This is a genomic window from Albidovulum sediminicola, assembly GCF_025751575.1.
Classification (GTDB): Bacteria; Pseudomonadota; Alphaproteobacteria; order Rhodobacterales; family Rhodobacteraceae; genus Albidovulum; species Albidovulum sediminicola.
Genome location: NZ_JAOWLA010000015.1, coordinates 57,672 through 104,911, shown reverse-complemented (window position 1 = coordinate 104,911; position 47,240 = coordinate 57,672). Strand labels below are relative to the sequence as shown.

The window sequence follows — 47,240 nt, the reverse complement described above, 5'->3', positions numbered from 1 at the left end:
CGCAATCGCCCGTCCCGCTGCGCGAGATGAAAGCTCCGCGCGACGGGCGATTGCTCAACCCGCGCCAATAGGCGTAAATAACCACCGGGCTCCGGTCGTGGCTGGATGAAAGACCAGTGGCAGGTCACTGGCAATGTCGGGAAATTCGGCGAACAGGACCCGGGCAGCCGTGCGGACTTCCTTCAGGTCCGCACCCCCTGCATGCCCCCCTTATTCCTTGCTGGCGCGCCATTCCTTCCATCTCAGCACGGCATTCGCGCCGATCTGCTGGAAAGGTTGGGGGGGAAGGCGCTTGGGCGCGGCTTCGGCGGTGAAGTGATCGGTGATGGGGCTGGTGTGCCCGCAGGCGAGTTCCGCCGCGCCGATGCCGGTCAGGGTGCCGCGCGCGGTGCCGAGCCCGTTCTGGACGCAGCCGGAAAAGACGCCGTCATCGACCTCCCGCGTCACCGAGACACCGTTCAGCGTCAGGCACAGGTGCCCGGCCCAGGCGTATTCCATCCGCATTCCGGCAAGCTGGGGAAAGCGCGTGTCGAACTTGCGCTGCATGACCTTGCGGGCGCGGCGCAGCTCGGCCTCCGAAGGCACCGTGTTGGGCCGGAGCGTGGCGCAGGTCCGGGTGACGATGCGGTTGCCGCCCTGGCCGCTGTCGATGCGGCGCACCGTGGTGCCCATCGGGTCCGAGGGCGTGATCCCCCAGCGCGGCTGCCCGCCCAGCCGGGCCAGCGCCCGGCTGTCCAGTTCCGGCGTCATCACCGCGTAAAGGAAGAGCTGCATCAGCCCTCCCCGCGCGAAGCCGAAGCTTTCGAGGTGGCCGTTGACGGTCAGGATCACCCGCGCGGTGGCAATGCTGCCACCGGGGCTGCGGACCACCCAGTCGGCGCCCCGCCGCTCGAACCCGGTGACCGGGCTTTGCTCGAAGATATCCACCCCCTCCGCCGCGAGCCCCGCGGCAAGTCCCCGGATATAGCCCGCGGGCTGCAGCATCACCGTACCGGGCGTGTAAAGGCCGGAGAGGTAGTGGGAGGATCCCGTCAGCTCCCGCATCGCTTGGGCGTCCAGCATCTGGCTGCCCTCGCCCAGCGAGGCCAGGTGCCGGGCGTAACTTTCGTTATGGGCCTCGGCCGCGGGGCTGGCGGCGCCGTTCACCTTGCCGACCGGGTCAAAATAGTTGCGGTCGATCCCGTAAGCCTCGACCGCGCCGCGCGCGAAGGCGATGGCCTGGCGGTTGAGGCCGATCATCACCCGGTCGTCGCCCGCGCCCGCGTAGTCCTCCGAGGTCAGTTCATGCGGCAGGTCGATCATGAAGCCGGAGTTGCGCCCGGCCGCACCCTCGGCGATGCGGCCTGCCTCCAGGACCGCGATGCGCGCGCCAGGCTGCAACTGGCGCAAGCGGCGGGCCGCCGACAATCCGGCAAAGCCCGCCCCCACGATCACGAAGTCGGCGGTGCGGTCGTCGGCAAGCGCCCGGGCCGCGCCTTGCGACCCCAGGATGGCGTTCCAGGCCGCCGGTCCAAGCTGGACCGGCAACCTGCGGGCGGTGTGTCCGCTCAATTGACCGCCTCGTCGGCGTCGTCGGCCAGGTCCACCCAGATGGTCTTCAGCTGGGTATACTGGTCGTGGGCGTGGATGCCGTTGTCGCGCCCGCCGAAACCGCTGGCCTTGAAGCCGCCGAAGGGGGTGGAGATGTCGCCCTCGCCGAAGCTGTTGACCGTCACCGTGCCGGCGCGGATCGCGCGGGCGCCACGGATCGCCTTCTTGACGTTCGCGGTGAAGATCGAGGCCGCCAGCCCGTATTCGGTGTCGTTGGCCAGCGCGATCGCCTCGTCGAAGCCATCGACGGTCAGGACCGTCAGCACCGGGCCGAAGATCTCTTCACGCACCGCGCGCGCCTCGCGGTCGGCCACATCGAGGATCGTCGGTTCGACGAAGCCGTCCCTGGCCTTGCCGCCCAGCAGCACCTTCTGTCCCTTGGCGCCAAGGTAGGAACAGACCTTGTCGTAATGCGCCTTGCTGACCAGCGCGCCGACGCGATTCACCGGGTCCAGCGGATCGCCCATCGGCCATTCCCGGGCATGGGCAAGGATGCGCGACAGAAGCTCCTCCTTCACGCCCTTCTGCACGATCAGGCGCGACGAGGCGGAGCAGTTCTCCCCCATGTTCCAGAAGGCGCCGTTGACGATATGGGCCGCCACGCGGTCGAGGTTCTCGGCGTCGTCCAGAACCACGGCCGGATTCTTGCCGCCCATTTCCAGCGTGACTTCCTTCATGTTGGATTCGCCCGCGTAGCGCAGGAACCGCCGCCCCGTCGCGGTCGAACCTGTGAAGCTGACCGCGTCGATGTCCATGTGCCGCCCGATGGGTTCGCCCACCTCTGCCCCGCCCCCGGGCAGGACGTTGAAGACGCCGGCGGGAACACCCGCCTCCATCGCCAGTTCGGCCACGCGCAACGCGGTCAGCGAGGTCTCCATCGCCGGCTTCACGATGACCGAGCAGCCCGCCGCCAGCGCCGGTCCGATCTTCCACGCCAACATGAGAAGCGGGAAGTTCCAGGGCAGCACCAGCCCCACGACGCCCACCGGTTCACGCACCACCATGGCGATGTGGTTGTCGGAGGCGGGCGCGACCTGGTCGTAGATCTTGTCGATCAGTTCCGCGTGCCAGGTTAGGCAGTGGATGGTTTCCGGCACATCGACCGTCTCGCAGTCGAAGATGGTCTTGCCGCTGTCGAGGCTTTCCATCACCGCCAGGTCGCGCGCGTTGCGCTTGAGGAGCCTGGCCAGGCGGATCAGCACCTCCTTGCGCTCACGCGGATGCAGCCGTGACCAGCGGCCGTCCTCGAAGGCGTCGCGCGCCTTTTCGACGGCGAAGTCCACGTCCGCCGCCCCGCAGGCGGCGACCTTGGCCAGCACCGCGCCCGTCGCCGGGTTCACGCTGTCGAAGGTCGCGCCCGAGAGCGCCGGGCGGAAGCTGCCGTCGATGAAGGCGCCGGTCGGATAGGTCAGGCTGGCGGCGATGGCCTTGTATTCCTCGGTGGTCAGAAGGGTCATGGCCTTACTCCGCAACGATCTTGGCGATGGTGGTTTTCAACACGCGCACGGTCTGTTCCAGCTGGCGCTTGTCGTCCTTGTTCAGGGGCTTCAGCGGCGGGCGCGGCGGGCCTGCGTAATTGCCCATCATCTCACACCCGTGCTTGATGCACTGGATGAACTTGCCGCCCTGCTCCAGCACCCGCATCAGCGGCATCATCGCCGACATGATCCGGCGTCCCTTGTCAAAGTTGCCCTCGACCGCGCAGGCCTGGTAAAGCGCGATGTGCTCGGCGGGCAGGAAGTTCGAGCCGCCGCAGACCCAGCTGCGACCGCCCCAGGCGAAGAACTCCAGCGCCTGGTCGTCCATGCCGCAGGACATCTGGATATGCGGGTAGTCGCGCGCCAAAAGGTGCACCCGGTTGATATCGCCCGAGCTTTCCTTGATCGCGCAGAAATTCCGCGACCGGCCCACGCGGTCCAGGAACTCCTCGCCCATGTTGATGCCCATGCGGCCGGGATAGTTGTAGAGCATGGCTGGCAGATCGGCGGCCCGGTCGATGGCCAGCGCGTTCAGCGCGTTTTCGCGTTCGGTGGGCACCGAATAGGGCGGCGAGCCGATCAGGACGCTGTCGGCCCCGATCGCAGCGGCGTGTTCGGCCATGGCCAGGCTGTCTTCCAGCCGGATCGCCACGGTGCCGATCATCAGATGAATGCGGCCCTTCGTGACCTCGCGCGCGAGCGACGCCATCTCCATCCGTTCCTGCATCGACTGGGCGTAGTATTCCCCGGTCGAGCCGCCGTTGATGATGCCGTGAACGCCCGAGGCGATCAGGTATTCAAGCTGCGCGACAAAGGCGTCGCGGTCGATCGAGCCATCCTCGCGGTGCGGGGTAATGGCCGGGGTGTAAATGCCTTCGAACTTCATGAAGCTCCTCTTGTCTCCTGCGCGCCGGGCGCGCGGCCCAGCGGAATGGTGATGCTCACGGGGGTGACGAAACTTTCGATCTGGGCGCGCGACAGTTCCCAATGCGCGACCGCGATTTCCGCCGCGCCGTCGGCGTCGCCCGCCTCGATCAGCGCGATGAACTGGTCGTGCTGGTCGGCGGCCAGGTCGCGCTGCTCGGCAAGCTCAAGCCGGCGCGGGTTGTAGAAGGTCATGCCGATGCGGGTGTGGTCGATCAGGAGCCGCTTGAGGCTCGGCATCAGGTATTCGTTGTCGGCCATCTCTCCGATGATGGAGTGGAAACGCTCGTTACCAAGCGCCCGCTCCGCCGCGTCGCCGTTCTTGATGGCCTGGCGGAACGCCCACTGACATTCCTTGAGCCGCGCGATCTGGGCGGGTGTCGCGTGTTCAGCCGCAAGCCGCGTGGTGGCGGCATAGATCATCGGCGCGGCCACGAAGAAATTCCTCAGCGTCTTGTGGGTCATCGGCGCGACCTGCGCGCCGCGGTTTTCATGCAGGACGACGTAGCCCTCGCCCGCGAGCTGGCGCAGCACCTCCCGGAGCGGCGGGCGGGAGATCCCGTAGCTCTCGGCCAGCTCCGTCTCGTCCAGGTAGACGCCCGGCTCCAGCGCCTGCGTCAGAACCCGCCGCCGAAGATCCTCCGCGCAGATGGACTTCTTGCTTCTGCTGTCGACTTCCACGGGCGGCTCTCCTTCGCGATCCAACAGGATCCTTCGTTGAATCTGTATTGGCACCCCTTTGTAGATCTATAAAATACATGTTGTCTACAATAAAGTTTTGTGGTTGCTGTCCCGCTACAGAGAGGACCCGCATGGCTGAATCCGAAAACGAGACCGTCATTCGCTGCGCGCAGATCGGGAAGACCTTCGGGGACAAGCCGCGCCTGGCGATGGACGCCGCGCGCCTGACCGGATGGGATCACAAGTATGCTGACGAGTTGTCGGGGTGCCTGCAGCAGCGCGCGGGCCTTGCCCGCGCCATCGCCGCCGACCCAACGATCCTGCTGACGGACGAGCCGTTCTCCGCCCGCGACCCGCTGATCCGCAAGCAGCTTCAGACGACGTTCATGGGGTGTTCGGACGAACTGCACAAGAACACCATCTTCCCCACCCATGACCCAGACGAGGCGACCCGCATCTGCGACCGCATCGCAATCATGAAGGACGGCGTGCCGGTCCAGATCGGAACGCCGCTCGGCATCCTTGCGGGCAAGAGCGACCGCTTCGAATTGGTGATCCGGCCCGTTCTGGCCGCGATGCGGACGATCCCGACCGGGCTCAACCCGACCATCATGCTGTCGCTCTCGATGGCCGTCATCGCCTTAATGATTGCCGTCAAGGGGCTCGGCAACGAGGTGCCGCGCGCCATGGGGCGTCTCGACGCCGGCAAGGCGATCGCCGGCGGCCTCGGCACGGCGATCGCGCTCGTGCTTGCCGTCCGCCCCGTCGCCAGCCCGATCACGGCGAAACTCCTTGAGCCGGTCAAGATCGACATCAACGACATTTCCGCACAAAATAAGTTGATGGCAGATGGAGAGGCCAATTCGAACGACATCGACCGTCACGTCGCGGACTGGATCGCCGCCCATCAGGCGGCTTACGATGCCTGCCTGGAAGCCGCGCGGGCTGCCGCGAACTGACCTGAATGCCCGGAGGCGCCGTCCCGGCGCCTCCCACACCCCCTTGAGCACGCGGACATGACCCAAACGACGCATTTTGTCTTTCTTCTCGTCGAAGACTTCTCGCACCTCGCGTTTTCCTGCGCGCTCGAACCCCTCCGCATCGCCAACCTCGTCTCAGGCAAGCCGCTTTACCGCTGGTCCCTGATGTCGGAGAACGGCACCTCCGCCACCTGCTCGAACCGCGCCGTCACGCTCGTTGACCGCGGTTTCCAGCAGATCGAGCGGGATGAGCGGCTGTTCCTGATTTCCGGCATCGGCGTGCAGAACCAGATCACTCCCGGCCTGCTGAACTACCTGCGCCGCGAGCGGGCGCGCGGCTCCAGGATCGGGGCGATCTGCTCGGGCGCCTATGTCCTTGCCATGGCCGGTTTCCTCGATGGCATCGATACCGCCATCCACTGGGAATTCCACGACCTCTTCACCGAGAAGTTTCCGGCTGTCCGGCTGGTGCGCAACGTCTTCGTCGCGCATGAGAAATTCGTGACCGCCTCTGGCGGCACGGCGGCTGCGGACCTGATGCTGCACCTGATCGCGAAGGAACATGGCGCGGCCCTCGCCACCGCCGTCGCCGACCAGATGGTCTATAACGCCGTTCGCGAGGGAACGGCGGGGCAGCGCGTCTCGCTCCAGTCGCGCCACGGCATGCGAAACGCGCATCTCGCCCGCTCCATCCAGATCATGGAAGAGAACATCGAGACGCCGCTTGCGCCCTACGAGGTCGCGGAAAAGCTCGGAATTTCGACACGGCAGTTGGAGCGGCTCTTCGGCAGGTACCTCAACACCTCGCCCAAGCGCTACGCGATGGAGATGCGCCTGCACCGCGCCCGCAACCTGATCGTTCAGAGCGAGCAATCGATCGCGGAGATCGCCATGGCCTGTGGCTTCAACTCCACCTCGCATTTCTCCAAGGTGTTCCGCAACCATTTCGGCGTCTCGCCGCTGAGCCATCGCTCAACCCTGTCCTGAGAAGGCGATGGCTGTCGCCAGACCTGCGTGCGGCGCCGATCTGGCCCCCAGCCGCCCGCGCGGGCACGATCTGGGCGGCTTCGCGAAACCGGTCGCGGGGCTAAGGCGCGCCGGCCTCCGCGCGCCGCCCAAGCCGTTGCCGGGCCGCCGCGATCGCGTTCCGCGCGCTGCTGAGAATGTGACGCTCAAGGAGCAGGGCGCCGGCTTCGCCCTGGCGGTTGGCAAGCAGGCTCACGATCTGCCCGTGTTCGCCCAGCGTCTTGGCCCGGCGATCCGCATCCACAAGTTCGAGATTGCGGAAAGCCGCGATCTTCTCCTCGATCTGGCGGAGCTGCCGCAGCAGAGAGGCGTTGCCCGCAAGCGCGGCCATTTTCGAATGGAACTCCGCGTCGTAGCGGTTGAGCGAGCGGAATTCCCCAGTGATCTCCGGGCGGGCCCAACGCCCGCAGAACGCGTCGAGCGCGTCCTGTGCGGCGGTCTTGCAGGCCGTGCGAAAGGCCCACATCTCCAGCGCGGCGCGCACGGCGTAGATCTCGTCGATTTCGGCAAGGTCGATTCCGCGGCAGAAGAAGCCCTTGTTCGGAACGAAGGTCACGAAGCCTTCGGCGACCAGGCGGTTGAGCGCCTCGCGCACCGGGATCCGGCTGACCCCGAGTTCGGCGGCAAGCTCGCCCTCCTTGACCTTCTGCCCCGGATCGAAGCTGAAATCCATCGCCATGGCCTTGACGTGGTCATAGACCCGTTCGACGCCGTCGGCCCTTCGCTTTGTCACCGCCATTCAGCCATCCTCGATGCGACATAAGTGTATACACTTTTGGAAACCTGTGCTAGCCCAATGTCATTCCAAACAAGGGGGAGATCCGACATGACCATCGAACGCCTGAACACCAACGATCGCATGAGCCAGGCCGTGATCCACAACGACACGGTCTATCTGGCCGGCCAAGTTGCGCTGAAGGCTCCGGGTGCCAGCGTGGCCGAGCAGACCAAGGCGATCCTGGACCAGATCGACGAATTGCTGGCCGCCGCGGGCACCGACAAGTCCAAGGCGCTGACAGCAACGATCTGGCTGTGCAGCATGGACGACTTCGCCGAGATGAACAGCGTCTGGGACGAATGGTCCAAGGGTGGGGCCGCGCCCTGCCGCGCCGCGGTGGAATCGCCGCGCCTTGCCGCGCCGCAGTTCACGGTCGAGATCGGGTTGATCGCCGCGCGCTAATCTATGGCGCGGGCGCCTGGCTGAGGGTTGGGACCATGCATATTGTCGTACTCGGTGCGGGAATGGTGGGCATCACGACGGCCTACCAGCTTCTCAGGGACGGGCACGCGGTCACCGTCCTCGAACGTGCGGACGCGCCGGCAGAGTTCACGAGCTACGCGAACGCGGGCCTTGTCGCCCCCGGGCATGCCTATGCCTGGGGCTCGCCCGCCGCGCCCGGCATGATGTGGCGCTCGCTCATCCGAGGCGATCAAGCGATCCGTTTCAGCCCGCGCCTTTCGCCGCGCCAGTGGAAATGGGCGCTGGCCTTCCTGCGCGAATGCACCGCCGAGCGGGCCGCGGCCAATACCGGCGTGAAGGCGCGGCTTTGCCGGTTCTCGCAACGCATGCTGGAGGAGGTCGTGGCCGAGACAGGCGTGACCTACGACGGGCGCGGGGGCGGGTTGCTTTACTTCTACCGGAGCGCGGAGCGGTTCAGCGCGGCCAGCCAGCGCGCCGACCTTTTGCGCGATCAGGGGCTTGAGGTCCGGGAACTGAGCCGGGATGAGGTCATTGCGACCGATCCGGGCCTGGAAACCGCGCGCGGCGCCATCGCGGGCGGTCTCTTCGCGCCAACGGACGCCAGCGGGGACGCGCGGCTTTTCACCCGCGCCCTGGCCGGGGTCTGCACCGGGATGGGCGCCGACATCCGCTACGGCACTACGGTCACGGGCCTGACGAAAGCGGGCGGAAGCATCCGCGCGGTCGAAACGTCCGCCGGATCGATCGCGGCCGATGCGGTGGTCCTTTGCCTTGGCGTCTACAGCCCGCACCTGGCCGAAACGCTGGGATTCACCCTGCCGGTCTACCCGGTCAAGGGCTACTCGGTCACCGTCTCGGCCCGCGACCTCGACCAGGCGCCGACCATCGGCGGCGTGGATGAGGAGAACCTGCTGGCCTATTGCCCGATGGGCGAGCGGCTGCGCCTGACCGCCACGGCGGAGATCGCGGGCTATTCCACCGCCCATAAACCCGCCGATTTCAACGTCATGCTGACACGCGCACGCGAGCTTTTTGGCGACAAGCTGGGGGCGTCGGGCATCGAATACTGGGCGGGGCTCAGGCCGATGACACCGACCGGCCTGCCGATCGTGGACCGGTCCCCCATCGACAACCTCTTCCTCAACACCGGGCACGGCCACATGGGCTGGACCATGTCGAACGGCTGTGCCCGGATGACCGCCGACCTGATCGGCCAGAAGGCCCTGACCCACTCGAACGAAGGGATGCGCTATGACGGTTGAAACGAAGATGATCGAACACCTGCCCTTCACGACCGAGCGTGTGATCGCCGCGCGCGCGCGCATCGGCGTGATCGTCCTTGCCACGGACTACACGCTGGAACACGAGTTGCGGCAGATGATCACGCTGCCCGGCGTGGACGTCTACCATGCGCGCATCGCCAATTCCCCTCAGATCACGCCCGAGACGCTGAGGGCGATGCTGCCGCTCATCACCTCGACGGCGAACCTGATCCTGCCCGGCGACACGTTGGATGTGCTGGCCTTCGCCTGCACCTCCGCCTCGATCGTGCTGGGGACAGAAACCGTGGCAGAGAACCTGAAGGCCGCCAAGCCGGGGGCCGCGACCACCAACCCCGCCTTTGCCGCCTTCAACGCCTTCCGCGCGCTCGGCGCGAAGCGGATCGCGCTGCTGACGCCCTATTCCCGCGCGGTGAACGACTTCGTGCAGAGATCGGTGGAAGAGGCAGGGTTCGAGGTCCCGGTCTTCGGCAGCTTCAACGAGCCGCACGATCCGACCGTCGCCTCAATCGACACGCCAAGCCTCAAGGCCGCCATCGCGCGGATCACCGAGGGCAACGACGTGGACGCCGTCTTCATCTCCTGCACCTCGGTCAGGATCGCGGCGAGCGTGGCGGCGATCGAGGCGGAGCTTGGCGTGCCGGTCACCTCCTCCAACCACGCGCTGGCCTGGCATTGCCTGCGGCTCGCCGGCGTGACCGACAAGATGCCGCAGCACGGACGGCTTTTCACCGTCTAGCGAAGGCGCCAGAGCGGGAGGAGCAGATGGCGGCAACCATAGTTTTCATCGGCGCCGGCGATGTCGGCCTGCGGATGGCCGACGGACTTTTGGCGCGCGCGCCGATCGGGCGGATGGTGCTGGCCGACTTCAACGCCGCGGCCGCCGGGCCGCGGGCGGCAATGCTCGGCAACTGCCACGGGGTCCGGGTGGAGTTCCGGCCGCTCGACGGGCGCGACAAATCCGCCATCGCGGCGCTGGTGCGCGAGACCCGGCCCGACCTGATCGCGCAATGCGCGAGCCTCATCAGCCCTTGGTCGATCATCGGCCGCGACCACCCGGTGGCCCGCAAGATCTCGGGCGCGGGGATCGCCCTGCAGATCGGCGCCCAGCTTCCCATCCTCCTGAACGTGATGGAGGTCTTGCGCGACCTTGGTGTTACGTCCCCGGTGGCGAACATCACCATGCCCGATATCCTGCACCCGATGCTCGCGGCGCGTGGACTGGCCCCGACCGTCGGACTTGGCAACGTCAGCATCCAGCACCTGCGGGTACGCCACCGGCTGGTCGAACGCGACGACTTCACCGGCGACGAACAGATCCGCGTGCTGGGCCATCACTGTCAGGTCTATGACGTGATGAAGGCGCAGATGCCCCTCGACGCGGAGGACCGCGTTCGGGTCTTCCTGGGCGAAGAGGGCGCGCGCCACGATCCCCTGGCCTATGAGGGCGCGCCCTTCCCCGCCGGGCCGATCTACAATGAGATCACGGCGGCCTCGGCGCTCCCGGTCCTTGCAGCACTGCTGCCCGGGGCGGTGCCGCTTCGGTTTTCCGCCCCCGCGCCGGAGGGCCTGCCGGGCGGCTATCCCGTCCGGATCGACGGCGGCGCGGTGGCGTTGGATCTGCCGCAGGGGCAGACACGCGAGGACGCCGTCGTCTACAACCGGCGCCAGGGACGGCGCGACGGGGTGGAACGGATCGAAGGCGACGGAACCCTGGTCTATACGCCCTCGGTCCGGGAGGCGGTGCGCGACATCGACCCCGCACTTGCCGAACCCGTGGAGATCGACCGGCTCGCGGAACGGACAGAACGCCTGATGCGCGCCCTCGCCTCGATCCGTTAGCCTGCTCTCGAAAGCACCGACGCCGCCGGAACCAGCCGGCCCAGCAGATCGGCGCGGCGGGCCGCGGCGGCCTCGACACTTGCCGCCTTCACATGGCCATAGCCCCGGATCGTCTCGGGCAGCGACGCCAGGGCCAGCGCGACGGCGTAATCGGCTTCGGGCAACTGCGGCAAGAGAGCCTCGATGGTCGCGAAATACTCCGCGATCAGCGCCCGCTCCATCCGCCGTTCCGCGCTGCGCCCGAAGGGGTCGAGCGGCGTTCCCCGCAGCCCTTTCATCCGGGCGAGCACCTTCATCGCCCGCAGCATCCAGGGCCCGATGGTGCGCTTCTGCAAATGACCCGTCTCCTTGTCGCGTTTCGAGAAAATCGGCGGCGCCATCTGCAGCCTGAGCTTGAGATCACCTGTAAACTGCTCGCAAAGAGCCTTTTCGAAGCGGCCGTCCGTGTAGAGGCGCGCGACTTCATATTCGTCCTTGTAGGCCATCAGCTTGTAGGCGTTCCGCGCGACCGCCATGCTCAACGCCTTGTCAGGCCCCGGGTCCACCGCCGCGACCCTTTCGACAAGGGCCGTGTAGCGCCGCGCATAAGCGGCACTCTGATAGTTGGCCAGATCGGCGGCACGATGAGCGACAAGCTGATCCAGCGACATTGGCTCGGTGGACCTCGCCCCAAGCCCCGGCGCCGCCCGCGCCATTACCAGTGCTTCGTCCTGCACATGACGACGGCCCCACGCAAAGGCCTTCAGATTGAAGGGAACGGAGACGCCGTTCAGTTCGATGGCCTTCTCGATGGCCCTGGCCGAGAGGGGCACGAGCCCCTTTTGATAGGCGACACCCAGCATGAAGAGATTGGCGGCGATCGTGTCACCCATGAGCGCCCTCACCACCTTGGTGGCATCGACGAAATGGGCGTTGCCTTGGGCGACGGCCTCGGCCAGGCGCGCCTTCATGCGCTTGACCGGCAGCGTGAAGTCGGCGTTGCGGGTGAAGTCTCCGGTCATCATCTCATGGGTGTTCACGACAAGATGGCTGCGGTCGCGGCCAACGAGCGAAAGGATCTGATCGCCCGCGCTGACCACCATGTCGCAGCCCAGGACAAGGTCTGCCTGGCCCGGCGCCACGCGGATCGCGGTGATGTCACCCGGCTTCTGAGCCAGCATGATATGCGAGGTGACCGCGCCCCCCTTCTGCGCCATGCCGAGCATGTCGATGATGCCGCATCCCTTGCCCTCGAGATGCGCGGCCATCGCCAGAAGCGCGCCGATGGTGACAACCCCGGTGCCCCCGACGCTGGTCAGCACCACGCCGAACGGGCGGTCGAGCGGCAGTTTCAGCGCGGGGTCCTGCAGTTCGGGAAGGCCGCTTTCGACGGCTGCGGGCTTGCGCAATGCGCCCCCCTCGACCGAGGCGAAGGAGGGGCAGAAACCCTTGGCGCAGGAATAGTCCTTGTTGCAGGACGACTGGTCCACCTGCCGCTTGCGCCCGAACTCGGTCTCAAGCGGCGTGATCGCGACGCAGTTCGACTGCACCCCGCAATCGCCGCAGCCCTCGCAGACGAGCGGGTTGATGAACAGGCGCTTCTCCGGGTCCTCCATCCTGCCGCGCTTGCGGCGGCGGCGCTTTTCGGCGGCACAGGTCTGTTCGTAGAGCAGCACCGTGCAGCCCTCGACCCGCGCCAGGTCTTTCTGGACCGCGATCAGCTTGTCGCGGTGGTCGATGCTGGTGCCGGGCGGGAACTGCGCGGCCGAATAAAGATCGGGCCGGTCGGTGACAAAGGCCAGACGCGCGACGCCGGCGGCAACGACCTCCGCAGCGATCCGGAACGGGCTGAGGTCGCCCTCATGATCCTGCCCGCCGGTCATGGCGACGGTGTCGTTGTAAAGGATCTTGTAGGTGATGTTGGTCTTCGCGGCGATCGCCGCGCGGACGGCGAGAAGCCCGGAATGATTGTAGGTGCCATCGCCCAGCGTCTGGAACACGTGGCGGCGGGTCGAGAACTTGCTCTCTCCGATCCAGTTCGCGCCTTCCGCGCCCATGTGGGTATAGCCATCGACGCCCCGGTCCATCGTCTGGCTCATCCAGGAACAGCCGATCCCGGCATAGCCGCGCGCGCCCTCTGGCATGACGGTCGAGCTGTTATGGGGGCATCCCGCGCAGAAATACATGCCACGCTTCAGCCCCAGCACCTCGCGTTCGCGGTTCAGCTCGGCGGCAGCGCCGGTGGCGGCCGTGCGGGCCGCGTCGTCGGGAAGGCGTGCGCCGACAGCCGCCGCGATCTGCAAGGGGTTCAGCGCCAGTTCGGCCTGAAACAGCACACGGCCGTCCTCGTCCCGCTTGCCGAGGATGCTGCGGGGTGCCTCTGCGCGTCCGTAAAGGATGGCGCGCAGCTGCTCCTCGATCAGGCCGCGCTTTTCCTCGACCACGATCACCTGATCGAGGCCGGCGGCAAAGGCCGAGATCCCCTCGGGTTCCAGCGGCCAGGACATGCCCACCTTGTAAAGCGCGAGCCCCATCGCATCGGCGCGGGCGCGATCGATGCCGAGGATCTGAAGCGCCGAAAGCACATCCATCCAGGACTTGCCGGTCGAAACGATGCCGATGCGGGGGCGCGTGCCGCCGCTCCACACGGTATTGTCCAGCCCGTTGGCCCGCGCGTAGGCGCGGGCGGCCTCGACCTTGTGGCGGTGCAGGCGGGCCTCCTGTTCCTGCGGCGGGTCGCCCGCGCGGATGTTGAGCCCACCCGCCGGCATGTCGAAGTTGGGCAGGACCGGGACGACCGCATCCGGATCGGCCCAGATCGAGGCGGTGGATTCGATGTTATCCTTTACGCATTTCAGCCCGACCCAGAGGCCGGAGAACCGCGACAGCGCCCAGCCGTGCAGGCCGTATTCCAGGATCTCCGCCACGCTTGCGGGGTTCAGGACCGGGATCATCGCGTCCATCAGCGCGTAGTCGCTCTGATGGCAGGTGGTGGAGCTTTCGCAGGTGTGATCGTCGCCCATCAAGACCAGCACGCCGCCATGGCGCGACGACCCGGCAAGGTTCGCGTGACGCAGCGCGTCGCCCGACCGGTCCACGCCCGGCCCCTTGCCGTACCACATGCCGAAAACGCCGTCATAGGCGCCCTCGCCCCGCATCTCGGCCTGCTGCGCCCCCCAGAGCGCGGTGGCGGCCAGATCCTCGTTCAGGGCGGGCTCATAGATCACTCGCGCCTTGTCCAGTTGGGCCTTCGCGCGCGGGAACTGCGCGTCGAGCCCGCCAAGCGGCGAGCCGCGATACCCCGTCACATAGCCCGCGGTGTTCAGGCCCGCCTTGCGATCGCGGTGGCTTTGGGTCAGGCACAGCCGGATCAGGGCCTGCGTCCCGGTGATGAAGATCCGCTTCTTCGAGAGGTCGTATTTGTCGGCCAGATCGACCGTCAGAAGGCTCATGAGCGTGCCCCTTCCGGCCCATTGCGGGTCTCTTCAAGGAATTTCGGATTGCTGATCCGAAGCTTGGCTTCGACAAAGCCGCGCAGCGCCGACAAAAGAGCAGGCGAGGGCGCCGTGCGATCGGCGCGCAGAGCCGCCGCCAGCGCCCCCGGCGCACCGAAACCGGCCGCCTGCGGGACCGCGTCCGGCGCTGTTTCGGAGGTCGCCTGGGCCAGCAGAACATCCAGCGCGCGCTTGAGCATCGCGCCGGTATAGCGGTTCTCCCCCGTCAGCCCGGGAAGGATCTTCTCGACGAACTCCCGCTGCGCCGCCCTCAGCAGGGCGGTGTCGATCTGTCCCGCGCTCATGCGCCCGCCCCTTCGATCAGGTTGAGGATGTTCAGTTCCATCTCCGCCGCCATAAGGCCGGTCAGCGCCAGCTCCTGCGTGACCTCGGTGCCGGAGCGGCAGCGCTCCCCCTGCTGCAGCGCGATGACCGCCCAGCGCAGTTCCGCCATCACCTGCCAGTAGGGAAGCCGCGCGCGGTCCACCTGGCGCCCGCTCGCGGCCTCATAGCCCTTCAGGAACGGGTCGAGCCCGGCGATCCCGCCGACTTTCAGCGCGTCGTTGCCGAAGCGCCAGCATCGAGCGCAAAGCCAGCCGATATCCTCGTCGGGGTCGCTCCAGCTCGTGAACTCCCAGTCAAGGATGGCGGTCAGCGCGCCGTTCTCGACCATGTAGTTCCCGGTGCGGTAATCGGTGTGGCAAAGCACGACGCCGTTTGGCGGCGGCGCGTTGGCCTCCAGCCAGTTCAGCGCCAATTCCAGAACCGGATGCCCCTCGGGCAGCGCATCCAGATCGGCGCGGTAGCGGGCGATGCGCGTCAGCGCCGGGTGCCCCGCCGGGACGGGCAGGAACGCGAGGTCCGCGACCGGCGGGCGAACCCGGTGCAGCTTTGCCAGTTCCGCGCCAAGCCGCTCGGCCAACGCCGGGCCGAAGCTCGCAAGCCCCGGATCGCGGACCAGCTTGCGGCCCTGCGCCGACCCGCCCGCCCGCGCCATCAGGTAGAAAGGCCGGCCGATGACGCCCGCATCCTCGCAGAGCAGGATCGGTTCTGGGGCCGTCACCCCCGCCGCGTGCACGACGCGCAGGATCGCGAACTCCTCCGGCCGCCCCAGTGAGGTGGAGATGGTCGAAGGCGCATCGGTCCGAAGCACCCAGGCCTGTGCCCCCGCGCGCGGGCCGCCCTCGACCACCAACTCGATCAGCCAGTTTTCCTGGATCGCGCCGCCTGACAGCTTCTCCATCCGCGCGATCGCCATCGAGCGCGCGCCAAGCGCGCCCTGAAGCCAGGGGCCAAGCGCCACGAAACGGGGGGCAAGATCCGTCGCCACCCCTCATCGCCCCCAGGACCAGTAGTCCATGCCCTCGGCCGCGTAGTTGCGGGCCAGCACCATCTTGTGGACCTCGTCCGCGCCATCGACGAGCCTTGCCTGACGGGCATAGCGGTAGATCCATTCCAGAACCGTGTCCTTTGAATAGCCACGCGCGCCGTTCAGCTGGATCGCGGTATCGACCGCCTTGTGCAAGGTGTTGGCGACATGGACCTTGGCCGAGGAGACCTCCTTGCGGGCGAAATCGCCCTGGTCGAGCTTCCAGGCGGCGTGCATCACCAGAAGCCGCCCGATCTGGATCTCATGCGCCAGTTCGCCCATCTTGATCTGGACGGATTCTCGGTCGGCGAGGCGAATGCCGAAGCCCTCGCGCCGGCTGGTGTATTCGGCCGCGATCTCCATCGCGCGCTTGGCCAGCCCCAGCCAGCGCATGCAATGGGTCAGCCGTGCTGGCCCCAGGCGCATCTGTGTAACCTTCAGCCCATCGCCGACGTTCAGAAGCCGGTTTTCGTCCGCGATCTCCAACCCGTCGTAGACGATCTCGCAATGCCCCCCGTGCTCTTCCGGGCCCATGATCGGGATGCGGCGCTCGATCCGCCAGCCGGGCTGATCGGCGTGGTAAAGGAACGCCGTCAGCCCCTTGCGCGGGTCGTCCGAGGTGCGCGCCATCAGGATGAAATGGCGTGCGCCCTCCGCGCCGGTGATGAACCACTTGCGCCCCGAGACCACCCAGTTGTCGCCTTTCCGCTCCGCCTTGGTCAGCATCATGTTGGGATCGGAGCCGCCACCCGGATGCGGTTCGGTCATCGCGAAGGCCGACCGCACCTCTCCCGCGATCAGCGGGTCGAGCCACCATCGCTTTTGCGCCTCGGTCCCGATCCGGGCCAGAAGGTTGATGTTGCCGTCGTCGGGTGCGGCGCAGTTCAGGCAGGCCGGTCCGAAGATCGAACGGTTCGCCTCCTCGTAGACTGCCGCCCAGCCGATATGCGGCAGGCCCATCCCGCCCCGGTCCCGAGGGGCCTGCGGCGCCCAGAGCCCCGCCGCCCTCGCCTTCGCGCGCACCTGTTCCAACAGATCGGGGCGGATGTTCTCGTGCGCATCGTAATTCGCAGGGTCGACCTCCAGCGGCAGGACCTTGTCGGCGATGAAGGCGCGTGTCCTCAGACGGATCGCATCGATCTCGGCGGGCAGGTTGAAATCCATGTCGGCTCCTTTCCGGGATCAAAGGCTTGAGAGAAGATGGCCGCCATCGACCGGTATGACGGCGCCGGTCATGAAGCTGCTGCGACCCGAGGCCAGCAAGAGGAGAACGCCATCCAGTTCTTCGGCCTTGCCGATGCGGCGCATCGGAATGCGCTTGGCAAGCGCGGTGCCCGCATCGCTTTGCAGGAAGTCTTCGGTCAGTTCGGTCAGGAAGTAGCCGGGCGCGATTGCGTTCACGCGGATGCCGTGGCGGGACAGTTCCAGCGCCTGCAGCCGCGTCAGATGCGCGACCGCCGCCTTGGTCATGGCATAGCTCGCCGCCCCGCCGACGGCGCGCAGCCCGGTGATCGAGGCGATGTTGATGATCGAGCCCGCTTTGGCGTGGTGGACCAGGCGCTGCGCGACAAGCTGCGCCACGTCCCAGACCGCCGTCTGGTTGACCGCGACGACGGCGGCGGTTTCCTCCTCCGGGGCGGTCAGGAACGGGTGCCGCCCCGCCATGCCCGCGTTATTGACCAGGATTTCGACGGGACCCGCCTCCTCCTCGATCCGCGCCAGGCCCTCGGCGACGGCCGCGCGGTCGGTCACGTCCAGCGCGATGGGGATCGCCGTGCCCCCCTTCTTTGCGATCGCCGCCGCAAGCGCGGCCAGGCGATCCGCCCTGCGCGCGGCGATGGCGACCACGCAGCCTTGCCCCGCGAGCGTTTCGGCGAAATGCGCGCCAAGGCCAGATGACGCCCCCGTGACCAGCGCGACTTTGCCTTCCAGGCCGAAATAGGACATCGATGTCTCCTTACTTCACTTCACACAATATTGTATGATATTTTCAGGTCAATCCTTCGGGTCGTCTGGGCGGGCAGAGTCAATGAACGATATGAACATCCAGACTGTGTCGGACAAAGCGGACAAATGACAGCGTCGAAGAAGATGGAAGCGCCGGTACGGAAGCCACGGCCCGGAAAGGCGGTCTACGACCGCATCCGGGAGATGGCCATTTCCTATGAATTCCTGCCCGATGAAAGCATCAACGAAGCCGCGCTTGCCAGCGCCTTGGGGGTCAGCCGCTCGCCGGTGCGCGACGCGCTCAACCGGCTGGTGACGGAGGGGCTCATCACCTTCCGTCCGAACTACGGGTTCTTCGCGCGCTCGCTTACCGATGCGGAACTGTTCGATCTTGCCGAGACGCGGCTCTGCCTTGAGCGGGAGGCGCTTGAACGCGCCTTCGAGCGCGGAACGAAGGAGGAGGCCGAGGAGCTTCTGTCGTTCTGGAGCGCGATCGATGCGACCCTGAAGACCGCCGACCCGAAGATGACCGCGCGCGCCGACGAGGATTTCCACATGCGGATCTTCAGAATGGCGCGCAACGCGGTGCTAAGCGCGATGATCGAGACCATCAACGCGCGCATCCGCTTCATCCGCGAGATCGAGATCGAGACGCCGATCCGCGAAGGCGCGGACTTCACCGAGCATTTCAACATCGCCAGAGCCTTGGTGGCGGGCGACCGCGCGGCCGGGATCGCCGCCCTGAACCGGCATCTGAAGTTCACCCGCGACAACGCCAGGTCGGTCCTGCGCGAGGGGATCATCCGGGTCTATCAGACCCGACGCTAGAAACTGGGGCTGCCATCGCCCAAGGTCGCGGGGGCTAGCCGAGAAGTTCAGCCTCGAACGAGCGGGTGGAAATGGGCCCTGTCCCCTGCGCGGCGGCGGGGCCCATGCACGTTGCTGCAAACCGCTCAGCGTCACGCCGGGGCGAATGAACCAGTTGTCGGACGTGATCTCACCATGAGTAAGATGGCAGAACCCCTTCTGCCGGTAGGATCCCCGAACGGCCCGACCATGCCGGTGTCGAGGCCGACAAAGTTGCGCGCCCAGCCCGCTGGGCGAAGGCCTGCTCGACGACGCCCGGCATGACGCTGTAGCCGCGCAGCTTCACCATCGAGCCGATGCGCCCGAGGACCTGAAGCTTTCCGTTCATCAGCGTCCGGCGGGCGCCGGTTTTCGTCCCGGAGATAGATCCGCTGGTTGACCTGCGTGCCGCCGGTCGAGGCCGCCTTGTCGAACCCGCATACGCCAGCAAGAACAGTCCGAGCTGCCCGTCATTGCGGTGGCCTTCACCGAGCTTTCAACATTCAACCCGCATTTCAGAAAGAGATACCCGCTGACGCCGCGCATGTGGCGATACGCGATGAGCCTTCGGGACCTCTCGAAGTGGGCGCCTGCCGCGCAGGCCTGACCGTCCCCCGCGCCCGACGGCGTCAGAGGTGTCCCTTCGCGCCCAGTGCCCGCACGACGCGGTCCGCCATGTTCGAGCAGCGCGCGCCGTCGAAGGGAAAGATCGCGTCGAAGCCGCCCTTCACACGGCGCTGCAGATCGGCCCTCAACCATCGGCGCGCGCGGAAAAGCCTTGTCTTGACGGTAATCGGATTGAGTTCGAGATCGCGCGCGATCTCCCTTGTGGTCATGCCTTCGGTTTCGCTCAGCACGAAGATCAGGCGCAGCTCCGGCGGCAGCCCGCCAACCGCCTGTTCCAGCAGTCGCCGCAACTGGAGGCGGCCAAGCTGCGCCTCGGCGGTTTCGGGGGCCTGTCCGGGGAAGGGCAGGACCGAAGGATCGTCGCGCTCGTTCACGGTATCGTACTCCTCCTCCGGGTGCTGGCGGCGCTGGCGCATCAGCGCGTTGTTGATCGCGATGCGGGTGATCCATGTCGAGAACGCAGCGCCGCCCTGGAAGCTGTCCAGACGCCCGAAGGCGGCAAGATAGGTCTCCTGCACAACCTCTTCGGCCTCGGCATCGCTTCGGACGATCCCTCTGGCGACCCGGAACAGGCGCGGGTTGTTGCGCCGGATCAGTTCACGCACCGCCGCGTCTGCTCGCCCCCCCGATCTGGCCAATGCCGCCGCGATCAACTCTGCCTCGTCGGCATCGCGGCCGATCGCGCGGGCCCGATCGCTGGTCGGGACTCTGGACGCCGATGTCATCGCGCTTCCTCCTTCAGGATCCGGCCTTTGGCGAGGATCTCGTCCACCGGCGGGAAGCCTGCCAGTGCGTCGGGCTCAAGATCGGCGCTGTCGGGGGCGGCGCCCTGCCAGCCCGGATCGCCGGGCCGTCCCACCACGATGCGTCCGACCATGCCCGCCATCTCATGCGGCATGCAGTAGTAATCATACACCCCCGGAACCGTCAGCGTGACCTCGAAACTTTCGCCGGGAAGAAGAAAGTCGCTGTCCCACGGCGCGGCGTCGGGCGGAATGCGCAACTGCCGATCCAGGATGTCGGGGTGATAGGCCGTCGAGGTATGGCTATTGCCAGGATCGCGGTTCGTGAAGCGCACCGTGGTGCCGGGCATGACGGCAAGACCGACGGGCGCAAACCAGATGCGTTCGCCACGGGCCGTGCCCTTCATCTCCACGCTCTCGACCGGGTCGGCCCAAAGGGCGCGCGGGCGTCCGAGGGCGGCGAACACGCCACCCCCGATCGCCAGAACCTGTCGGCGGGCCGGCATCACTCGGCAAGCCTCGATTTGGCGTCCTCGTCATGGAACAGGACGACATGCGCGTGCGGCGCCTCCACGCCCGGATGCCCGGCGTTGTAATAGATATCGACCGAGGAAACCGTGTGGCTGCCCACCCCCAAGCCGTCGTAGGAGGTGCCGTTGCGCAGATCGTCGAGCGGCGTCATGTAAATCGTCGCCGAAAGCCGCCCGTCATGATCATAGGCCAGGAACGGCCCCGCCGGAAGCGTCGCGGGATCGACGAAAAGCGTGCCGAGGCCGGGAATGAACTCGGGCAGCGGCAAGGCGTCGCTGACCTGAATATAGGGCGCGCCCGGAGGCGACATCTGCAGCGCCCCCTCCTCATGCGCCAACGCGCTGCCGACGGGAAGGAGGAAGGTGGCCGCAGCCACAAGCAAAGCCGTTTTCATCTGGTTTCCTTTCATGCTCTGGCGGTCCCGCATCAGCGGGCACCTGTCTCTTTGATGCGCCAGATCCAAAAGGGTTCGCAGAAAGTTGGCGGGGGCTTGTGATCGCGCGCCGGTCGTCAGGGGCTGATCGTCACGCTGTGCTCCGGCTGCCAGCTGACCCAGACCGGGCCGCTTTCGGGCAGGGCACGGAAGTCGGCGTCGCGGCCGACGACCTTGATGACCTCGCCCTGCCAGTCGAGCAGGCATGTGCCGAGCGCGCCGCCGAATATCTTCTGGACGAGGTGCGCGCGCAGGCGGCAGGGCGCGTTGGGCTCGGATGCCGAGAGCTGGAAGTTTTCGGGCCGCACGGCGATCGTCGCCCCCTGGGCGCCCGGAACCAGCGTCCCGTCCGCCAGGCGCAGCCCATCCGCCTCGCGCGTGCCGGAGAAGATCCGCGCGTCGCCCAGGAAGGTCGCCGTGAAGCTGTCGCGGGGATCGTCGTAGACCTCGCGCGGCGGACCGTGCCGGATGAGGCGGCCATCCTTCAGGATGCCGATCCGGTCCGACAGCGTCAGCGCCTCTTCCTGGTCGTGGGTGACGAAGATCGTGGTGATGCCAATCTCCCGCTGGATGCGTTTGAGCTCGATCTGCATGTCGACCCGCAGCGCCTTGTCGAGCGCCGAGAGCGGTTCGTCGAGCAAGAGCACGCGCGGCCGGGTGACGATGGCGCGGGCCATCGCGACGCGCTGGCGCTGACCGCCGGAAAGCTGATGCGGTTTGCGCGCGCCAAAGGCGCCAAGCTGAACCAGATCCAGCGCCTCCGTCACGCGGCGCTTCTTCTCGGCCGCGCCGACCTTGCGGACATCGAGCCCGAAGGCGATATTCTCTGCGACGGTCATGTTCGGGAAGAGCGCGTAGTTCTGAAAGACCATGCCGATCCCGCGCTTTTCGACCGGGACATTCTCCACCGGTTCGTCGGCGATCAGGACGCGGCCCGTTTCAGGCAGGACAAATCCCGCAATCGCGCGCAGAAGCGTCGTCTTGCCGCTGCCGGAGGGACCAAGAAGCCCGAAGAAGCCGCCATCGGGAAAGTCGAGCGTCACCTCGTCGAGCGCCCGTGCCGCGCCATAGGTCTTGACCAGATTTTCAACCCTGACCTCGGCCATCAGCGTTCCCCCCCGAAATTGGAATACCGCGCCGCAAGCAGCATGATGCCCATCGACAGGGCGATGATGATGGTCGAGATCGCGTTGATCTCGGGCGTGAAGCCCTTGCGGATCGAGGTGTAGATCAAAACCGGCAGCGTCGTGTCCCCGGGTTCGGACAGGAAGTAGGAGACGACGAACTGGTCGAAGCTGACGGCAAAGGCGAAAAGCCCCCCGGCAATGATGCCGGGCAGGATCCAAGGCACCGTGACGGCGCGGGTGATCTGCCAGGGGGTCGCGCCAAGCGACCGCGCGGCCTCTTCCAGCGTGCGGTCGAAGGTCGCCAGGCGCGCCGACACGACCACGATCACATAGGGAAGCGCCAGTGCGACATGGCCGATGATGACGGCAGGCGTCCCGCGCCCGAGGCCGATGCCGAAGAAAAAGATCAGCATGGCCGTGCCGGTGATGAGCCAGGGGATCGCGATGGGCGGGAACAGCAGGACCTGCAGCACGCGCTTGCCCCGGAAGTCGTGGCGGAAGAGCGCGACAGACGCTGCCGTCCCGAGCGTGGTCGCGATGAGGGTCACGATGACCGCGATCCAGACCGAGCGCCAAGCGGCCGACAGGATTTCACCGTTGTGCCAAAGCCGCGCGTACCACTCCGTCGATCCCCTGAACGGCAGTTGGTAGAACTCCGACGCGTTGAGGGACATCGCCGCCATGACGAGGATGGGGGCGTAAAGGAAGAACAGGATCAGCCCGACATAGGCGCGGCCAAGATGGGCCAGAAAGCCGTTGCTCATGTCCGTGCCCTCCGCAGGATCGGGCTTGCCGCGGCAAGGATGGCCAGAACGACGGCCAGAAGGATGAACGACAGCGCCGCGCCCAGCGGCCAGTTGAAGACGGCGACGAACTGATCCTCGATCACCGTGCCGTAATAGGTGCCGACCCTGCCGCCGAGGAGCCGGGGCTCCATGAAAGAGCCCACGACCGGCACGAAGATCAAAACCGCACCGGCGAGGATGCCGGGCGCCGCCAGCGGCAGGATCAGCCGCCAGAGAATTGTCCGGCGCCTGGCGCCCAGCGACCGCGCCGCCTCGATCAGGCTGTCGTCGATGGCCTGAAGCGCGAGGTAGGAGGTCAGGATCACGTAAGGCAGGTAGGAATGGACAAGCCCGATCACGATGGCCGTCGGGCTGAACATCAGGTTCAGCTTCACGTCCCAGGGCAGGATCGCATTCACCGCCCGGTCCAGAACGCCGTTCCCGCGCAGCACGATGGCCCAGGAGAAGATGCGCACCAGCGAGTTCGACCAGAACGGCAGGATCACCAACAGAAACAGCGCCTCGCGCGATCGGCCCTTCACGATCTTGGCAAGCACATAGGCGCAGGGAAAGCCGACAACCACCGACACCACGGTGACAATCAGGCCGAGCTTCAGCGACTTCCACAGCAGCGTCGCGTAGGTCGCGGTCTGGAAGAAGGCGCGGTAGTTGTCGAGCGTCGCGTGCCAATCCTTCCCGCCGAACGGCACGTCGGACAGGAAGCTGAAGAAGGCCATGGCCGACAGCGGCAGAAAGACCGCCACCGTCAGCCAGAGATAGGCAGGGGACAGAAGCGCCAGGGCCCTGCGGCGGTCCCGCCCTGCAAGGGTCATCGCCATCTGCCCCCTCCTTCCCCCAGCCTTACTGGGCCGCCTTCAGATCCTGCCAGAGCTTCAGGTAGGTCTCCCGATCCGCGTCGGAGACCGGCTTCATGAACTGCACCCGCGCGACCGTCGCCGGATCCTCGACAAGCTTCCGGTTGAAGCTCGTCTCCGGCAGTTCCGCCAGCGCCTTGGTGTTCGAGGATACCGGCGCCCCCTCGGCGTCCCATTTGACGTAGAATGCCGGGTCCACCATCCAGTCGATGAAGGCCGCCGCGGCCTCCTTGTGGGTGGAGGTTGAGGGGATCGACAGACCGTCAAGCCAGCCGATGGCGCCCTCTTCGGGGACGACGAAGGCAATCGGCAGCCCCTTCGCCTGCGAGCGTGAGGCCGAGCCCGACCAGTAGGTGGCCACCGCAAAATCGCCCGCCGACATGAACTGGTTCCAGTCGTTCTCGGAACTCCAGAAAGTCGTCATCTGCGGCAGAAGCTCGGTCAGCTTCGCCTTGATCGCGTCGAGGTCGGTGATCTGGTTGATATTCTGACCCAGCGCCATGGCGGCGAACTGCACCGCCTCAAGTCCGTCGTCGCGGATCGAAACGCGCCCCTTCCACTGCGGGTCCCAGAGCACCGAAAGCGATGTCGGCATCTCGGCAAAGTCGTTGGTGTTGACCGCGATGGAGGTCAGGCCCCAGGTCCAGGGCACGCCATGAAGCGCACCGCCGGGGTTCAGGTCCTCATTCCCGGTCAGGGACGGATCGAGATCGGCGAAGTTCTGGATCATCGAGCTGTCGATCGGATCGATCAGCCCTTCGTCCTTGGCCTGCGCCGTATAGGCGGAGTTGATCAAGACCACGTCATAGGCGCCCGGATTGGTGCGCAGCTTGGTCAGCATCTCCTGTTCGGAGGTGAAGTATTCGTGGACGACCGTGTTGCCGGTCTTTTCCGTGTAGGCGGCGATCGCCCAGTCGAGATCCGTGCCGTAGCCCTGCCAGTTCAGGACGCGGATTTCGTCGGCCAGCGCGCCGTTGGCGGCGAGAACCAGCGCGGACGTCAGAAGCAGTCTGTTCATGTGTTCCTCCTTTTGGCGGTAGTGTCATGCCGTCCGCGCAGGGTCCTCGGCCTTGCCGAGCGCTGCCAGGACGTCGTTCTTCTGCGGGGCCGTTGACGGCCCTTCTTGGGTTGTCGAAAGCGCGGCGGCGATATTGGCGAACCGCGCCGCGTAAAGGGCATCGCCCGTGTCGGCGAGCGCCGCGATGAAGGCACCGATATGGGCATCGCCCGCACCGTTGGTGTCGATGGCATGCACCGGATGGCCGGGAACATGCCGGGCCGCCCCACCGTCACACGCAAGGAAGCATCCGTTCGCGCCGTCGCGGACGATGGCCCCGCCCCTCCGCCCCCGGGCGAGCGCGGCGGCCGCGTCGCCGGGGTCCGCCCGGCCGACGAGGGCTGCGGCCTCCGCCCGGTTGGCGCTGAGCCAGGTTGCGGCACCAAGCGCGGCGGCGCAGCTTCCTTCGGGGATTTCCGCCACAAGCGGCGAGGGGTCGAAGACAAGCTGGACCTGCCCGGCCCGCGCCTCAAGCCAGCCGGTCAGCGCCGCGCGGCTTTCGCGGTAGCCCAGCGCATATCCCGACAATAGGCACCAGTCGTCGGCTGCTACCGCAAGGCCGTCCAGGTCGGCGGAGGTCACGATCCCGTCCGCCCCAGATGAGGCGACGAAGGTCCGCTCGCCCGCCCGGTCGATGAGACAGGTGCAGCAGCCCTGGTCGGCGCCGGCCAGCCTGGGGCGCAGCGTCTCGATCCCCTCGGCCAAAAGCGCCGCAGCCGCGATCTCGGCAAAGGGACCGGTGCCCAGCGTCCCCGCGTAGGCGACCGCCATCTCGGCGCGCCGCGCCGCGACCATCGCGTTATAGCCCCCGCCCGCGCAGATCGCGGACCGGCGCACGATGGCTTCCTCGCCGGCGCGGGGAACGGCCTCCACCCAATAGATGTGATCCACGATCACACCGGACAGCTGGATGAGGCGGCCGGTCATGGTCGCACCCCGGATCGGCGCCGGTCCCGGATCGCCAGAAGCCCCTCGGCGATCGGGGCAAGGTCCAGCCCATTTGCCGCCCGAACCTGTTCGACCTTGTCAGCCGGGAAGGCCCCAAGACCGGAACAGGCGCCTGCCATGGCGCAGGCGATGGCGCCGATGGTGTCGGTATCGTCACCGATATTCGCCGCGATCACCCCCGCCCGCCACGGATCGCCCTGGGCGAGGACGACCACGCCGAAGGCGGCGGGAACGGCCTCCCGGCTCGCGACCGAGGTGCCGATCCGCGCGACCAGTTCGTCTTCCGATCCACGTTCGGCGATGTGAAGCGCGGCAAGGATCAGGCCCGCGATATCCGCCTCGCCGACCGGCGCGCCGAGGGTGGATCCGATCCGCGCAGCTTCGATCGCGGGGCCGCAGGCCGCTTCGAAGGTCGCCCCCTCCACGCCAAGGCTGATCGTCATGGCAACGGCGGCCGCGGCGGCGATCGCCTCGCGGGTGTTGTGCGTCACCCGGCAGGCTTCCGCAACACGGGCGACGAGGGCTGCGGGGTCTTCCGGCGGTGTGGCGATGCCGACCGGGGCGATGCGCATGGCCGCCCCGTTGGTCGTTCCGGCGCGCCCCGTCTCGCTGGCCGGCGCACCGGCCGCGAGCGCCTCGAGCGCGCGCTTCGACGAAGGGCCGAGAAGGTCGCGCAGCCCTCGGGCGCGCACATCCCGTTCCCAGCCAAGCAGCGCCTCGGCCCAGGCACGGTCGTCGAAGCGCTCCGGCGAGCGGATCATCAACTCAGCAAGAAGCAAGGTCTGTTCGGTGTCGTCCGTGACCATGCCCGCGCGCAGACCGTGCGACACGGGATGGTCGGGGAAGGGATCGACAAGGTCGCTGATCCGGCCATAGGCATCCTCGATACGCGCGCGCGGCAGCGTCTGCGACGGCATCCCCAGCGCGTCGCCCAGCGCAACCCCCATCAGGGCCCCGAGCGCGCGATCCATCTGCTGCCCCCGCCCGCCCATCAGAAGTCGATCCTCAGGCCGAAGCGCGCGGGATCAAGGATGCTATCGACATATTCGAGGACGCTGCCGTCCGCGCAGCGCGTGACGCGTTCGAGGCGCAGCATCGGGGTGCCCGCGGGCCGCTCCATGATCGTGGCGTCGACCTCGGAAAGCGCGGGGATGACGCCCGCCGTCTCTTGCCCCTTCGCGGCAAAGAGACCCAGATCGGCCAGGGTGCGGTTCAGCGATTGATCCGTCAGCCCGTTCGCGGCCGCCTCGGCGTAGGCATCGCGCCAGGGCAGGCGGCTGCGCTCCAGCGAAATCCCCTGTTTCGCTCCGGTGCAGAACCGCAGGCGATCGACGCAGAGGTATTCCTGCACCGACCCGAGCATCCGGTCCGCGCGCGCACTCGCCCCACGGCCAAGCCGCAGGAGGCGCGTGATCACCTCGCCTGCCCCGTGCGACAGCGCGACGGTCCAGCCCAGGTTGCTGTCGATGGTCGTCCCGTCATAGGTCACGAAGGATCCGATGCCCGAGCGCGTGGTGATCAGACCCTGCCGGGTCAGAAGCTCCAGCCCCTTGCGCACGGTGTTCCTGCTGACCGCGAAGCGCCGCATGAGCGCGCCCTCGCTTTCAAGCAGCTCGCCGTGTGCGACGCGACCCTCGCGGATCTCGCGCTCCAGCGTCTGGGCGACGAGTTCAGACTTTGCGATTCCGATCCGGGTGGACATGGGTTACTCACCGAACCTGTTCCTACCTGTACCGTATCCGGAGCCACACATCCGTCAAGCGCCGAATCCATCGGCGCTGATCCTGGGCAGGAGGGGGCGCCCCAGGCGGCGCGCACCGTCTAGCCCCTGCCCGCCCCGGGCGGAGCAAGGCGGCAAGGACCGTCGGTTTCAGATCACGGATACGACGCCCGAATAGGCGGCAACGATATGTTCGTCGGCGCGCGCGGTCAGGGCGGCGATCTCGCGCTCCTGCTCCGCGCTCAATAGGCCCTGTTCGGGCGCGGCCGCGATCGCCGCCAGCGCAAACTCGCGCGCCTCGTCAAAGGCCGCCCGGCGCCCGGACTTTTCATAGTCGTCGCGGCCGATCCGCTTGAACACCTTGGGCGACAGCTGATCGCGGCAGGTGGCGATCGTGTGGGCACTGTCAAGGAAATGGCCGCCGGTCCGGATCTGCATCAGCTCGTCCCAGTTCAGCGCCTCCTTGTCGAGGCTGGGCTTGCGAATGAAGCGCCGCATCATGGCGCCCACCTCGTTGTCCAGAACCGCCTGCACCGGGCTGAAGACGGTGGCGCATTCCAGTTGCCCCACGCCGCCCAGGATGTCGGCCCCCGCAAGTGCGACCGTCTGGGTCAACAGCGCGCGTTCCGCCATCGACTGGTGATCCACGTCCGGCGTGTCGGAGCCCGATCCGTAGGTATGCGCGATGACACCCCAGCCCCGCTTCATCAGCTGGATCGACATGCTGGCCGCCTGCAGGGATTCGACGCAGCTTTGCAGGGCGCTGCCCGTGCGCATGTCCAGTGTGAACATCAGCGGCGTCGCGATCACCGGCGTTCCCGGCGCGAGGATATGCGCCATCACGGTCATGCCGACGATCTCGGCCGCCGCCATGATCGCCATGGAGGGCACCGACAAGGGCGCCGTCCCACCCGAGGACGGCAGCGAGCAGGCGTGGAGCGGAATGCCATATTCCCCCGCCTTCATGATGACATGGGTGTCCATGTACTTGAATTCGAGCGGCGTGAAGGAGCAGGTGATGCAGCTGGTGATCGGATTGGCGCGCAGTTGCGCCTCGCCACCCGCCGCGACGGCGGCGATGCGCATCAGGTAGTCCACGTTCTCCCACTGGTAGGGCTGCATCCAGATATGCTTCGGCGTTCGCGCGATCAGGCGGCCAAAGCTGTGAATGTCGGATGTCACCTCGGGTACGCCGTGGACGAAGGGATGGGCGATGAACCCGACCTCGTCCAGCGCGCTGGCGACGGCGGCGATCTCGGACACCGCCGCAAGGTCCATCTTGCGGTAACTGGCGTCGCGCGGGTTCACATAGCCATGCGCGCCGGTTCCGGTCCGCATGATGAAACCCCGGTCGGCGCGCGGCAGGTCGATGTTGAACCCTGCCTCCTTGCCGCCAAGCCGGACCGACTTCGGCGTGGCCGCCATGGCCTCCTGGATCAGGTCGCGCGGCATGCGGATGCGGTTCGCGTCCGTCCCAGGCTTGGCGCCTGCAGCAAGAAGGCGTTCGTAGGCGTCCGGATGAAGGATCGCGACACCGTAATCGGCCAGAACGTCCTCAACCCGTTCCTTCAGCCACTCGACCTCGGAGTCGCTGAGAAAACCGAACATGACACGCGAGAATTCGGGCGGTTCCTGCCGAAAGGCATCCGCGGCATCTCTCGTGCGGGCGGTGCGGGTGCGTTTGCGGCTACTCGTGCGGGCGTCCATGGCGACCTCCTTGGCAAAAGGACTGCTCATGGCACACACCGATTAGACTGACTGCCTGCCGACTTCAGCGCAAGGAAACGCTAGCATTCGGCTGGTCTCAGTCAATCGAGTCGTCCGGGGGCGCGTCAATTTGCCCGGGCTGCGTTTCCGCCAGCGGGACGCCCCTCGGGCGCGCTTCGTCAGAGATTCATTCGACGATCTCGGCCACCTGCGCGAGCCCAATGCGCGGGCAGGCCCCGATCACGTTGGTCACCGACATGTTGAGCCTCACGACGAACTCCTCCATCCGCAGGGCAGGCAGATCGCCCGGGGGTATGGTCGAAGAGGATCCGTTCGGCTTGCTCACCCGCCAGCTGGCCAACGCCGTAGCAACGCGCCGCGACCGAGATCAGCGCGGCCCCCTCCTGACCCTTTCCTCGCAAGGCCTGCGGACCGACGTCCCCGCAGCGCGCGCCGCCCGCGTCAAGCGCGCTTTCCCTCGCGGTGATTGTCAGGCCCTGTTCCGCGGCCAGCGCCGTTTCGTCCCGCCTGACGGTGGAGTTCTTCTCGTCGCCGTTGAACTGCAGGCCGATATGGCGGAGCGAGGGCATCAAGTCGCGCATCGTCTGCGACGTCATGGTTTCAGGCGTCCGGCTCCAGGTGCCGGTCATGTTCGTGCGGTCGGTATCCGCAAGCGACCTGATGATGCCGGAGCCGACCGGGTCGGCCACGGTCATGAACACCTGCGGACTGCCCGTGTTGAGGTCCGGTGCGCCATGGGCCTCCAGCGTGCGCCGCGGCGAGGATGCCGGGCCGTCGCGCCTTGTCCTGGGCGGCGCCCGGGATCGTGAATTCGACGTCGCACCCCGTCCCGGTCAGGTAATCCCGGAAGCCCTGTCAGGCCTCCTCGCAGCCGCGCCAGGTTGCGATGGCGAGCCGGGGTGCCTCCGCGCAAAGTGCAACGGAGGCCGTTGCCAGCCAGCGCACAATCGCGCTGCCGATCCGCCATCCGGTCAGCGACACCCTCCCCCTCATTCGCGGCGCTGCGCCCCCGGCACGGCAAAGGTCAGCAGTCCGAAATCAGGCGCTCTCGTTCCAAATCATCTGACGACGGACAAACTCGGGAATTTCCGACCATTCTTCAATTCGACGTGCTCTACGGGCGTGCAGTGTTTTGCGCAACAAACGCAAAACTATTCCGCAACTGCAACGCCATGCGCACCCCTACAAGCGGTCAGAAATCCAGGTTCTCCACGCTCAGCGCGTTTTGCTGGATGAATTCGCGGCGCGGCTCGACGACATCGCCCATGAGCTTGGTGAAGATGTCGTCGGCATCGGCCAGGTCCTCGATCCGGACCTGGTTCAGGACGCGCGCGGAGGGGTCGAGCGTGGTTTCCCAGAGTTGGTCGGGGTTCATCTCTCCCAGACCCTTGTAGCGCTGCAGCGTCAGTCCCTTTTCCCCTTCCGCGAGGATCGCGGCCAGAAGCTCGGATGGGCCATGGATCGTCTGCTCGCGGTCCTTGCGGACAAGCTTCGCCAGCGCCCCATAGACCTCTTGCAGCGCCTTGGTGTGCGTGGCCAGCCGCCGCGCCTCGCCAGAGCGCAGAATCGGGCCGTCCAGCGTCCGGATCTCCTCCACCCCGCGCAGGGATCGGGTGAAGCGCAGCCCGTGGTCCTGGGTGGGCCGGCCCTGCCAGCCGCGCTCATATTCCACCGCCACCGCGTCCAGCCTGCGGGCGACCTCGTTCGCAACGCCCTGGGCGTCGGCGTCGACCCGGCCGGGCAGCAGCGCGCCCGCGATCGCCGATTGTTCCAGGACATGGGCCGGGTAATGGGTGGGAAACGCGAGCAGGCTCTTGCGGACCACGCGCGCTTCCTCGACCACCCGGGCAAGATCCGCGCCAGATATCTCCTCTCCGGACCCAAGCCGCAGCACGGCGCCCTCGATGCCCTGCTGGATCAGGTAGTCCTCAAGCGCCGCCTGGTCCTTCAGGTAGACCTCGGACTTGCCGCGGGCGACCTTGTAGAGCGGCGGCTCGGCGATGAAGAGGTGCCCAGCCTCGATCAGGTCGGGCATCTGGCGGAAGAAGAAGGTCAAGAGAAGCGTGCGGATATGCGCGCCGTCCACGTCGGCGTCGGTCATGATGATGATCTTGTGATAGCGCAGCTTGCCGAGGTTAAACTCATCCCGCCCAATGCCGGTCCCGAGCGCGGTGATCAGCGTGCCGATCTGGTCCGAGGACAGCATCCGGTCGAAGCGCGCCCGCTCGACGTTCAGGATCTTGCCCCGCAGCGGCAGCACCGCTTGGTTCTTGCGTTCGCGGCCCTGCTTGGCGGAACCGCCGGCCGAGTCGCCCTCGACCAGGAACAGTTCTGACAGGGCGGGGTCCTTTTCTTGACAGTCGGCCAGCTTGCCGGGCAGCGAGGCCACGTCCATCGCCGTCTTGCGCCGCGTCAGCTCGCGTGCCTTGCGGGCCGCCTCACGCGCGAGCGCGGCCTCGATGATCTTTCCGACGATGACCTTGGCCTCGGCGGGGTGTTCCTCGAACCACTCCGACAGCTTCTCGTTCACCAGGTTCTCGACCGCGGGCCGGACCTCGGAACTGACCAGCTTGTCCTTGGTCTGCGAGGAGAACTTCGGGTCCGGCACCTTCACCGACAGCACGCAGGTCAGCCCCTCGCGCGCGTCGTCGCCGGTGAAGTCCACCTTCTCGCGCTTGGCGATGCCGCTGTCCTGGGCGTATTTCGTCAGCGTCCGGGTCAGCGCGCCGCGAAAGCCCGCCAGGTGCGTGCCACCATCGCGCTGCGGGATGTTGTTGGTGAAGGGCAGCACGGTTTCGTGGTAGCTGTCGTTCCACCACATCGCGACCTCGACCCCGATGCCGCCGCGCTCGCCGGTGATGAAGATCGGATCGGACATGACCCCGGACTTGTGGCGGTCCAGATATTTGACGAACTCGCGCACGCCGCCTTCATAGAAAAGCTCGGTGCGCTGCAACTCCGCGCCGCGGTTATCCTCAAGGATGATCTTGACGCCGGAGTTCAGGAAGGCGAGTTCGCGCAGCCGGTTTTCCAGCGTCTTGAAACTGTATTCGAGGTTCGAAAACGTCCCATCCGGCCGGTTGGTCTTGGCTGCGGCAAGGAAGCGGACCTCGGTCCCCTTCTCGCCGGGCTGGGCGTCGCCCACGACGCGCAGCGGCTCGACCGTTTCGCCGTTAGCGAACTTGGCGTAATGCTCCTTGCCATTCCGCCAGACGCGCAGTTCCAGCCAGTCCGACAGCGCGTTCACGACCGAGACACCGACGCCGTGCAGACCGCCCGAAACCTTGTAGCTGTTCTGGTCGAACTTCCCGCCCGCGTGCAGCTGGGTCATGATGACCTCGGCCGCCGAGACGCCCTCGGTCGGGTGCATGTCGGTCGGAATCCCGCGGCCGTTGTCGCGTACCGACACCGAATTGTCGGCGTGAATCCGCACCCGGACGAAGTTCGCGTGGCCCGCGAGCGCCTCGTCGATGCCGTTGTCCACGACCTCATAGACCATGTGGTGGAGACCCGACCCATCGTCGGTATCGCCGATATACATCCCGGGCCGCTTGCGCACAGCCTCCAGGCCCTTGAGAACCTTGATGGAATCGGCGCCGTATTCAGCTGCCTTCTGCGCGTCGTCGGTCATGCCCGCCCGTCCTGATTATTCTGCGCATCTTATAGGGCCCGGGGCGTATATTGTCACGCCGAAGACACAAGATTTTGCGTCAGAGCAGGGCGATCAACACCCCCACGATCACCAGCAGCCCCCCGGCGCAGACATTGATCCACCAGAGCGCCCGTGGCGAGCGCAGGATGCGCCGGGCCTGCCCAACGGCGAAGGCCGCCAGCAGGTTTCCCGAAAACGGGATCAAGGCCGACATGGCGAGGATGACGGCGATGTCCGGCCCGGTGACGCGCGACAGATCGAAGAAGCCCGGCAGCACCCCCATGTAGAACAGCACCGCCTTGGGGTTGCCGATCACGGCGGCCAGGCCTGCGGAAAAGGCCGGCCAGATCCCCGGCCGCGTCATCCGCCCCTCCGCCACCAGAATGGAGCGGTGCGCGGTCCGGATCAGCGCCGCGCCCATAAGAAGGAAGATGCCCGCCGCGACCCAGTGGAGGATCGTCAGCAGGTTGTCGACACGGGACACGACCCAGGTCAGCCCGAAGATCGCGGTCAGCGGCCAGACGATATCCCCGATCGTCACCCCCACCGCCAGGGGCCACGCGGAACGGAAGCCGCCCGACAGCGACCGCGCGGTCAGTGCGACGAACACCGGCCCCGGCGTCAGCCAGAGGATGGCCAGCGCGCCCGCATAAAGCCAAAGCTCGTTCATCGTGACCGTCATGGCACCCCGCCGCCGTCCCGGATGCACGCCCCTCGGGCGCGCGGCGCGACGCTGGCATGCCGCCTCGGAACTTTCAATGGGATTTGCGCGGGGGGCCGTCGGGATCGGCGGGCCTAGCCCCCCGCACCCGGAAGCTTCAGGCTGCCATCGGGCGAAAGCGGCCAGAACGGGTTCATCGCCAGTTCCCAGACATGGCCGTCCGGATCGGCGTAATAGCCCGAATACCCGCCCCAGAAGACCTTCTCGGGCCGTTTGAGCGGCGTCGCCCCGGCCTCTAACGCCGCAGTCCAGGCGGCATCCACCTCGGCCTCGGTCGGGAAGTTCTGGGCAAGCGTCGCGGCGCCAGTGCCTAGTTTCGCGCCCGGCCTGCCCTGATCCTCAGCCAGCGCGTCGAGACCGAAAAGCCCCAGCACCGTGCCCAGCATCTGGAAGAAGACCACCCCCTCCTGCGCCTGCGCGGCGCGCCAGCCAAGCGCCTCGTAGAAGGCGCGGGACCGGGCCAGATCTTTCACGCCAAGGGTGATCAGCGTCACGCGTTGCGGGGTCATGTCCAGCTCCTTTCGCTTACGGCGGATGTGCCGCCGCCATCGGCGACCTCAAAGGCCTGGGCGCGCGGACCAAGCGTTTCGAACAGTTCGGCCCCCGTTCCCGTCAGAAAGGCCTGCGCACCGAGTGCGCAGATCTCATCGTACAGCGCCGCGCGCCGGCCCGCATCGAGATGCGCCGCCACTTCGTCCAGCAGAAGGATCGGCGGGGCGCCGAAATCATCCGCCAGAGCCCGCGCGTTGGCCAGGATCAGCGAGATCAATAGCGCCTTCTGCTCTCCGGTCGAGGCCTGGGCGGCGGGCGCCCCCTTGGCCGCGTAGACCGCCCCAAGGTCGGCGCGGTGCGGGCCTAGCAGGGTCCGGCCCGCCGCCATGTCGCGACTGCGGCCAGCGGCCAGCGCCTCAGCCAGGTCTTCGGCCCCCGTTGCGGCGCCGTCGGGGTCAAGGATCGTCAGGTCGGCCGCCGGAAATGCGGTCTCCGCCCCGGCCTGCGCCGCCACCACCCGCGCGACCGCCCCGGCCCGGTTACGCTGGATCATGGTCCCTGCCTCGGCCATCTGCGACTCAAGCGCGCCGTACCAGCGGGGGTCGCGGACCTGATCGCGCAGCAGGCGGTTGCGTTCGCGCATGGCCTTCTCATAGGTCAGGACGGCGTCCGCGTGTCCGGGCTCGAACGACAGCGTCATCCGGTCCAGAAAGCGGCGGCGCCCCTCCGCCCCCTCGATCCAGAGACGGTCCATTGCCGGAACCAGCCAGAGCATCCGCAAGATCCGGCCCAGCGCGGCTTGCGGGGCCGGCTTGCCGTCGATCACCACCGACCGGCTTGCGCCGGGCTCGGCGAAGGTCTCGACCTCATGCGTCTGGTGAAGGCTTGCGACCTCCGAGCGGATCTTCCAGCCCAGCGCCTCCGGGCGGCGGGCGATCTCCTCCGGACCCGCGCGGCGCAGCCCGCGGCCGGGGGAGAGGAGCGATACCGCCTCGATGATATTGGTCTTGCCTGCGCCATTCGGCCCGTAGATCGCGACAGGGCGCCCGTCGAAGGACATTTCCGTGCGCCGGTGCGAACGGAAATGCGACATGAGCAGCGATGTCACGGCGAGGCGCGGCAAGGGGCCTGTGCCTTTCGATCGTTGACCCGGGGCGCGGATCAGACGCGCATCGGCATCACGACATAGACCGCCGAGGTGTCGTTGCCTTCGCGCATCAGGGTCGGGTCGCCGGAGGAGTTGAACAGGAAGACGGCGTTTTCGCGGTCCACCTGGCTGGCAATTTCCAGCAGGTATTTCGCGTTGAACCCGATCTCAAGCCGTTCGTCGCCATAGGCGACGGCCAGCTCCTCTTCGGCGGCGCCCGCGTCCGGTGCATTGACCGACAGGATCAGGCGGTCTTCGTCCAGTTGCAGCTTCACCGCGCGGGACCGTTCCGAGGACACCGTCGCCACACGGTCCACCGCCTTGGCGAACTCGGCCGCATCAACCTCAAGCCGACGGGCGTTCGCGACGGGAATGACGCGGGTGTAGTCCGGGAAGGTCCCGTCGATCACCTTGGAAGTCAGCGTGATCGCCGGCGTCGCGAAACGCACCTTGGTTTCGGAGACGGAAACCGCGATCTGCATGTCGTCGTCGTCCAGAAGCTTGCGCAGCTCGCCCACGGTCTTGCGCGGCACGATCACCCCCGGCATGCCCTGCGCGCCATCCGGCAAGGGGGCGTCGATCCGCGCCAGCCTGTGGCCGTCGGTCGCAACGCAGCGCAGGACCTGCCCGTCCTCGCCGGTCGCCACATGCATGTAGACGCCATTCAGGTAATAGCGCGTCTCTTCGGTCGAGATCGCGAACTTCGACTTGTCGAAGAGCCGCCGCAGGATCGGGGCGGGGGCGGAGAAGTTCGCGGTATACTCCGACGACGCCATGACCGGGAAATCTTCCTTCGGCAGCGTCGCGAGCGAAAAGGTGGAGCGCCCGGCCTCGACCGTCAGGCGACCGCTTGCCGCATCCGCGGTCAGCTGCACCAGCGCCCCATCGGGCAGCTTGCGCACGATCTCGTGCAGCATGACGGCGGACACGGTCGTGGCTCCCGCGCGTTCGACCTGCGCCGGCGCCTTGTCGACGACCTCGATATCCAGGTCCGTGGCGCGGAAGCTGACGGTGTTGCCCTCGGCCTCGATCAGGACATTGGCAAGGATCGGAATGGTGTTCCGGCGCTCGACCACCGACTGGGCTTGCCCGACCGCCTTGAGAAGCGTCGCGCGTTCGATGCTGATCTTCATTTCCGTCCTCTGGCTTGCCGGGAGGGCAGAATTACCAGAATTCGCCCCGGGCTCAAGAATTATCGGGAATGTCCGACGGATCGCCGGGGGCGTCAAGACGCCCGCCGGCCCTGCCTCAGGCCTCCAGGAGGCGCCGGAGCAGGTTCAGATCCTCGGCCAGCTGGTTGTCGCTGCCCTTCAGTTCCTCGATCTTGCGCACGCCGTGCATGATCGTGGTGTGGTCCCGCCCGCCAAAGCGGCGGCCGATCTCGGGAAGCGACCGCGTGGTCATGTTCTTGGCGAGGTACATGGCGATCTGGCGCGGGCGGGCGATGGTGCGGACGCGCTTCGGCCCGATCATGTCCGACAGCCGGATGTTGTAATGTTCGGCAACCTTGCGCTGGATTTCCTCGATGGTGATCTTGCGTTCGGAGGCACGCAGGATATCGGCCAGACAGTCCTGCGCCAGGTCCATCGTGATTTCCCGGCCGACAAGCGAGGCGAAAGCGAAGAGCCGCGTCAGCGCGCCTTCGAGCACGCGCACGTTCGTCGAGATGCGATGCGCGAGGAATTCGAGGATGCCGTTGGCCATCCGGACATTGCCGTGCTGCGCGCGGTAGGCCTCGGCCTTCTGCTGGAGGATGCCGAGGCGCAGCTCATAGTCCGTGGGGTGAAGATCGACGACGAGGCCGCATTGCAGGCGGCTCTTGATCCGCTCCTCCAGATCCTTGATCTCGCCGGGGGCGCGGTCGGCGGAAATGACGATCTGCTTGTTCTGGTCAACGAGCGCGTTGAACGTGTGGAAGAACTCTTCCTGGGTGCTGTCCTTGCCGGCGATGAACTGAACGTCATCGACCATCAGCACGTCGACCGCGCGGAACATCTCCTTGAAGTCCATGACCTGCTTTTCGCGCAAAGCCTGGATGAAGCGGTACATGAACTGTTCCGCGGAGAGGTAAAGCACCCTCAGATCCGGCCGGCGCGTGCGAAGCTCATGCGCGATGGCGTGCATCAGGTGGGTCTTGCCGAGCCCGACGCCGCCGTAAAGGAAAAGCGGGTTGAAGGTCGTCGGCCCGCCTTCGGCCACGCGGCGCGCGGCGGCATGGGCCAGTTCGTTCGGCTTACCGACGACAAAGTTGTCAAAGGTGAAACGCGAATCGAGCGGCGCCCCGGGCAGTTCCGCCTCGTCCGCGCCACGCACCACGGCGGGCATCGGGCGGCGGCGCGCAGGACGTTCGGCGATCTGGGCGAGCGGAACGGGTGCGGGGCGTGACGCGGCGACGAGAAACTCGATCCGTTCGACCGCCTTGCCGGTGCGCGCCAGATGCGCGCGAATCTGCTCGGCGAAGTTGCGCGAAACCCAGTCGCGCATGAACTTGGTCGGCGCCTCGAAGCGCGCAATGCCGCCGTCGAGCCCGATCAGGCGGAGAGGTTCGATCCAGGTGACGAAATTATTCTTTCCAACCGCCTTGATAAGTTCATCGCGCACAGTCCCCCAGGTATCGTTCGTCATTCTCGCCTTGCCTACAAATTGCCGACCGCGCCGCCTCTGAGACGTGGCCGTCTACGCTCCGGCGATCCCGATCGTGCGCCGCAGGGGGCGCAACGGATAGGCCACGACAACAGAAAACACAGCCGGTAAGATCCGGCCATGTCAGACTATTGGCTTGTGACGCGGCAAGCAGCTGCCGGCATCAAAAACGAGCACACCAGGCGCTGTAAAACCAACGCTTCTTCCGACTTCCCGAATGTTGAATTCGAACCGACGTGATGGTGCGCTTCATGTCCCCCAAGACGACGTGAATCGCACCGTCACGCTAGCAAGCCCGGCGAAGCGCCCGCAACCGATCTTCGAGCTTGACTCACTCTTTGTCGCACCGAATCCCGGGGTGCAGTGCAAAGAAGGCACAGATGCCCTTGAAGGCGAAAAAGCAAAAATGGCGCAACCTGAGGCTGCGCCATTCGATCTTCTGCAATCCGCCCCGGCACTTACTGGGCGATGGCCTTCACGCGCGAGGCCAGGCGCGACATTTTCCGCGCGACGGTGTTCTTGTGCATGACGCCCTTGGTCACGCCACGGGCCAGTTCCGGCTGGGCCGAGCGCAGCGCCGCGGTGGCGGCTTCCTGGTTGCCGGAGGCGATCGCTTCTTCGACCTTGCGCAGGAAGGTACGGATGCGCGAACGGCGGGCTTTGTTGATGTCTTTGCGGGTCTCGGACTGACGAGCGCGCTTCTTGGACTGGGGCGTATTAGCCATTGGTGTTTCCCAACTTCCGGGTTTGTTTCGATTCGATTGCGCCACAAAGCCCGGTCGTCCCAGCGAACCGGATGATTCTAGCCTGAGCGGGCTCCACGCGCATTTGACCGCGCCCCATTAAGGGAAAATACCGGCGAAGGGAAGTCTCTTTTCACGAAAGGCTCAGCGGTCGCGGAACTGCGGTTCTCGCTTTTCGAGGAAGGCGCCCATGCCTTCCTTCTGATCCTCGGTCGCGAAGAGCGCGTGAAACAGCCGGCGCTCAAAGAGAATCCCCTCGCGCAGGGTGGTTTCGTAGCTGCGATTGACGGCCTCTTTCACCGCCAGCACCGAGATCGCGGATTTCTCTGCAACCTTGCGGGCCGCGGCCATCGCCTCCGGCAAGAGCTTGGCGACCGGCACGACCCGGCTGACAAGGCCCGACCGCTCGGCCTCGGCGGCGTCCATGAACCGGCCGGTCAGGTGCATGTCCATCGATTTCGACTTCCCGACGAAGCGGGTCAGGCGCTGGCTGCCGCCGATCCCGGCCATGGTGCCGAGGTTGATTTCGGGCTGGCCGAACTTTGCGGTTTCGGAGGCGATGATGAAATCGCACATCATCGCAAGCTCGCAGCCCCCGCCCAGCGCGTAACCGGAGACGGCCGCGATGATCGGCTTGCGGCAGCGCAGGATCGATTCGGTGCTGTTGGTGAAAAGATCTTCGGTAAAGACATCGACGAAGCTCTTTTCCGCCATTTCGCGAATGTCGGCGCCAGCGGCAAAGGCCTTGTCCGAGCCAGTCAGAACAATGCAGCGCACCCGTTCATTGGCGTCCGCCGCGGCCACGGCGGCGGCAAGCTCGTCCAGCAGACGGGAGTTGAGGGCGTTCAGGGCCTCTGGCCGATTAAGCCGGATCAGGGCCACATAGTCTTCGACTTCTACGACGATTGTTTCGTAGGCCATCTCAGCCCTCCTTCTGCGTGTCGCCGGAACCTAACAGCCGGGGCCGCGCAATCAAGTCATCTTTGGCAGCGCGGACAGAAGAAGGTCGAGCGCCCCGACTGCACGATCCGCGCGACGGTTCCCCCGCACCCTTCCCGCGCGCAGCCTTCGTCTTCCCGGTCGTAGACGCGGAACGTGTGCTGGAAATAGCCCAGTTCGCCATCCGCCTGGCGGTAGTCCCGCAGCGACGAGCCTCCGGCCTCGATCGCCTCCAGCAGGACCGCGCGGATGATCGGCACGAGGGACCGCACCCGCGCGGACGACAGACGCCCGGCGGCGCGGCGCGGGTCGATCCCCGCACGGTGCAGAACCTCGCAGACATAGATATTGCCCAGCCCTGCAACGATCTTCTGGTCAAGCAGCGCCGCCTTCACCGGCATCTTGCGGCCCTTCAAGCGCTCGACGAGGTAAGCCTCGTCGAAGGCGTTCCCCAGGGGCTCCGGCCCGATGCCACGCAAGAGCCAGTGCGCTTCCGCCTCGGCCGTTGGCATCAGGTCCATCGCCCCGAAGCGGCGCGCGTCGTTGAAGGTGACGCGCGCGCCGCCTTCCATGTCCAGGATGACATGGTCGTGCTTGGCGGGCGCCGGATGGTCATGATGAAACGCGCCAAGCGTCACGCCCGAAATTAGCATGCGGCCCGACATGCCGAGATGGATCAGCAGCGTCTCCTCGGTGGACAGGTCGGCCAGGATGTATTTCGACCGCCGCCGGAGCCGCTCCACCCGCGCGCCGGTCAGACGCGCCGCCATCCCCTCGGGCAGGGCGAAGCGCAGATCGGGGCGGTTGACCGTCGCGCAGGCGATCACGCGCCCCTCCATCACCGGAAGAAGGCCGCGCCGGACGGTTTCGACCTCGGGCAGTTCGGGCATTGCGGGTCGTGTCCTTTCCGCCGCATTGTCTCTGCGGCCAAGGCTTCTATAAGAAGGGCGAGTTGGCACAAACGGCAAGGGCCCATGACCGAGCGCGACACCCGCACGACCCATTTCGGGTTCCAGACCGTCGAGGAAGACCAGAAGGCCGGCATGGTCCATGGCGTCTTCACCCGCGTCGCCAACCGCTACGACATCATGAACGACGTGATGAGCGCAGGCGTCCACCGTCTCTGGAAGGACGCGATGATGGACTGGCTCGCGCCCCGGCCGGGCCAGCGGCTGCTTGATGTCGCGGGCGGAACGGGCGACATTGCCTTCCGCTTCCTGAAACGCGCCCCGGGCGCGACGGCGACGGTGCTCGACATGACCGAGTCGATGCTGATCGAGGGGCAGAAACGCGCCGACGCCGAAAACATGGCAGACCGGCTGTCCTGGATCGTCGGCGATGCCATGGCCCTTCCGTTCGAGGCCAACAGCTTCGATGTCTACACCATCAGCTTCGGCATCCGGAACGTCACCCGCATCCCCGACGCGCTGTCCGAGGCCTACCGGGTGTTGAAACCGGGCGGGCGCCTTGTGGTGCTGGAGTTCAGCCAGATCCCCAATCCCGCGCTGCAATGGGCCTATGACCGCTATTCCTTCAATGTGATCCCGGTCATGGGGCAGATCGTCGCCAATGACCGCGACAGCTATCAGTACCTGGTGGAATCGATCCGCCGCTTCCCCGATCAGGAGACCTTTGCCGCCATGATCCGTGAGGCCGGTTTCGAACAGGTGAAATACCGCAACCTCACCATGGGCGTCGCCGCGCTGCATTCAGGCTGGAAGATCTGACATGCGCGGACCCCACAACCTCTGGCGGCTGATCCGGACCGGTGCGACCTTTGAGCGGACCGGCGCGATGAAAGTGGCGCTGGAAGCGATGGAGGCGCCGCCGCGCCTGCGCGCGCTGGCGCGGGTTCTGGGCTGGCCCTTCAAATGGCTGGGCTATGCCGGCGACCCCGCCCTGCCCCCGATCACGCGGGCGATCACGGCCCTTGGACCCGCCTACATCAAGTTCGGCCAAGTGCTTTCCACCCGCCCCGACGTGGTGGGGGTGGAGTTGTCGAACCAGTTGCGCGTCCTTCAGGACAAGCTGCCGCCCTTTCCGCGCGCCACCGCGGTCCGGGTCATCGAATCCGAACTCGGCCGCCCCTTGAATGACATCCTGAGCGAGCTTTCCGAGCCCGTCGCCGCCGCCTCGATCGCGCAGGTCCACCGCGCCCGGACTGCGGCCACCGGTGAGGAGGTCGCGGTCAAGGTGCTCCGGCCCGGGATCGAGCGGGCCTTCCGCCGCGACATCGACGCCTTCCACTTCGCGGCCGGGCTGATCGAACTGCTTTCGCCCGCCTCGCGGCGCCTGCGCCCCTCCGATGTCATCGCGCATTTCGAAAGCGTCGTGGCGGGGGAGCTTGACCTGCGGCTCGAATGCTCGTCGGCCTCGGAATTCGCGGACAAGACCGCGAAGGACAAGGGCTTCCAGGTGCCCAAGCCCTATTGGCAGTTCTCCTCGCGCCGGGTGATGACGCTCGGCTGGGCGGAGGGGATACCGCTGGGCGATGTGGAGGCCATCCGCGCGGCGGGTCATGACTGCGTGGCGCTGGCCGAACGGGTGATGCAACTGTTCCTGAGCCACGCGCTGCGCGACGGTTTCTTCCATGCCGACATGCATCAGGGCAACCTGAAGGTCGCGCCGAACGGGGATCTCATCGCCTTCGACTTCGGCATCATGGGCCAGATCGACGAATATACCCGCCGCGTCTACGCCGAGATCCTGATCGGATTCATCCGCAAGGACTACCGGCGTGTCGCCGAGGTGCATTTCGAGGCGGGCTACGTTCCGGCGGACCGCAACATCGACGATTTCGCCCGCGCGCTACGCGCCGTGGGCGAGCCGATCTTCGGGATGGAGGCGAGCCAGATCTCCATGGCGCGGCTGCTGAGCTACCTCTTCGAGGTGACGGAGCGGTTCGGGATGCAGACGCGGACCGAGTTGATCCTGCTTCAGCGGACCATGGTGGTGGTGGAAGGCGTTGCGCGGTCGCTCGACGCGCATATCAACATCTGGCAGGTCGCCCGCCCGGTGGTGGAATCCTACATCCGCGAAAACGTGGGGCCGCAGGCCCTTCTGCGCGACATATTGCGCACCGCGCGCGTGCTGGGTCGCTTCGGCCCGAAGCTGCCGGGCCTTGTCGAGACGATGCTGAGCGAACGTACGTCGCCGCCACCGGCACCGGCGCGTCTTGGCCTGCCCGCCGCCCTGGGGCTGGTCTCGCTGGGCGTGGCGGCGACCCTCGCCATTGTCGGGATCGCGGCGCTGTTCTGAGCCTTGCCCTCAGGCGGCAAGCCTCAGCGCCTTGACCTCGGACGGGGCAACCTCTGCGCCGCCCGCGAGGACAAGCACGGCATCCGCGCCGCTGCTGCGCACCTCGGCAACCGTCGCATAGGCGCCCGCCGCGGAAAAACCAAGCGAGCTGCCCGCGGCAAAGCTTTCGACCCTGAAGGCATAGGTGCCGCGTGCCAGCTGCGCGCCGCCGTAGCCCTCCCCGGACCATGTGACCGAGGTCTGGCCGGGGACAAGGTCCATGCGCCCCACCTCATGCCCCGCGGCATCGCGGACCACCAGTTGCGCGGCATCGGCGCCGGGACTGGTCGCGACCTGAAGCACCACGGGCGCCCCGTCATAGGAGACCGGCGCCTCCGTCAGGGCCTGCCGTCCGATCCAGGTCGCGTATTCACCAAGCCCGGACAGGCCCAAACGATCGCTAAGACCTTGCAAGAGCTGGTTGGTCCTGACCTGCTGCTCGACGCCCGAGAATGTCGCGAGCTGCGCGGCGTAGTCGGACGATTCGATCGGGTTCAGCGGGTCCTGGTTTTGCAACTGAGTCGTCAGCATTTTCAGGAACGTGTTGAAATCGCTTTCGATAAGGGCGCCCCCCGAGCCCGAACCCTGGGCCAACGTGGGTGACGACGATAGGGATGAAATCTCCATGCTTTCTCCTTCAAACTCTCAGATCCAGACCTGCGCCCACTTGGGTCGTAGCGGCTTCGACGGCGGCCGGATGGCTGCCTGGCGGACCGGCCACGCCCTCCGCCTTGCTGTCGGAAACGGTCTCGCCCCCGCGCCCCGGCGCTTGCCCCCCGCGCTGCTGGCCGAAGTGGAAGCTGCAATTCCCGAACCCGGCGGCGCGGAATTCGGCGGCCAGAAGATCCGCGTGGCGCCGCATCAGGTCGGAGGTTTCGGCACGGTCCGCGACGACAGTCACCGCGACTTCGGCGCCACGGCGCTCGATCGAGATCCGGACATGGCCGAGTTCCTCTGGCCGCAGCGTCACGTCCACGCCCTCGGGCCGGACCGCGACGGCCGCCGCCAGTTGTTCGGCGATGCGCGAGGCTGCCCCCGGAAGGTCGCGGCGCGGGTCGCCGAACGTCCCCGCCCCAGGCGCAAAAGCTGCGGGTATGAGAGCGGTTGCAACCGGCGCGGGTGATGGGAGGGCCATGGGTTCGGTTCCCCCGTGCTCAGTCCTTGTGGACGTCGGGCGCTGCCCTTCGCGGCGCGCATCGAAAGAAATGCCTGGACCGGGCCGGAGGTCCCCCTTCCTCCCCAGTCCCGCCTTGGCCATCCCGGTGGCCACCGCGGGCTCCATCGGGTCCTCATTGTCCGTGCCGCCGGGGTCCGACGCTTCGGGACAAGGGTCCTCGCCCTCTGAAGAGGGGCCTGCGCCTTTCGCCGTGGCGCGACCCTCGGCTTCAAGTGCTGCTGCGACGTCTATTTCGCCACCAAGAATGGCGCCGTCAGGCGGCGAAGCCACCTTGAGAAGATCTGCCGCCGGTTGGGAGCCGTGCAATTCAGCCCCGACTTCTTCGAAAGGGAAACCGCCCGCTGGCGTCGCGCCGCCATCCGGTGCGTCGATCGTGGGCGAAGCCGCCACCGCGCCGCCCTCGGGCGTACCCCGCCCAAGCGCCGCGCAAGGCCGGTCCTCATGCCCACCGGCATCGGTGCCGCCCTGCAGACACCCCTCCGCGACCGGCGCCGTGTCGTCATCACCCGCTGGCCCTCGCAGGGACTTCGCCAAGGGCGCCGGCGCCGGGACATAGGCCGATATGTCGGAAGGCAAATCGGCCTCGCGCCGCCGCGCACGCTTGAAGGCTTCGTCTTGCCGCCGGGTTGCCAGGTCGTTTGCGAGATGACGCCGGCCCTCCCCTGCGCGCCGATGCGGCTCGCCGGAGCCGCGCCCTTCCCCCGGAACGGGCGCGCTTGCCGGATCGTCATAGGCGCGCAGGAAGGCCCCTGAGCCCCCCGCCCCACCAATTGGCGCCGGTTGCTGGGGCCTGGGGCCCAACCCACCCACGAGTGCCGTGTCGCGAAGCTGCCGTTCCATCTGCGAACCATCGTTGATCTGTCCGCAGTGTTCCCGATGGTGATTACCGCATCTTTACCGCTGCCGGAAAATATCGCCGTCAAAGCGGATTGGAGGCAGAAATGAACATAGACGGACCCGGGCCCTTGTCCTCAGCGACCAGCACGGCCTGTGGCGCGCTGCGAGTCGCGGCCAGCGAGCTTGAGACCTCGTTTCTTGAGGAAATGCTTCAGCATGCAGGCCTTGGCGACCAGTCCGGCGCGTTTTCCGGCGGTGTCGGGGAGGCGCAGTTTGCCTCGCTCCTCCGGCATGAACAGGCCGCCGCGCTGACCGAGGCGGGGGGGATCGGCCTTGCCCAGCGCATCTTCGATCATCTTGCGGAAAGATCCGGCTGTGACCGATGAACGCGCGCTGCTCGATGACCTCCACGCGCTCCTGACGCGGGAGAAAGCCGCCCTGCGGGCCGCGGACTTCGGGGCGCTGGCAACGCTGGTCCCCGCCATCGAAGCGCTTTCGCAGCGGCTTTCGCCCATGATTGCGGCGCTCGACAGACACGCGCTCGACAGCTTGCGCCACGCCCTGGATGAGGTGAACCGCCTGTCCCTAGCTTCGCTTTCGGGGCTGTCGGCCGCGCAGGCCCGGCTGGAGGCCCTGCGCCGGCCGGGGGGCGATCTGAAGACCTACGATGCAGACGGCCGGATTGCCTGCGTCACGACCACCATCGCATCGGTCGAACGCCGGGGCTGAGCGGAGATCGATAAAAGGCAAGGCAATTGGAGGCCGGGCTTAGCGATCTCTTAGAGGTTCGTCGCGATGGTGGGCCTGCATCCCGGACAGGGATGGCGCGGCGCCAAGGCTCCGCATCGGTCAGAACGCCCCCCGAAGCGCCGCCCGCGGCGGCATCCATCCCGGCGCAAAGCGCCGTCCCAGAAAAGGATCGAAAATGTCGAGCATTCTGACGAACACCAGTTCCATGGTCGCCCTCCAGACGCTGAAGGGCATCAACGCAAACCTCATGAAAACCCAGGACGAGATCTCGACCGGGAAATCCGTCGCCTCGGCCAAGGACAACGCCGCCGTCTGGGCCATCTCCAAGGTGATGGAAGCGGATGTGAAGGGCTTCAAGGGGATCTCCGACAGCCTTTCGCTGGGCGAATCCACCGTCGCCGTCGCCCGCCAAGCGGCCGAGACGCTCACCGACCTTCTGACGGAGGTCAAAGGCAAGATCGTCGCCGCGCAGGATGACAACGTCGATCGCGCCAAGATCCAGACCGACATCGTGGCACTTCGTGACCAGATCGCGACGGTCGTCGGCGCCGCGCAGTTCAACGGCCTGAACCTTGTCGACGGGTCGCAGTCCACGGTCGATGTGCTCGCCTCGCTCGACCGCCAGTCGGACGGGTCGGTGACGACCTCCTCGATCAGCATCGCGGCGCAAGACCTGTCGATTGGCGGTTATGCTGCGTCGAATATCTTCAACGCCTCAACCGGCGGCACGATCTCGACCGATGGCGACAGCTTCGTGACCACGCTCGACAAGGCCGGCGGCTCCGACGACCTGACGATCGCCAACGGTGGCACCTGGGCGGCGGGCGACCAGGTGTCGGTCGCGATCGGGGACAAGACGGCCACCTATACTGTCACCGCAAACGACATCCTCGCGGGCTCCTCCACCGACGACCTGGTGGCGGTCGGGCTCAAGAACGCGATCGACGGTCTGGGCATCGCCGGCATCAGCGTCGACTACGACAGCGGCACGCCGGGTCAGCTGGTCTTCACCAACGACGGCAGCCAGGACCTGACGGTCACCGGGCAGTTCAAGAACGCGGGCGCGGGCGGGCTGGGCCTGCTGTCGACGGTCGATGTCTCTTCGGCCGCCGGGGCTGCGCAGGCGCTCTCGAATATCGAGGGGCTGATCCAGACCGGTATCGACGCGGCGGCCGCCTTCGGCTCCAGCGAGAGCAGGATCGCGATCCAGAACACCTTCGTCAGCAAGCTTTCCGATGCGCTCAAGGCGGGCATCGGGTCGATGGTCGACGCGGATATGGAGGAGGCCTCCGCGCGCCTTCAGGCGTTGCAGGTGCAACAGCAGCTGGGGGTCCAGTCGCTTTCCATCGCGAACCAGGCGCCGCAGAGCATCCTGTCGCTCTTCCGCTGATCGCCCGCGCGTGGCGGCACCGCGCCGCCACGCGCGCCCTTCCTGTAACGGCATTCAAACTTCTTCGGGGGCACCGTGAACGCACATCTTCTTGCCCAGGATTCCTATGCAGCCACCGCCGCATCCGTGCGAACCCCACGCGCGACGGAATACGCCTTGCTTGCCCGCACGACCCATGCGCTCACGCATGCGGATGGGTTTGCCGCACTGGTCCGGGCGCTGCACGACAACAGGCGGCTCT

At 66.7% G+C, this 47,240-nt stretch carries 48 protein-coding genes (1 of these 48 only partly in view); 13 read left to right on the top strand and 35 right to left on the bottom strand.

Annotated features, from left to right (window positions below; all coding sequences use genetic code 11):
• Positions 1–210: 210 nt before the first annotated feature.
• Genes OE647_RS15520 through OE647_RS15505 form a run of 4 tightly spaced genes read right to left on the bottom strand, consistent with a single transcriptional unit; the run spans position 211 to position 4,673 of the window.
• Positions 211–1,551, bottom strand: coding sequence for an NAD(P)/FAD-dependent oxidoreductase (locus tag OE647_RS15520; protein WP_263722670.1), 1,341 nt, complete (start codon positions 1,549–1,551; stop codon positions 211–213).
• Entirely contained in the window at positions 1,548–3,047 is a 1,500-nt protein-coding gene (locus tag OE647_RS15515; protein ID WP_263722669.1) for an aldehyde dehydrogenase, read from the bottom strand. Before OE647_RS15515 ends, OE647_RS15520 begins: the two co-directional genes overlap by 4 nt.
• Before the next feature lie 4 nt (positions 3,048–3,051).
• Entirely contained in the window at positions 3,052–3,954 is a 903-nt protein-coding gene (locus OE647_RS15510) for a dihydrodipicolinate synthase family protein (RefSeq protein ID WP_263722668.1), read from the bottom strand.
• Complete coding sequence (locus tag OE647_RS15505) at positions 3,951–4,673, bottom strand: GntR family transcriptional regulator (RefSeq protein ID WP_263722667.1); 723 nt, start codon at positions 4,671–4,673, stop codon at positions 3,951–3,953. Before OE647_RS15505 ends, OE647_RS15510 begins: the two co-directional genes overlap by 4 nt.
• 131 nt (positions 4,674–4,804) lie before the next feature.
• On the opposite strand from OE647_RS15505, the gene OE647_RS20210 reads away from it, so the two are divergent.
• The gene (locus OE647_RS20210) at positions 4,805–5,632 is read left to right on the top strand and encodes an ATP-binding cassette domain-containing protein (RefSeq protein ID WP_412174964.1); all 828 of its coding nucleotides are present in this window, start codon (positions 4,805–4,807) and stop codon (positions 5,630–5,632) included.
• Positions 5,633–5,689: 57 nt separating this feature from the next.
• The gene (locus OE647_RS15495; RefSeq protein WP_263722666.1) at positions 5,690–6,640 is read left to right on the top strand and encodes a GlxA family transcriptional regulator; all 951 of its coding nucleotides are present in this window, start codon (positions 5,690–5,692) and stop codon (positions 6,638–6,640) included.
• A 100-nt stretch (positions 6,641–6,740) separates the two neighbouring features.
• Here OE647_RS15495 and OE647_RS15490 read toward each other — a convergent pair whose 3' ends face one another.
• Positions 6,741–7,418, bottom strand: coding sequence for a GntR family transcriptional regulator (locus tag OE647_RS15490; RefSeq protein WP_263722665.1), 678 nt, complete (start codon positions 7,416–7,418; stop codon positions 6,741–6,743).
• Positions 7,419–7,505: 87 nt separating this feature from the next.
• On the opposite strand from OE647_RS15490, the gene OE647_RS15485 reads away from it, so the two are divergent.
• The 4 genes from OE647_RS15485 to OE647_RS15470 are packed head-to-tail and all read left to right on the top strand — an operon-like array spanning position 7,506 to position 11,002.
• Positions 7,506–7,859, top strand: coding sequence for a RidA family protein (locus OE647_RS15485; protein WP_263722664.1), 354 nt, complete (start codon positions 7,506–7,508; stop codon positions 7,857–7,859).
• A gap of 35 nt (positions 7,860–7,894) precedes the next feature.
• A complete protein-coding gene (locus tag OE647_RS15480) occupies positions 7,895–9,142 on the top strand; it encodes a D-amino acid dehydrogenase (RefSeq protein WP_263722663.1) in 1,248 nt (415 codons plus the stop codon).
• Positions 9,132–9,899 (top strand): maleate cis-trans isomerase family protein, encoded by a 768-nt coding sequence (locus tag OE647_RS15475; protein WP_263722662.1) that lies wholly within the window; start codon positions 9,132–9,134, stop codon positions 9,897–9,899. Before OE647_RS15480 ends, OE647_RS15475 begins: the two co-directional genes overlap by 11 nt.
• Before the next feature lie 26 nt (positions 9,900–9,925).
• A complete protein-coding gene (locus tag OE647_RS15470) occupies positions 9,926–11,002 on the top strand; it encodes a hypothetical protein (protein ID WP_263722661.1) in 1,077 nt (358 codons plus the stop codon).
• Here OE647_RS15470 and OE647_RS15465 read toward each other — a convergent pair.
• The 5 genes from OE647_RS15465 to OE647_RS15445 are packed head-to-tail and all read right to left on the bottom strand — an operon-like array spanning position 10,999 to position 17,791.
• Positions 10,999–14,433, bottom strand: coding sequence for an indolepyruvate ferredoxin oxidoreductase family protein (locus OE647_RS15465; RefSeq protein ID WP_263722660.1), 3,435 nt, complete (start codon positions 14,431–14,433; stop codon positions 10,999–11,001). The genes OE647_RS15470 and OE647_RS15465 overlap by 4 nt on opposite strands.
• Complete coding sequence (locus OE647_RS15460; protein ID WP_263722659.1) at positions 14,430–14,780, bottom strand: DUF6285 domain-containing protein; 351 nt, start codon at positions 14,778–14,780, stop codon at positions 14,430–14,432. Before OE647_RS15460 ends, OE647_RS15465 begins: the two co-directional genes overlap by 4 nt.
• Positions 14,777–15,805, bottom strand: a complete 1,029-nt coding sequence (locus tag OE647_RS15455) for a phosphotransferase family protein (protein WP_263722658.1) — start codon at positions 15,803–15,805, stop codon at positions 14,777–14,779. The genes OE647_RS15460 and OE647_RS15455 overlap by 4 nt, the downstream gene beginning before the upstream one ends.
• Before the next feature lie 3 nt (positions 15,806–15,808).
• On the bottom strand, positions 15,809–17,008 hold the full coding sequence (locus tag OE647_RS15450; protein WP_263722657.1) for an acyl-CoA dehydrogenase family protein: 1,200 nt from the start codon (positions 17,006–17,008) through the stop codon (positions 15,809–15,811).
• Positions 17,009–17,026: 18 nt separating this feature from the next.
• Positions 17,027–17,791 (bottom strand): SDR family NAD(P)-dependent oxidoreductase, encoded by a 765-nt coding sequence (locus OE647_RS15445; protein ID WP_263722656.1) that lies wholly within the window; start codon positions 17,789–17,791, stop codon positions 17,027–17,029.
• A gap of 126 nt (positions 17,792–17,917) precedes the next feature.
• Here OE647_RS15445 and OE647_RS15440 point away from each other — a divergent pair, with 126 nt between their 5' ends.
• Positions 17,918–18,619, top strand: a complete 702-nt coding sequence (locus tag OE647_RS15440; protein ID WP_263722655.1) for a GntR family transcriptional regulator — start codon at positions 17,918–17,920, stop codon at positions 18,617–18,619.
• 169 nt (positions 18,620–18,788) lie between these two features.
• Here the strand turns inward: OE647_RS15440 and OE647_RS15435 are convergent, their stop codons facing one another.
• From OE647_RS15435 to mutM, 23 genes are all read right to left on the bottom strand, one after another.
• Complete coding sequence (locus OE647_RS15435; RefSeq protein WP_263722654.1) at positions 18,789–18,986, bottom strand: hypothetical protein; 198 nt, start codon at positions 18,984–18,986, stop codon at positions 18,789–18,791.
• 280 nt (positions 18,987–19,266) lie between these two features.
• Positions 19,267–19,989, bottom strand: a complete 723-nt coding sequence (locus OE647_RS15430) for an RNA polymerase sigma factor (RefSeq protein ID WP_263722653.1) — start codon at positions 19,987–19,989, stop codon at positions 19,267–19,269.
• Positions 19,986–20,513 carry a plastocyanin/azurin family copper-binding protein gene (locus OE647_RS15425; protein ID WP_263722652.1) on the bottom strand — a complete coding sequence of 176 codons (528 nt, stop codon included), beginning with the start codon at positions 20,511–20,513 and terminating at the stop codon, positions 19,986–19,988. Before OE647_RS15425 ends, OE647_RS15430 begins: the two co-directional genes overlap by 4 nt.
• Positions 20,513–20,932 carry a hypothetical protein gene (locus tag OE647_RS15420; protein WP_263722651.1) on the bottom strand — a complete coding sequence of 140 codons (420 nt, stop codon included), beginning with the start codon at positions 20,930–20,932 and terminating at the stop codon, positions 20,513–20,515. Before OE647_RS15420 ends, OE647_RS15425 begins: the two co-directional genes overlap by 1 nt.
• A 116-nt stretch (positions 20,933–21,048) precedes the next feature.
• On the bottom strand, positions 21,049–22,077 hold the full coding sequence (locus tag OE647_RS15415) for an ABC transporter ATP-binding protein (protein WP_263722650.1): 1,029 nt from the start codon (positions 22,075–22,077) through the stop codon (positions 21,049–21,051).
• Positions 22,077–22,862: an ABC transporter permease gene (locus tag OE647_RS15410; protein WP_263722649.1), complete on the bottom strand. Its 786-nt coding sequence runs from the start codon at positions 22,860–22,862 to the stop codon at positions 22,077–22,079. The genes OE647_RS15415 and OE647_RS15410 overlap by 1 nt, the downstream gene beginning before the upstream one ends.
• Positions 22,859–23,722, bottom strand: coding sequence for an ABC transporter permease (locus OE647_RS15405; RefSeq protein ID WP_263722648.1), 864 nt, complete (start codon positions 23,720–23,722; stop codon positions 22,859–22,861). Before OE647_RS15405 ends, OE647_RS15410 begins: the two co-directional genes overlap by 4 nt.
• Positions 23,723–23,744: 22 nt before the next feature.
• Positions 23,745–24,776 carry an ABC transporter substrate-binding protein gene (locus OE647_RS15400; RefSeq protein WP_263722647.1) on the bottom strand — a complete coding sequence of 344 codons (1,032 nt, stop codon included), beginning with the start codon at positions 24,774–24,776 and terminating at the stop codon, positions 23,745–23,747.
• Positions 24,777–24,800: 24 nt separating this feature from the next.
• Entirely contained in the window at positions 24,801–25,742 is a 942-nt protein-coding gene (locus tag OE647_RS15395; RefSeq protein WP_263722646.1) for a PfkB family carbohydrate kinase, read from the bottom strand.
• Positions 25,739–26,734, bottom strand: a complete 996-nt coding sequence (locus OE647_RS15390) for an ADP-ribosylglycohydrolase family protein (protein ID WP_263722645.1) — start codon at positions 26,732–26,734, stop codon at positions 25,739–25,741. The genes OE647_RS15395 and OE647_RS15390 overlap by 4 nt, the downstream gene beginning before the upstream one ends.
• 20 nt (positions 26,735–26,754) lie before the next feature.
• The gene (locus OE647_RS15385; RefSeq protein ID WP_263722644.1) at positions 26,755–27,465 is read right to left on the bottom strand and encodes a GntR family transcriptional regulator; all 711 of its coding nucleotides are present in this window, start codon (positions 27,463–27,465) and stop codon (positions 26,755–26,757) included.
• 168 nt (positions 27,466–27,633) lie between these two features.
• Positions 27,634–29,190: a trimethylamine methyltransferase family protein gene (locus tag OE647_RS15380; protein ID WP_263722643.1), complete on the bottom strand. Its 1,557-nt coding sequence runs from the start codon at positions 29,188–29,190 to the stop codon at positions 27,634–27,636.
• A 179-nt stretch (positions 29,191–29,369) separates the two neighbouring features.
• A complete protein-coding gene (locus tag OE647_RS15375; RefSeq protein WP_263722642.1) occupies positions 29,370–29,912 on the bottom strand; it encodes a type 1 periplasmic-binding domain-containing protein in 543 nt (180 codons plus the stop codon).
• Between the two features lie 154 nt (positions 29,913–30,066).
• On the bottom strand, positions 30,067–30,192 hold the full coding sequence (locus OE647_RS15370) for a hypothetical protein (protein ID WP_263722641.1): 126 nt from the start codon (positions 30,190–30,192) through the stop codon (positions 30,067–30,069).
• Between the two features lie 211 nt (positions 30,193–30,403).
• On the bottom strand, positions 30,404–32,842 hold the full coding sequence (gene gyrB / locus OE647_RS15365) for a DNA topoisomerase (ATP-hydrolyzing) subunit B (protein ID WP_263722640.1): 2,439 nt from the start codon (positions 32,840–32,842) through the stop codon (positions 30,404–30,406).
• 79 nt (positions 32,843–32,921) lie between these two features.
• Positions 32,922–33,545 carry a LysE family translocator gene (locus tag OE647_RS15360; protein ID WP_263722639.1) on the bottom strand — a complete coding sequence of 208 codons (624 nt, stop codon included), beginning with the start codon at positions 33,543–33,545 and terminating at the stop codon, positions 32,922–32,924.
• 113 nt (positions 33,546–33,658) lie between these two features.
• Positions 33,659–34,093 carry a VOC family protein gene (locus OE647_RS15355; RefSeq protein WP_263722638.1) on the bottom strand — a complete coding sequence of 145 codons (435 nt, stop codon included), beginning with the start codon at positions 34,091–34,093 and terminating at the stop codon, positions 33,659–33,661.
• Complete coding sequence (gene recF / locus OE647_RS15350; protein WP_263722637.1) at positions 34,090–35,199, bottom strand: DNA replication/repair protein RecF; 1,110 nt, start codon at positions 35,197–35,199, stop codon at positions 34,090–34,092. The genes OE647_RS15355 and recF overlap by 4 nt, the downstream gene beginning before the upstream one ends.
• Before the next feature lie 38 nt (positions 35,200–35,237).
• Positions 35,238–36,356: a DNA polymerase III subunit beta gene (gene dnaN / locus OE647_RS15345; RefSeq protein WP_263722636.1), complete on the bottom strand. Its 1,119-nt coding sequence runs from the start codon at positions 36,354–36,356 to the stop codon at positions 35,238–35,240.
• A 115-nt stretch (positions 36,357–36,471) separates the two neighbouring features.
• A complete protein-coding gene (gene dnaA, locus OE647_RS15340) occupies positions 36,472–37,848 on the bottom strand; it encodes a chromosomal replication initiator protein DnaA (protein ID WP_263722635.1) in 1,377 nt (458 codons plus the stop codon).
• 476 nt (positions 37,849–38,324) lie between these two features.
• Positions 38,325–38,591: a 30S ribosomal protein S20 gene (rpsT, locus tag OE647_RS15335; RefSeq protein WP_263722634.1), complete on the bottom strand. Its 267-nt coding sequence runs from the start codon at positions 38,589–38,591 to the stop codon at positions 38,325–38,327.
• A 162-nt stretch (positions 38,592–38,753) separates the two neighbouring features.
• On the bottom strand, positions 38,754–39,530 hold the full coding sequence (locus OE647_RS15330; protein ID WP_263722633.1) for an enoyl-CoA hydratase: 777 nt from the start codon (positions 39,528–39,530) through the stop codon (positions 38,754–38,756).
• 56 nt (positions 39,531–39,586) lie between these two features.
• Entirely contained in the window at positions 39,587–40,438 is an 852-nt protein-coding gene (gene mutM / locus OE647_RS15325) for a bifunctional DNA-formamidopyrimidine glycosylase/DNA-(apurinic or apyrimidinic site) lyase (protein ID WP_263722632.1), read from the bottom strand.
• Positions 40,439–40,522: 84 nt separating this feature from the next.
• Here mutM and ubiE point away from each other — a divergent pair, with 84 nt between their 5' ends.
• Together ubiE and ubiB are read left to right on the top strand one after the other, a co-directional pair.
• Complete coding sequence (gene ubiE, locus OE647_RS15320) at positions 40,523–41,275, top strand: bifunctional demethylmenaquinone methyltransferase/2-methoxy-6-polyprenyl-1,4-benzoquinol methylase UbiE (RefSeq protein ID WP_263722631.1); 753 nt, start codon at positions 40,523–40,525, stop codon at positions 41,273–41,275.
• Between the two features lies 1 nt (position 41,276).
• The gene (gene ubiB / locus OE647_RS15315; protein WP_263722630.1) at positions 41,277–42,806 is read left to right on the top strand and encodes a 2-polyprenylphenol 6-hydroxylase; all 1,530 of its coding nucleotides are present in this window, start codon (positions 41,277–41,279) and stop codon (positions 42,804–42,806) included.
• Between the two features lie 9 nt (positions 42,807–42,815).
• On the opposite strand, the gene OE647_RS15310 is transcribed toward ubiB, so the two are convergent.
• Together OE647_RS15310 and fliK are read right to left on the bottom strand one after the other, a co-directional pair.
• Entirely contained in the window at positions 42,816–43,472 is a 657-nt protein-coding gene (locus OE647_RS15310; RefSeq protein ID WP_263722629.1) for a flagellar hook capping FlgD N-terminal domain-containing protein, read from the bottom strand.
• 10 nt (positions 43,473–43,482) lie between these two features.
• Positions 43,483–43,980 (bottom strand): flagellar hook-length control protein FliK, encoded by a 498-nt coding sequence (gene fliK, locus OE647_RS15305; RefSeq protein ID WP_263722628.1) that lies wholly within the window; start codon positions 43,978–43,980, stop codon positions 43,483–43,485.
• Between the two features lie 983 nt (positions 43,981–44,963).
• Between fliK and OE647_RS15300 the strand changes: the two genes are divergently transcribed.
• The 4 genes from OE647_RS15300 to flaF form a co-directional block, all read left to right on the top strand.
• Positions 44,964–45,245 carry a rod-binding protein gene (locus tag OE647_RS15300; RefSeq protein WP_263722627.1) on the top strand — a complete coding sequence of 94 codons (282 nt, stop codon included), beginning with the start codon at positions 44,964–44,966 and terminating at the stop codon, positions 45,243–45,245.
• Positions 45,235–45,588, top strand: coding sequence for a hypothetical protein (locus tag OE647_RS15295; protein WP_263722626.1), 354 nt, complete (start codon positions 45,235–45,237; stop codon positions 45,586–45,588). The genes OE647_RS15300 and OE647_RS15295 overlap by 11 nt, the downstream gene beginning before the upstream one ends.
• A gap of 196 nt (positions 45,589–45,784) precedes the next feature.
• A complete protein-coding gene (locus OE647_RS15290) occupies positions 45,785–46,999 on the top strand; it encodes a flagellin (RefSeq protein WP_263722625.1) in 1,215 nt (404 codons plus the stop codon).
• 75 nt (positions 47,000–47,074) lie between these two features.
• A protein-coding gene (gene flaF, locus OE647_RS15285) for a flagellar biosynthesis regulator FlaF (protein WP_263722624.1) crosses the window boundary here: on the top strand, positions 47,075–47,240 show its beginning. Its footprint extends 197 nt past the window's final position; the window shows 166 of its 363 coding nt (coding positions 1–166); its start codon is at positions 47,075–47,077; its stop codon lies off the right edge, out of view.

Bases quoted from the DNA above. Each gene is read 5' to 3' on its own strand.
- OE647_RS15445 (WP_263722656.1), bottom strand. From the start codon at position 17,791: ATGTCCTATTTCGGCCTGGAAGGCAAAGTCGCGCTGGTCACGGGGGCG.
- mutM (WP_263722632.1), bottom strand. From the start codon at position 40,438: ATGCCCGAACTGCCCGAGGTCGAAACCGTCCGGCGCGGCCTTCTTCCG.
- rpsT (WP_263722634.1), bottom strand. From the start codon at position 38,591: ATGGCTAATACGCCCCAGTCCAAGAAGCGCGCTCGTCAGTCCGAGACC.
- OE647_RS20210 (WP_412174964.1), top strand. From the start codon at position 4,805: ATGGCTGAATCCGAAAACGAGACCGTCATTCGCTGCGCGCAGATCGGG.
- OE647_RS15425 (WP_263722652.1), bottom strand. From the start codon at position 20,513: ATGCCGGCCCGCCGACAGGTTCTGGCGATCGGGGGTGGCGTGTTCGCC.
- OE647_RS15465 (WP_263722660.1), bottom strand. From the start codon at position 14,433: ATGAGCCTTCTGACGGTCGATCTGGCCGACAAATACGACCTCTCGAAG.
- OE647_RS15360 (WP_263722639.1), bottom strand. From the start codon at position 33,545: ATGACGGTCACGATGAACGAGCTTTGGCTTTATGCGGGCGCGCTGGCC.
- OE647_RS15485 (WP_263722664.1), top strand. From the start codon at position 7,506: ATGACCATCGAACGCCTGAACACCAACGATCGCATGAGCCAGGCCGTG.
- OE647_RS15490 (WP_263722665.1), bottom strand. From the start codon at position 7,418: ATGGCGGTGACAAAGCGAAGGGCCGACGGCGTCGAACGGGTCTATGAC.
- OE647_RS15435 (WP_263722654.1), bottom strand. From the start codon at position 18,986: ATGAACGGAAAGCTTCAGGTCCTCGGGCGCATCGGCTCGATGGTGAAG.
- OE647_RS15405 (WP_263722648.1), bottom strand. From the start codon at position 23,722: ATGGCGATGACCCTTGCAGGGCGGGACCGCCGCAGGGCCCTGGCGCTT.
- OE647_RS15460 (WP_263722659.1), bottom strand. From the start codon at position 14,780: ATGAGCGCGGGACAGATCGACACCGCCCTGCTGAGGGCGGCGCAGCGG.
- OE647_RS15330 (WP_263722633.1), bottom strand. From the start codon at position 39,530: ATGGCCTACGAAACAATCGTCGTAGAAGTCGAAGACTATGTGGCCCTG.
- OE647_RS15380 (WP_263722643.1), bottom strand. From the start codon at position 29,190: ATGGACGCCCGCACGAGTAGCCGCAAACGCACCCGCACCGCCCGCACG.
- OE647_RS15480 (WP_263722663.1), top strand. From the start codon at position 7,895: ATGCATATTGTCGTACTCGGTGCGGGAATGGTGGGCATCACGACGGCC.
- OE647_RS15300 (WP_263722627.1), top strand. From the start codon at position 44,964: ATGAACATAGACGGACCCGGGCCCTTGTCCTCAGCGACCAGCACGGCC.
- ubiB (WP_263722630.1), top strand. From the start codon at position 41,277: ATGCGCGGACCCCACAACCTCTGGCGGCTGATCCGGACCGGTGCGACC.
- OE647_RS15475 (WP_263722662.1), top strand. From the start codon at position 9,132: ATGACGGTTGAAACGAAGATGATCGAACACCTGCCCTTCACGACCGAG.
- OE647_RS15430 (WP_263722653.1), bottom strand. From the start codon at position 19,989: ATGACATCGGCGTCCAGAGTCCCGACCAGCGATCGGGCCCGCGCGATC.
- ubiE (WP_263722631.1), top strand. From the start codon at position 40,523: ATGACCGAGCGCGACACCCGCACGACCCATTTCGGGTTCCAGACCGTC.
- OE647_RS15400 (WP_263722647.1), bottom strand. From the start codon at position 24,776: ATGAACAGACTGCTTCTGACGTCCGCGCTGGTTCTCGCCGCCAACGGC.
- dnaA (WP_263722635.1), bottom strand. From the start codon at position 37,848: ATGACGAACGATACCTGGGGGACTGTGCGCGATGAACTTATCAAGGCG.
- OE647_RS15470 (WP_263722661.1), top strand. From the start codon at position 9,926: ATGGCGGCAACCATAGTTTTCATCGGCGCCGGCGATGTCGGCCTGCGG.
- fliK (WP_263722628.1), bottom strand. From the start codon at position 43,980: ATGGCCCTCCCATCACCCGCGCCGGTTGCAACCGCTCTCATACCCGCA.
- OE647_RS15290 (WP_263722625.1), top strand. From the start codon at position 45,785: ATGTCGAGCATTCTGACGAACACCAGTTCCATGGTCGCCCTCCAGACG.
- dnaN (WP_263722636.1), bottom strand. From the start codon at position 36,356: ATGAAGATCAGCATCGAACGCGCGACGCTTCTCAAGGCGGTCGGGCAA.
- OE647_RS15450 (WP_263722657.1), bottom strand. From the start codon at position 17,008: ATGGATTTCAACCTGCCCGCCGAGATCGATGCGATCCGTCTGAGGACA.
- OE647_RS15515 (WP_263722669.1), bottom strand. From the start codon at position 3,047: ATGACCCTTCTGACCACCGAGGAATACAAGGCCATCGCCGCCAGCCTG.
- OE647_RS15410 (WP_263722649.1), bottom strand. From the start codon at position 22,862: ATGAGCAACGGCTTTCTGGCCCATCTTGGCCGCGCCTATGTCGGGCTG.
- gyrB (WP_263722640.1), bottom strand. From the start codon at position 32,842: ATGACCGACGACGCGCAGAAGGCAGCTGAATACGGCGCCGATTCCATC.
- OE647_RS15390 (WP_263722645.1), bottom strand. From the start codon at position 26,734: ATGGATCGCGCGCTCGGGGCCCTGATGGGGGTTGCGCTGGGCGACGCG.
- OE647_RS15395 (WP_263722646.1), bottom strand. From the start codon at position 25,742: ATGACCGGCCGCCTCATCCAGCTGTCCGGTGTGATCGTGGATCACATC.
- OE647_RS15310 (WP_263722629.1), bottom strand. From the start codon at position 43,472: ATGGAGATTTCATCCCTATCGTCGTCACCCACGTTGGCCCAGGGTTCG.
- OE647_RS15440 (WP_263722655.1), top strand. From the start codon at position 17,918: ATGACAGCGTCGAAGAAGATGGAAGCGCCGGTACGGAAGCCACGGCCC.
- OE647_RS15510 (WP_263722668.1), bottom strand. From the start codon at position 3,954: ATGAAGTTCGAAGGCATTTACACCCCGGCCATTACCCCGCACCGCGAG.
- OE647_RS15385 (WP_263722644.1), bottom strand. From the start codon at position 27,465: ATGTCCACCCGGATCGGAATCGCAAAGTCTGAACTCGTCGCCCAGACG.
- OE647_RS15415 (WP_263722650.1), bottom strand. From the start codon at position 22,077: ATGGCCGAGGTCAGGGTTGAAAATCTGGTCAAGACCTATGGCGCGGCA.
- OE647_RS15495 (WP_263722666.1), top strand. From the start codon at position 5,690: ATGACCCAAACGACGCATTTTGTCTTTCTTCTCGTCGAAGACTTCTCG.
- OE647_RS15355 (WP_263722638.1), bottom strand. From the start codon at position 34,093: ATGACCCCGCAACGCGTGACGCTGATCACCCTTGGCGTGAAAGATCTG.
- OE647_RS15420 (WP_263722651.1), bottom strand. From the start codon at position 20,932: ATGAAAACGGCTTTGCTTGTGGCTGCGGCCACCTTCCTCCTTCCCGTC.